The sequence below is a fragment of the Kitasatospora sp. NPDC096140 genome (genome assembly GCF_040303045.1).
GTDB lineage: Bacteria > Actinomycetota > Actinomycetes > Streptomycetales > Streptomycetaceae > Kitasatospora.
Map to the genome: position 1 here is coordinate 56,852 of NZ_JBEOUW010000024.1, position 55,668 is coordinate 112,519.

Here is a 55,668-nt window from a genome sequence, read left to right on the forward strand (position 1 = left end):
TCGCCCTGATCGACGGCCTGGCCGCGCCCAGCGACCCGCTGCCACTGCCGGAGGTCGGCCCGCTGCGGACCGTCGCGGTGGACGAGCAGCCGGTCGTCGTGGTCCTGCCCGCCGGCCACCCGCTGGCGGGCCGCGCCGGCCTCGCGCTCGCCGACCTCTCCGCGGCCCGCTGGCTGGACGCCCCCGACCTCACCCCGCCGGTCGCCCGGCTGCGCGCGGTGGCGGGCGTCGACGGCTTCCGGCCCGCCACCCGCTACCGGGGGACCGACCTGCACGGGTTGCTGGCACTGGTCGCCGCCGGGCACGGCCTCGCGCTGCTGCCCGAGCCGGTGCCGGCCGGGGTGCCCGGGGTCGGGTGCGCGCCGATCGCCGCGCCCCGGCTGGTGCACCGCACCGAACTGGTGCACGGGAGCCTGCCGGAGGGGCCGGCGGCGCTGCTGGCGCGGCTGCTGGAGGGGGTGCCGGCCGACTCCGCCTGACCGGCGGCCTCCGTGCGGCGGTGCGGCGGTTCGCGGTTCGCGGTGCGGCGGTCTGCGGTGCGGCGGTGCGGCGGTTCGCGGTGCGGCGGTCTGCGGTGCCGGCCGGTTGCTTAAATCGGGTTGCGGGGGCCGTCGGAGCCGATGGAATGATCATGCAATGAGCATCATCATCAGACGGGTACGGCAAGAGGATTGGGCGCGGGTCAAGGAGATCCGCCTGGACTCACTGCGGGACCCGGTCGCGGCCATCGCCTTCCTTGAGACCCACGAGCAGGCGGCCGCCAGGCCGGACGAGTTCTGGCAGGACCGCGCGGCGCGGTCGGCGACCGGCTCCGCCGTGGCGCAGTTCGTCGCTGAGGACACGGACGGGCGCTGGCTCGGCGCGGTCAGCGTGGTGGTCGAACGGCCTGGCGGGCCGGGGGCGTTGGAGGGAGACGTCGTCCGGGTCGAGCAGACGCACATCGTGGGCGTCTACGTCCGGCCCGAGGCGCGCGGCACCGGGCTCGCACCCGATCTCATCCGGGCGGCCCGGGACTGGTCCTGGTCGCTCGCCGAACCCCGGATCGAGCGGGTGCGGCTGTTCGTGCACGAGGACAACGCCCGCGCCGAGGCGCTGTATGTCAAGGTCGGGTTCGAGCCCTCCGGCGTGGCGCTGCCCGTCCCGGGTGACGCGTCGCACCGGGAGATCGAACTGGCGGTCTCCCGGGGCTGATCGCCGCGCTCCGGGGCAGTGCTCCGGGGTCGTTCTCCGGGCCGTCCTGTGGGGTCGGCGGGCGATCCGGGAGGGCGGCCCCGGGGGTTGTGAAGACGAGGTCACCTGGCGTTCACGTCCCGGGGCTGACGGTCGTCGCACATCCGGTGCTGTCATGAACACAGCTGCCCGGCGAACGGTCGGGCCGACCCTGGAGATCTTCCCCATGATGCTCCGTCAGCGCCTGACCGTCGTCGCCTCGGCGGCCGCCCTGACCGTCGCCGGGCTCGCCGCGGGCACAGCCCACGCGGCCGCCCCGGCGACCGCCACCGCGAAGTCCCGTGCGCTCGCCGCGAGTTGTTCGCAGGACTACCTGCCGCTGCCCGACCCGTCCTGCACCCCGGGTGCGTACAACCCGGACGTCACCCAGGACACCATCGGGCAGACCATCTGCGTCTCCGGCTGGACCGCCACCGTCCGCCCGCCGACCAGCTACACCAACCCGCTGAAGGTGCGCCAGATCGCCGAGTACGGCTACGACGACACCAGCACGGCCGACTACGAGGAGGACCACCTCGTCCCGCTGGAGCTCGGCGGCGCCCCGCGCGACCCGGCCAACCTGTGGCCCGAGCCGCGCTACGGCACCGAGCCGGCGCAGAGCAAGGACTCCGTCGAGACCCGGCTGAAGAACGCGGTGTGCAGCGGCCGGGTGAGCCTGGACGACGCCCGCGGCGCGATCGCGAGCGACTGGACCACGGCCCTCAGCGTCCTGGGGCTGTGAGGCGCGCCGAGGTTCCGGAGCGCCACGGTTCCTGAGCGCCGCAACTCCGGGGCGTCCGAGCTCCTGAGCGCCGCGGCTCCCGGGCGCCCCTGACGCGGTGAAGCCGGTTCACCGCGGGCGGGCGCGAAGGAGCCGCCCGGTCCGTCCGGTCCCCTGTGCCGGACGGGCCGGACGGCCGTCTGTGGGGTGGTGCGGGCGCCCGGGTGCGGCGCCCCGCGGATCAGCCGCAGCCGGGCAGGGCCTCGCACATCGGCGCGGTCATCCCGGTGCCGACGTACTTGTCCTCGGGGGCCTTCCAGGCGTCCTTGGGCTGGGCGCCGGCCTTGGTGGTCGCCCAGACGGACAGCTCGCTGACCGTCCCGCCGTCGGTGACCGCGTACTCGTGCAGGGTGACGGCGGTGCCGTCGGCCTGCGGGATCGTCAGGACGGCGGCGAAGTACGGCGCGTCGTCGGCGCTGTTGACCTTCACGGTGGCCCCGGGCGCGGTCTTGGCGCAGCCCTTGAGTGCGTCCGTCAGACGCTGGTCGACCATGTTGGTGGTCTGCTTGGTGCCGCTGCTGTGGGTCGGGTCGCCGACGAAGAGCAGGGTCTGCTGGGCCGTCCAGCGGTCGCCGCCGAAGCCGACCGAGGCCTTCGCGGAGGCGGTGCCGGCGAACCCGTACTCGTCGTCCTTGGCGATCGGGGCGTGGCACAGCTCCATGCCCTTGAACTGGACCGGGCCGGTCTGCGGCTTGGCGTTGGCCGCCAGCGGCGCGTAGTGGTAGGTCTCGTCCATCGGGATGCTCTTGGTGTCCATCCAGGCCTTGGCCGGGATGGTCTTCGCGGCTCCGTCGGTGCCGGCGGGCTTGCCGGTGCCCGTGGCGGGGGCACCGCTGGGGGCGGCGCCGGTCGCGGCGGCGGTGGACGGAGCGGGTGCGGCGGTCTTGCCGCCGTCCGCGCCGCTGTTGTCCGGTCCGCAGGCGCTGAGGGCGCCCAGGCAGACGAGGGCTGCGGCGGTGGCGGTGACCAGGCGGGTGCTGCGCAACTGACGAATCCTCAAGTGTCCGGTGGCGTGGATCGGGGTCGGGTGCGCGTCGGTCGCGGGCCGCTGGTGCGCGGCACCGCCCGTCCGCCCCCGCCGCCCGGGCGACCCGTGGTCGCGGGCACTCGGCATGGCTCTTCCTCCCCCGTTGACGTGCTGCCGTCCGGCTCCTGGCCGCGCCGCCCTCCTCGGGTTTGAGGGGCGGTCAGCGCCGGTGCTGCGTCGACGGCGGTCGAAACCTATGCCAAGCGACCGTCGGGAGCAAAGCGGGATTCCGGCGGACGCCCGGGTGGCCCGGGTGGTTGCAGGGCAGTGATGGGGAACGTGTGTGCGGGCGCGGCGGGAGCTATGCGCGGGGTGCGGGGGATTCCTGGAGCGGCCGGACACGGTCAAGTGCCGCCCTGAGCAGGGGATCCACGCCGACGGAGCGCGGTGCTGCGAGCGCGTACGGTGCCCCGGCCGCGCCGGAGGACGGACCGTGGGCGGCCCCCGACACCAAGGCTTTCCCACGCGGTGGCCCCGGGCCGGCGAGCGTCGGAGGGGCCGGGGCGGGAGCCGGGCGGCTACCCGTGGGTGCCCGGGACGCCGAGCTGCTGGGCGAGCCAGGGGAGCGCCTGGGCGAAGGTCGCGGCGCCGGTCTGCCAGCTGTGCTTGCCGGAGCCGACGGCGGAGACGGTGCGGATGCCGTCCTTCCGGGCGGCCGCCTCCAGGGCCTTGGCGGACTCGATCTGGCCGTGCTCCTCGTCGCCCTGGCCGAAGTAGCCGGAAACGCCCTGGTACCGGGGGTGGTGGGCGAGCACCGTCAGCGGGTCGTGGGCGGCCCAGGCCGCGGCGTCGCCGCCGTACAGCTCCTGGACGGTGTGGTCCTTGTCGCCGATGAACGGGCCCCGGTCGCCCGAGAAGTCGCCGAAGTGCGTGAAGACCCCGGGGTGTTCGACGGTCAGGTCGACGGCGCAGGTGCCGCCCATCGACCAGCCGGCCACGCCCCACTTGTGCGGGTCGGTGGCGGCGTTGAAGGTCTTCTGGACGAACGGCGGGACGTCCTTGACCAGGTGGGTCTCGGCGTTGCCGTGCGGGCCGTCCACGCACTCGGTGTCCACCCGGAAGCCGCCGGTGGCGTCGACGAAGACCAGGATCGGCGCGAAGCCGTTGTGCTGGGCGGCGAACGCGTCCGCGGTCTTCACGGCGTTGCCGGAGCGGATCCAGTTGTCCGGCGCCGCGAACTCGCCGCCGATCATCTCCAGCACCGGCAGCTTGGGCCTGCTCTGGCTGCGGAACCAGGCGGGCGGCAGGTACACCAGCTCCTGGCGGTGGGCGAAGCCGCCGGTGGTGTCCGGTATGTCGACCTGGACGATGCGGCCGGTGCTCGTCCTGCCGTGGAGGGAGGCGAGTTCGGCGAGCGTGACCTGCTGCGGCAGCGGCCCGCCGCCGAGCTCACCGATCGCGTCGCCCAGGGTCGGGTAGTAGCCGGTGGCGGCGTTCAGGCTGTTCGCGGCGCAGAACAGCGCCAGCAGGACGGTCGGCACCACCAGCAGTCGCCGCCACCACCGCGCGCCGCGCCAGCCGAACCCGAGCACGCACAGGGCCGCGACGGCCACCCCGCTCCACAGCCACACCCCGTACGGGATCGGGTCGGTGATCCCGCTGAGCGTCACCACGGAGACGGCGGCGACGGCGGTGACCGCCACCGCCGTCCCGAGCGCGACCGGACCCCACTTCAGCCGCCACGCCCGGTCCCGCCGGGCCACCGAGCCCAGGAACACCGCGAGGGCCGCGGCCTGCACCGTCCAGGGGAACCAGCCGTCCAGCAGGGAGACGTTCATGGGGCCGGAGGCTAGGCGCGGAGGATGAGAGTCTGGTTAGAGACTGGTAGTTCGCTGGAAGAGACCTGTGAGGAGGAAGGGGAGACCGAAGAGCCCGGAGCCCGGCGGCCGGGCCGCCATCGGGCGGATCTCCAGCGGCGTGAGCTCGCGGAACAGCGAGCGGAGCTCGTCGGGGGACCACGCCAGGCCGCCCTCCAGGGCGCCCAGCCGGTACAGCTCCTCGTCGGGCCGCTCGGACCCCATCGCCCCGGCGGCGAACGCGGTGACGGCGAAGTGCCCGCCCGGTGCGAGGACGCGGTCGAGGAGGGCGAGGTAGCTGACGCGGCGGTGCGGCGGCAGGTGGTGCAGGCAGCCGGAGTCGTAGACCAGGTCGTACCGGGCGTGCGGGAGGTCGGCCTCGAAGATGCTCGCCCGGTGGAAGCGCACGGCGGCGCCGACCCCGGCCTCGCGGGCGCGCTCCTCGGCCCAGGCGACGGCGGCGGAGGAGACGTCGACGGCGTCCACCTCGAACCCGCGGGCGGCCAGGTGGATCGCGTTGCGGCCGGGCCCGCAGCCGAGGTCGAGGGCGCGGGCGGGCGCGTGCCCGGCGCCGGGGGAGAGCAGGCCGCGGTCGAGATAGGAGACCAGGTTCTCGTCCGGCTCGGGGGTGAAGAACGGGCGGTCGGCGGAGCGGTCGGCATAGAAACGGTCCCACCAGGCCTCGGCCGGCGGGAACAGCCGGTCGAGGAGGGCGAGGACGTCCTCGGCGGTGCGGATCGTGCGGTTCATGCGGCCGAGCGTAGGCGGCCCGGCGGGTGGCAGCGAGCGACGCGAAATCCCTTGTGGGGCAGGCTGTCGGGGCCCCGGCCGTGGTGGTGGGACGGGGTGGTTCCGGGCCGGTCCGGCGTACGGCGGCGTGCCCGCCGCGCGTCGGGAAGGGCCCGTTCCGCGGAGCCGCCGGGGCCCGCGGGAGCGGGGGCGGCATAACGTTTCGGGCAAGGCTGCGAGCGGGCCCGGCGGGCGTCGGGGCGGCCTGCCGCCGTGTGGGGGTGTGTTAGATTCGAACGCGTTCAAATGTATGCGTTCACCTACGTGCCCGGGGGATCCATGGAAGCGGTGCCGGTGAGCGCCCGTGTGTTGTCGGGGCTCGGGGGTGTCGTGTTCCTCCTGCCGGTGGTCGCCGTCGTCGACGGGTTCGGTACGGCCGGGGCGTTCCTGTACGCGGCCGGGCTGCTCTGCGTGGCGGCCTGCGCCGTGCCGCCCTTCTTCGGCGGCCGCAAGCACTTCCGGGTCGCCTGCGCGGCGGCCGGAATGGCCGTCGCGGCGGTGTCGGTGCCCTGTGGCCTCGTCGGCGTCCTGTTCGCGCTGGCGGTCGACGGCTGGCCCCTCTACCTGGCCTTCCTCGCCCTGCCGGTCACCGCGATCGCCGGGCTGATCGCGGGGTTCCAGCGGGCCCGGGGCCGTGAGTGCGGCCGTCGGGCGGCGGTGGTCGCCCGGGTGTGCGCGGCGGTCACGGCGACCGGCTGGCTCGCCGTCGACCTGTGGGCACTGCCGCTCTAGCGACGCGAAGCGAGGCGATGTGACGCGATGCGGCGCGGCCCGAGCCCGTGCGGCCCGAGCTCGTGCGGCCCGAGCCTGTGCGGCCCGGAGCCCGGCAGCCGAGGAACTCGTCGGCGGGGAGTGGTCGTTGGGGCCGGTGTGACCGACGAAACGATCCTCCTCGCCCCGATCGCCGAGGCCGACCTCGCCCGGCTGGAGGGGCTGGTCGCCGACCCCGAGCAGCTGGGCCCGTTCCAGTGGTTCGGCTGGCGCGATCCCGGCCGGTTCCGCCGCACCTGGGCCGAGGACGGCCTGCTGTCGGACGAGCGGTCGGTGCTGGCGGTCCGGGTCGGCGGCGAGTTCGCGGGATTCGTCGCCTGGCGCCGGATGAACGCCGCGACCAACGCCCCGTACTGGAACATCGGCATCCAGCTCCGTCCGGAGGTGCGCGGCCGGGGCATCGGCACCGCGGCCCAACGCCTGCTCGTGGACTACCTGTTCGCGCACTCGCCGGTGATGCGGCTGGAGGCGGACACCGAGACCGGCAACCACGCTGAGCAGCGGGCGCTGGAGAAGTGCGGCTTCACCCGGGAGGGCGTGCAGCGCGCACTGACCTTCCGGGGCGGGCAGTGGCGCGACGTCGTCCGCTACGGCCTGCTGCGCACGGATCCGCGGGGCTAGCCCCGCGCCCCGAACCACTCCTCGGCGAGGGCGTCCAGCGTTCGGGCGGCGGGCTTCAACTCCCGTAGGTACCACGGCAGGTTGCTGTAGACGTGGAGCAGTGTGTAGGCCATCAGCAGCCGCGGCTCGACGGCCCGGCCGTAGGCGGCCAGCAGCTGCCCGAGGAGGTGCGGGTCGGCGCGGGTGGTGAAGAGGCCGACGGCGACGAGGTCGTAGGCAGGGTCCCCGATCATGGCGGGCTCGAAGTCGAACAGGCCGGTCAGGTGCCAGTCGGCGGCCGGGTCGGTGAGGAGGTGCTCGCGCATGAACTCGGTGTGCAGCAGGGCGCGTCCGGGCGCCGCCGGGAGCGGGGCGGCGGCGAGGAAGTCCGGGATCTGCTCGGACCAGGCCTCCGGCAGGCCGCGCTCCCGCTGGCGGGTGACGGCGCCGGCCCGCTGATCGTCGAGGAAGGCGTGCCAGTCGCCGGGGCCGAGGACGTCGGCGAGCGGTTCGGCGTCGAGGGCGTGCAGGGCGGCGAGCGCCTCGCCGCAGTCGCGCGCGATCCGCTCGCGCTCGGGCCGGGGGATGCGCGGCCAGGCGGGCGCCAGGCCCTCGCCCGGCAGCCGGGACATCAGCACGTAGCGCCAGCCGTTGACGTACTCGCCGGCCTCGCGCACCACCGGGGTGGGGATCGGCAGCGCGCCCCGCAGCCGGTCCAGGACGCGCGCCTCGACGAGGCCGTCCCGGGCGCCGGCGGCCGGGAACAGCTTGAGGACGTGCTCGTCGCCGACGGCGTAGACCGGGACGGAGCCCTCCGCGAAGCGTTCCAGCGGCAGTCCGCCGACGCCGAGCCGGGCGCACAGCGCCTCCGCGCCGGGGCGCATCACCGACTCGTCGGGGACGACCGCGTCCCATTCCTCGTCCGTCAGTACCAGAGGCAGCACGGGCGCACCGTAGGCAGAGCCGGGCCCGCGCCGCAAAGGTTTTTCACCGCTCCTGCGGGGCCGCGCCGTACGCGTCGCCGTACGCGTCGCCGTACGCGTCGGCGGACGGCGGGACCGGCTCGGGCCCGGCGGCCGGGTCGCGGGTGAGCAGGTAGCGGGCGCCGGGGCCGGCGTCGGCGGCGCGGTCGCCGGCGTTGTAGAGGGCGCAGCGGGCGAGCGAGAGGCAGCCGCAGCCGATGCAGCCGGACAGCTTGCGCTTCAGCAGTTCGAGTTCGGCGATCTGCTCGTCGATGCGGCCCTGCCAGGACTCGGCCACCCGGTCCCACTCGGCGCGGGTGGGCGCCGGGCGGTCGGGGAGGCGGTCGAGGGCGACCCGTGCCTCGTCGAGGGAGAGGCCGACCCGTTGGGCCGCGCGGATGAACGCGATCCGGCGCAGGGTGCCCCGGGTGTAGCGGCGCTGCCCGCCGGTGGTGCGGGTGGCGTGGATCAGGCCGAGGCTCTCGTAGTAGCGCAGCGCGGACGCGGCGAGGCCGCTGCGGTCGGCGAGTTGGCCGATCGTGAGCAGGTCGCTGTGGTGCGGGCCGGCGGTGCGGCGGTCGTCGGGGTGGGCCGTCATGGGAGCCCACTGTAGCCGCTTGACCTCAAGCTGGCTTTAAGTTGCACGATCGTGGTCATGACGACGAACGCAACCGCGGGATCCGTGACCGAGATCCGTTCCGGGAGCCGTGCCCAGGCCCGCCCCGAGGCCCGGTTCGAGGACCTGCCGGCCCTGATGGCACTGATGACCGGCGCCGAGAAGCACGGCCCGGCCGCCACCTCCACGCTGGACGTGCTCTGGGTGCTGTACGACCGGGTGCTGCGGGTCGGCCCGGCCACCGCGCAGGAGCAGGACCGCGACCGCTTCCTGCTCTCCAAGGGCCACGGGCCGATGGCGTACTACGCGGTGCTCGCGGCCAAGGGCTTCATCGACCCCGAGGTGCTGCCGAGCTTCGGCGGCTACGACTCGCCGCTCGGCCACCACCCGGACCGCACGCTGGTGCCCGGCGTGGAGATCTCCTCCGGCTCGCTCGGGCACGGCCTGCCGCTGGGCGTCGGCACGGCGCTCGGGCTGCGCGCGCAGGGCCTGACCGACGCCGCGGTGTGGGTGCTGGTCGGCGACGCCGAATTCGACGAGGGCTCCAACCACGAGGCGGTCGCCTTCGCCGGGTCGTACGGGCTGGAGCGGCTGCACGTCGTGGTGATCGACAACTCGTCGGCCACGCACGGCTGGCAGGGCGGCATCGCGCAGCGGTTCGCGGCCGCGGGCTGGTCGACCGCGACGGTGGACGGCCGCGACCACGAGGCGCTGCACCGGGCCTTCACCGCCGAGCACCCGGGCCGCCCGCACGTGGTGGTCGCCCGGGTGGAGCCCAAGGAGAACCACTGAGCATCCGGCCGCCCCGAGAGCGCCCGGACGAGCACGCCGAACCCGCATTCCCGGAAGGAACGTCACCGATGGACACCATGCGCGACCGCTTCGTCGCCGTCACCACCCGCCTGCTGGACGAGGACCCCCGGCTGGCCGTGGTGCTCGCCGACATCACCGCGGCCGCCTTCACCCCGGCCCAGGAGCGTCACCCCGACCGGGTGGTCAACGTCGGCATCCGCGAACAGCTGCTGATCGGCGCGGCCGGCGGCCTGGCGCTGAGCGGGATGCGGCCGATCGCCCACACCTTCGCCAGCTTCCTGATCGAACGGCCCTTCGAGCAGGTCAAGTTGGACCTGGTCCACCAGGGCGTGGGGGCCGTCCTGGTGAGCGCGGCGGGCTCGTACGACTGGCCGGCCGGCGGCCGCACCCACATGTCCCCGGGCGACGTCGCGCTGCTGGACACCCTGCCGGACTGGACCGTCCACGTCCCCGGGCACCCGGACGAGGCCGAGCAACTGCTGCGCCACGCGTACGCGGACGGCGACCGCAACGTGTACGTCCGGCTCTCGGCGCACCAGAACGCCGCGCCGGTGGCGGTCGAGCCGGGCCGCTTCAGCACCGTCCGCACCGGCTCGCGCGGGGTGGTGCTGGCCGTCGGGCCGATGCTGGACGCGGTGCTCGCGGCCACCGAGGGCCTGGACGTCACGGTGCTGTACGCGGCGACGGTGCGCCCCTTCGACGCGGCCGGGCTGCGGGCGGCGGTCGGCGAGCGGGCGGAGGTGGTGCTGGTCGAGCCGTACCTGGCCGGGACGTCGGCGAACGAGGTGCACGAGGCGCTGGCCGACCGCCCGCACCGGGTGCTGGGCCTGGGCGTGCCGCGCGAGGAGCACCGGCACTACGGCTCGATCGCGGAGCACCTGGCCGCCTACGGCCTGGACGCGCCCGCGCTGCGGGAGCGGATCGGCACCTTCCTCTGGTGAGCCGGCCACGGTCCCCGGGGCCGCGAGCGCTCGCGCCGTGGGCGGCTGCGCTGCGACGCCCGGCACCGCGGCCGTCGGTGGATCAGCCGGTCAGGACCACGGCCACCGCGTCCGGTCCCACCCGCACGTCCGTGCCGGCCGGCGCCACCGGGCCGAAGGCCGCGACCACCTCGCGCCCGGCGGCCCCCAGCGGCACCGCGGCCTCGTCCGGCCCGAGGTTGACCGCGACCCGGTACGGCCCGCGGTGCACCACCAGCCACCCCGCCGCCTCGTCGAAGGCCGCCCGCACCGCGCCGAGGTCGGGGTCGGCGAACTCCGGTCGCTCCCGGCGCAGTCGGATCAACGTCCGGTACCAGGAGAGCAGTTCGGCGTGCGGGGCGCGCCGGGGCTCGGTCCAGTCGAGGACGGAGCGCAGCACGGTGGCGGGCTCCTGGGGGTCGGGGACGGCCTCGGCGGCCCAGCCGTGCTCGGTGAACTCCCGCCGCCGGCCCTGTCGGACGGCCTCGGCGAGGTCCGGGTCGGTGTGGTCGGTGAAGTACTGCCAGGGTGTCGCGGCGCCCCACTCCTCGCCCATGAACAGCATCGGGGTGAACGGCGAGGTGAGCACCAGGGCGGCGCCGCAGGCGAGTCGGCCGACGGGGAGCGTGGTGGAGATGCGGTCCCCGAGCGCCCGGTTGCCGACCTGGTCGTGGGTCTGCAGGTAGCCGAGCAGTCGGTGGCCCTCGGTGGTGGGGAACGGGCGTCCGTGGCTGCGGCCGCGGAAGGAGGACCAGGTGCCGTCGTGGAAGAACCCGCGGGTCAGCGCCTTGGCGACGGCGGCGAGCGGTTCGCGCGCGAAGTCCGCGTAGTAGCCCTGGGATTCACCGGTCAGCGCGCAGTGCAGGGCGTGGTGGAAGTCGTCGCTCCACTGGGCGGTGAGGCCCTGGCCGCCGGCCTCGGTCGGGGCGGTGGTGCGCGGGGTGTTGAGGTCGGACTCGGCGATCAGGAACAGCGGGCGGTTCGTGGTGACCGCCAACTTCCGTACCTCGCCTGAGAGTTCCTCCAGGAAGTGGACCGCGCGGTCGTCCGCGAGGGCGTGCACGGCGTCCAGCCGCAGGCCGTCGATGCGGTAGTCGCGCAGCCAGGCCAGTGCGCTGCCGATCAGGTACGCGCGCACCTCGTCCGAGCCGGGCGCGTCCAGGTTCACCGCGGAGCCCCACGGCGTGTGGTGCCGGTCGGTGAAGTACGGGCCGTACGCGGGGAGGTAGTTGCCGGACGGGCCGAGGTGGTTGTGCACGACGTCCAGCACCACGCCGAGGCCGTTGCGGTGGGCGGCGTCGACGAAGCGCTTGAGCCCCTCGGGCCCGCCGTAGGGCTCGTGGACGGCCCAGAGCGAGACCCCGTCGTAGCCCCAGCCGTGCCGGCCGGGGAACGGGCAGACCGGCATCAGCTCGACGAAGTCGACGCCCAACTCGACCAGGTGGTCCAGGTGTTCGGCGGCGGCCTCGAAGGTGCCGCGGGCGGTGAAGGTGCCGATGTGCAGCTCGTACAGCACCGCGCCGGGCAGCGCGCGGCCGCGCCAGCCGGTCCGCGACCAGCGGAACGCGGCGTGGTCCACCGGGCGGCTCGGGCCGTGCGGGCCGTGCGGCTGGCAGGCCGAGCGCGGGTCGGGCAGCGGCGGGCCGTCGTCGAGGCGGAAGGCGTAGTCGCCCGCCGGGGCCTGCCCGGACCACCAGCCGGCGCGGTCGGCGCAGCGGGCCAACTCGTGTTCCGTGCCGTCGACTTCGACGCGGACGCGGGAAGCGGCGTGGGGCGCCCACACCTCGTAGGCCGGCATCAGCCCCTCCTCGTCAGCAGCGCCACCGGGCTCCCGGCCAGCAGTTCGGCCACCGGCACCGGGGCCGCCGGGAAGCTCCGCAGGGTCAGCTCGTCCGTCCACGGCCCGCCCGGCGGCAGCTCCAGCACGGTGTCCCGCCAGCCGCCCGCCCGCTGCAGCCCGTACGGCAGCCGGGTGACGGCGGTGACGACGTCGTCGCCGCGGGCGAAGGCCAGCAGGTGGTCGCCGGCGGCGCCGGTGGCGGGCAGCGGCCGGTACGGGCCGAGCGGGCGGGAGCGGCGCAGGTGCAGGGCGGTGGTGGTGAGGTGCAGCTTCTCGCGGGCGAGGTCGCCGGGGCGCCGGGTGGCGGAGTCGGTGAGCCGCACGGCGAGCGCGCCGAGGTCCACCACGCCCCGGTTGTCCGGGTCCACCAGGGTGTACAGCGGCTCCTCGCTGCCCTGGTAGAGGTCGGGCACGCCCGGCACGGTGAGGTGCAGCAGGGCGGCGGCGAGGGTGTTGGAGCGGGCGTGCGGGGCGAGGGCGTGCACTCGGCCCTCGATCCGGGGGAGCAGCCCGGGGTTGCCGTAGGCGGCGCGGGCCCGCTCCTCCAGCGCCCGTTCGTAGCGCGGGTCGGGCTCGGTCCAGGAGGTGTGCAGCTTGGCCTCGCGGACGGCCTTGAGCAGGGCGGCGACCAGCCGGTCCGGGGTGATCGGCCAGGCGGCGACCAGGGTGTGCCAGAGCAGCCAGTCGGCGTCGCGGTCGAGGCCGGGGGCCGCCGGGCCGGCCGCGGTGGACCAGGCGGCGGCCTCGGCGGCCCAGGCGTGCGGCTGCTCGGCGAGGACGGCGAGCCGGGCGCGGGCGTCGGCGCTGCGCTTGGTGTCGTGGGTGGAGAGCACGGTCATGCCGTGCGGCCAGGTGCGCTCCTGGCGGCGGCACCAGTCGTGGAAGTCCGCCGGGCGCAGCCCGGGCCGGGCGGGCTCGCCGCCGACCTCGTTCAGGCCGGGCAACGCGTTCCAGCGGTAGAAGGCGGTGTCCTCGACGCCCTTGGCGGCCACCGCCGCGGCGGTCTGGGCGAAGCGGACGCAGAACTCGTCGTGGTCGGTGCCGCGGCCCAGCTCGCCGAGTGCCAGTGCGGCCACCAGGCGGTCGGTGGGGTCGGCGGAGCCGTCCAGGGCCGCGCGCACCTGCTGCCGGGAGGCCGCCGGGGGTGCCTCGCCGGGCCGCACGTAGGGCCGGTACGCCGGGTAGCCGGTGAGCAGCCGGGCGAGTGCGGCGCGCAGCTGCCAGGGCGCGTGGTCGGCGTGCGCGGGTTCGGCGGCGCCGATCCGCAGGGCGATCCGCACCAGCCGTTCGATCTCGGCGGCGAGCTCGCCGTCCGGCCCGGTCATGTCGGCCCGTCCGCGCCGGGCGGCGGCGAGTGCCGGGTGCGGGTCCTCGCAGAGGTCCCGGACCGGTCCGCCGCGCAGGAAGGACTCGTAGGCCCCGGCCAGCAGGCAGGCGCCCGCGTGGTCGGTGAGCACGCCGTCGATGCGGCGCAGCGCGTCGTAGCCGGTGGTGCCGGCGACCGGCCAGTCCTCGGGCAGCTGCTCCTCGCCGGTGAGGATCTTCTCGACCACGACGTACGCGCCGCCGGTGGTCCCCGACGCGCCGCCGGTGGTCCCCGACGCGCCGCCGGTGGTCCCCGACGCCCCGCCGGTGGTCCCCGACGCCCCGCCGGTGGCCGCTGCGAGTCGGCGCAGGTAGCCGCGCGGGTCGGCGAGCCCGTCCGGGTGGTCGATCCGGAAGCCGTCCAGGACGCCCTCGGCGTGCAGCCGCAGCAGCACGCCGTGGGTGGCGGCGAACACCTCGGGGTCCTCGACGCGCAGGGCGATCAGCTCGTTGACGGTGAAGAAGCGCCGGTAGTTGAGCTCCGTGCGGGCCAGGCGCCACCAGGCGAGCCGGTACCACTGGCGGGCGAGCAGCTCGGGCAGCGGCAGTGACTCGGTGCCGGGGCGCAGCGGCAGTTCGTGCCGGTGGTAGCGCAGGCTCCCGCCGTCCACGGTCAGCTGGTCCAGGACGGCGCCGAGCCGGTCGCCGAGCAGCGGCAGCAGGACCCGGCCGCGCCCGGGGTCGTCGGCGGGCCCGGGCTGGGCGGTCCAGTCGATGTCGAACCAGCGGGCGTACGGCGAGTCGGGCCCGTCGCGCAGCACCTGCCAGAGCGGGCGGTTGAGCCGTTCGGGGGCCGGTACGGCCATGTGGTTGGGCACCACGTCCGCGATCAGCCGCAGTCCGTGCCCGCGGGCGGCGGTGGCCAGCGCGCGCAGGGCCGGCTCGCCGCCGAGCTGCTCGCTGATCCGGGTGTGGTCGACGGTGTCGTAGCCGTGGGTGGAGCCGGGGACGGCTTCCAGCAGGGGGGACAGGTGCAGGTGGGAGACGCCGAGGGCGGCCAGGTAGGGCACGGCGGCGGTGGCGTCGTGGAGGGTGAAGCCGGGCTGGAGCTGGAGACGGTAGCTGGCGGTGGGGGTGCCGCCGGGAGGGACGGCGGCCGGGCGGGGCTGCGCGGGCTCGGCGGCGGAGGTCATAGCTCCATAGGTACCCGGGGGAGCCTGCCGCCAAGACCCGCTGTTGATCCGAACAGGTGACCGCCCCCCGGCCGCCCCCCAGTCGCCCCCCGGGCCGCCCCCGGTCGCCGGGCGGCCGGTCACGCCGGCCGCTGCAGCACCATCAGCGACCGGTCGGTGAGCCACAGCGTGTCCCCGGCCTTGACCCGCGCCCCGGTGCCCGGGGCGGGCAGCCGGGGCTGGGTGGTGTCGACCACGACCCGCCACTCCTGGCCGTGGTCGGCGGGCACGGTGAACTCCAGTGGTTCGAAGTGCGCGTTGAACATCAGCAGGAAGGAGTCGTCGACGATCCGCCCGCCGCGCCGGTCGGGTTCGGAGATCGCGTAGCCGTTGAGGAAGACGGTCAGCGACTTGGCGTAGCTGGCTCCCCAGTTGCGCTTGGTCATCTCCTCCCCGGTCGGGGTGAACCAGGCGATGTCGGTGAGGTCGTCGAACCCCCCGGAGGCGGACACCGGCCGGCCGTGGAAGAACCGGCGGCGGCGGAACACCGGGTGGTCGCGGCGCAGCCAGATCATTCCCTGGGTGAACTCCAGCAGCCGCGCCTGCGGCCCGTCGTCCTCGGGCCACTGCACCCAGGTGAGGTCGTTGTCCTGGCAGTAGGCGTTGTTGTTGCCCAGTTGGGTGCGGCCGAGTTCGTCGCCGTGCGAGAGCATCGGCACGCCCTGGGAGAGCATCAGGGTGGCGATGTAGTTGCGCTGCTGGCGTGCGCGCAGCTCCTCGACGGCCGGGTCGCCGGAGGGGCCCTCGACGCCGCAGTTCCAGGAGCGGTTGAAGGACTCGCCGTCGCGGTTGTCCTCGCCGTTGGCCTGGTTGCGCTTGTCGTTGTAGGAGACCAGGTCACGCAGGGTGAAGCCGTCGTGGCAGGTGACGAAGTTGATGGAGGCGATCGGGCGGCGGCCGTCGTCCTGGTAGAGGTCGGAGGAGCCGGTGAGGCGGGAGCCGAACTCGGCGAGGGTGGCGTTCTCGCCGCGCCACAGGTCGCGCACGGTGTCCCGGTACATGCCGTTCCACTCCGTCCACAGCGGGGGGAAGTTGCCGACCTGGTAGCCGCCCTCGCCGAGGTCCCAGGGTTCGGCGATCAGCTTGGCCTGGGAGACCACCGGGTCCTGCTGGACCAGGTCGAAGAAGGAGGAGAGCCGGTCGACCTCGTGGAACTGCCGGGCGAGGGTGGCGGCGAGGTCGAATCTGAAGCCGTCCACGTGCATCTCGGTGACCCAGTAGCGCAGCGAGTCCATGATCAGCTGGAGCACGTGCGGGCTGCGCATCAGCAGGCTGTTGCCGGTGCCGGTGGTGTCCTCGTAGAAGCGCTGGTCCTGGGCGAGGCGGTAGTAGGAGACGTTGTCCAGGCCGCGCAGCGAGAGGGTGGGGCCGAGGTGGTTGCCCTCGGCGGTGTGGTTGTAGACGACGTCCAGGATCACCTCGATGCCGGCCGCGTGCAGCGCCTTGACCATCGACTTGAACTCCTGCACCTGCTGGCCGCGGTCGCCGGTGGAGGAGTAGGAGGAGTGCGGCGCGAAGAAGCCGATCGTGTTGTAGCCCCAGTAGTTGGCCAGGCCGAGGTCGCGCAGCCGGTGGTCGCGGACGAACTGGTGCACCGGCATCAGCTCGATCGCGGTGACGCCGAGCTTGGCGAGGTGTTCGATCACCGCGGGGTGGGCGAGGCCGGCGTAGGTGCCGCGGATCTCCTCGGGGATGCCCGGGTGGAGCCGGGTGAGGCCCTTGACGTGGGCCTCGTAGATGACGGTGCGGTGGTAGTCGGTGCGCGGCGGGCGGTCGGTGCCCCAGTCGAAGTACGGGTTGATCACCACCGAGTGCATGGTGTGCGGGGCGGAGTCGAGGTCGTTGCGGCGCTCGGGTGCGCCGAAGTGGTAGCCGTAGACCGACTCGTCCCAGTCGATGTGCCCGCTCATCGCCTTGGCGTACGGGTCCAGGAGCAGCTTGGCGCTGTTGTGCCGCTGGCCGAGGCCCGGGTTGTACGGTCCGTGCACGCGGAAGCCGTAGCGCTGGCCGGGCTGGACGCCGGGGAGGTAGGCGTGCCGGACGAACGCGTCCGTCTCGCGCAGTTCGACGGCGGTCTCGGAGCCGTCCTCGGCGAGCAGGCACAGTTCGATGCGGTCGGCGCTCTCGGAGAACACGGCGAAGTTGGTGCCGGCTCCGTCGTAGGTGGCGCCGAGGGGGTAGGGCGTGCCGGGCCAGACCTGCATGGCTCCTCAACTTCCTTGCTGCATAAGCAAACTGACATGTAGTCCGACAATAAGTCCGACAGCCTGCCCGGACCCGGACGCTCTCCTGCCCGGCCGGGCGGCCGGGCATGTGCGGTGCTCGCGCGCCGTGACGCACGGCACAGCCCGCATACTTCCGGAGCCCTTCCCCGGTGGCCGGGAGAACCGGCCCGGGTTGGTCCGAACGAGTGTCCGGCGGGCATTCGTGTGAAGAGTGATGCCGGTGGGGCGCGCCCGTCGGGGCGCCGGTGCCGCCGTCGGTGCGGGCAAGAACGCGGGCCGGGCGGGCCCCGCGGCGCGGGCGGAGCCCCGCCGATCCGGCTGCGGTCGGCTCGCGGCGGGCAGTACCCTTGATCGTCCGGCCGCCCGGCGCCCCGCCGACAGTCCGTCAACAGGCTGATGGCGGTCCGTCAACGGTCCTCGCGCCCGCGGGGGCCGGCGGCAGCAACCAGATGAGGTGGCGCATGGTGTTCCCCGCCGGCGGCCGTGGCCCCGGGCCCGACGGCCCCGACCGGGGCGCGGCCCGCAGCGAGGCGCCCACGGTGGTCATGCGTCCCACCCTGACCGGCCGCACGCTGGTGCCCGCCCAGGGCGGCCCGGTCGAGATACCGGCACTGGCCTGGTCGGCCGGCGAGTGGGAGGACGCCTACCAGCGGGTGCGGCTGTCCGGCCGCGCCTACGTCTGGCTCAACCTGGTCGAGCAACGGCTGCGCTCCCTGGTGGACGAGGTGCTGCACCCGATCTACGCCCCCGCCCACGGCGAGGACTGGGTCACCGCGGCCGCCGGACCGGCCGGCGAGGAGTGGGCGCACCGGGCCGGGGCGGTGCGCGAGGTCAGCCGCCGCAAGGGCTACCTGCTCGACCCGGCCGACGACGACCCGCTGGTCTTCCTCACCCTGCCCCAGCTGCGTGAGCTGATGGTCCAGCACTGGCCGTGCTTCGAGCCGTACCTGGCCGACCGGCGCGAGATCGAGCTCGCGCTGGACGAGCTGGAGGTGGCCCGGCACGTGGTCTCCCGCAACCGGGTGCTCACCCAGACCGTCCTGGCGCAGACCGAGCGCGCCGCCGCCCGGCTGCTGGCCGTCCTGGACGGCGGCGCGGGCGGGGTGCCCGCCGACGTGGTGGAGTCCCTGGTGGCCGGCCGGTACGCGGACGTGGTCGCGGTGCACGCCGACCGGGTCCGACTGCAGCGCGACCTGCCGGTGGAGGACCTGCTGGACGGCGCCCGGCGACTGGACGCGCTCGGCATCGGCCTCGGCATGCTCTGCCAGAACTACACCGGCAAGCGCCTGGTGCGCCTCGCCGGGGAGGGCTGCCGGGTCCGGCTGCTCTTCCTCAACCCGGCGAGCAGCGCGGTGCGCCGCCGCGAACGCGAACTCGGCCTCAGCCGCAGCGAGTTGTCCCGCTCGATCGAGATGAACATCATGCACGTGCGGCGGGTCCGGGCCCGGCTGCGGGACCAGGGCGGCTTCGAGATCCGGGTGTTCGACGAGACCCCGCGCTTCACCGCCTACCTGGTCGAGGGCCCCCGGGCCACCGGCCAGGCGGGCGGCCGCCGGCAGGGCCGCGACCTCGGCGTCATCCAGCCCTACCTGCGCCGCTCCCGCGGCATGGAGTCCCCGGCGCTGGTGCTCCGCGGCGGCGCCGGCCAGCAGCCCGGCGGCACCGAACCGGGGCTGCTGGAGGTCTACCGCGAGGAGTTCGAGGGGGTCTGGGCGGACTCCCGGCCCGTGTCGTGAGGGCCGGACGCCCCGGGAAACCCCGTGGTCCCGGCGGCGGCGGGGCTGCCAGACTGCGGTCCGTGAACAGCCATCCCGCCTGGACCCTGGTACCCGCCGCCGTCGACGACCTCGAACGCATCACCGACCTCAAGGACCAGGTCATGCGCGCCGACCTGGAACGCCTCGGCCGCTGGGACCCGGACCGCTCCCGCCGGCGGGTGGCGGACTCCTTCTCCACCAGGTGGACGTCCGTGCTGCTGGTCGACGGCGCCTTCGCCGGCTCCGTCGCCGTCCGGCCCGACCCGCAGGGCGGCCGCCACCTGGAACTGTTCTACCTCGCCCCGCACCTGCAGGGCCGCGGGATCGGCGGCGCCGTGCTGCGCCGGCTCCTCGCCGAGGCCGACGCCGCCCGGGAGCCGGTGCGCCTGATCGTCCTCCAGGGCAGCGCCGCCCGGCGGCTCTACGAGCGGCACGGCTTCACCGTCGTCCACGAGGACCCGGTCGACGTCCACATGTACCGCCCGGCCCCCGAGCCCGCCCCCGTGACCACCCCGGACCAGGCGCTCACCCGGCTCCGGGACTGCGCCGCCCTGTGGAGCGGCGGGGCCGCCGACGGCCGGGTGGTGGTCGACGCGGCCTGCGAGGCCCTGGTCGTCGGGCTCGACGGTCCGGCCCTGCGCGAACTGGCCGCCTGCTCCTACCGCGAGGCCGCCACCGAACTCCACACCCTGCTGCCCGCGGCCATGGCCGAACAGGGCCTGGTCTTCCACCCCTTCGGCGGCGACGGCGCCGAGGAGGACGTCCTGCGGGCGCTCGCCGTGGCCTTCCTGAACGGGGAACTGACACCCCGGGAGCTGACCCGCGCCGCGCACCAGCGCTTCGGGCACGAGCTGGACGCGGCCGACCCGCTCTCCTGCCTCGACGACGAGTACGACACCCTGGCGTACAGCACGCGCAGCCGGGACGAGGTGGACGCCGACGTCCTCGCCGAGGCCCGCCGACTGGCCGGGACCGACCCGGCGCCGTAGCGATCCGCCGGTGCCTGCCGGTGCCTGCCGGTGCCTGCCGGTGCCCCTGGGATCCCGGGCGTTCGGGGCGCCGCCGACCGGCTCGACCGCACCCGTTCCGGCCCGTCCGCGACGCCGGCGGGCCGACCCGTGGGCCGGGTTGTCGGTGGGGCGGGTGATGATGGGGGCTGTTTCGAGAGACAGGACGGAAGGACACACCTGATGAGCTGGTGGCAGCAGCCACTGGTCGGCTTCGACCTGGAGACCACGGGCACCGACCCGGCCGTGGACCGCATCGTCACGGCCGCGCTCGTGGACACGGTCGGGGCCGCCCGGGTGGGGGCCGCGCACTGGCTGCTCGACCCCGGGGTGCCGATACCCGCCGAGGCGGAGGCGATCCACGGGATCGGGGACGCGGTGGCGCGGGGCAAGGGGCGGCCGGCGAAGGAAGCGGTGGAGGAGATAGCCGCCGCGCTGTGCGAGCGGATAGCCGCCGGGAGACCGGTGGTGGCGTTCAACGCGCCGTTCGACCTGTCGCTGCTCGACGCCGAGCTGCGCCGGTACGGACTGGCGACGCTCGCGGAGCGCCTCGGCGGGCCGGTCGGGCCGGTGCTGGACGCGCTGGTGATCGACCGCGCCGTGGACAAGTACCGCAAGGGCTCGCGCACCCTGCAGCGGGTCTGCGAGGTGTACGGGGTGGAACTGACGGACGCCCACGAGGCGGGCAGCGACGCGCTGGCCGCCGTCCGGGTCGCCGTCGCACTGGCCGGGCGCTACCCGGCCGAGGTGGGGGCGGTCGCTCCGGCCGAGCTGCACCGCCGGCAGATCGACTGGTACCGGACGTGGGCGGAGGGCCTGCAGGCCTGGCTGCGCCGCGGCAAGGACCCGCAGGCGGTGGTCGACCCGCGCTGGCCCGCCCGCTAGCCGCGCGAGCCCGGCCACCGGCCCGATGGCCGCCCGCCCCGTACGCCCCGCCCCGGGCCCGGAGGGCGGCCCCGGGCAGGTCCACCGGCTCGACCACACCTGAGGGGGCCCGGCCGGCCGACGGCCGGGCCGACCCGCCGGGTCCGACCGGGGCCCCGCCGGGGCTACTGCAGGTCCAGCCCCACCGGGTGCGCGAGGTCCACCGGGCAGACGAACACGTGCAGTTCGCCGAAGCGCCCGACGGACAGGTCCGGGTCTCCGCCGCTGTCCACGGTGAGCAGGTGGACCATCCGGGCGCCGCAGCCGCAGTCGATCGGGATCAGGTCGGTGGAGTGCCAGGACGGCCAGCCGCCGAGCTTCCAGCCGTCCGCGCAGGACAGCGCGCGGTGGTACTCCAGTTCGTGCCGCTGCGCGAACTCCTCTGCGGCGTCGTGGAGTTCACCGGGCAGCTCGTCCTGGTCGGGCAGGTCGAGGACCTGCTCGGGGCGCAGCGCGCAGGGCGTCGGCAGGTAGTACTCGTCGCTGCGCCGGGGTGCCGGCGGGGTGACCGGGGAGAGGTCGGCGGCGCGCTGCCAGTGCAGTTCGACGTTCGGGCCGTAGTAGAAGCGCTGGCCCTGGATGTCGTCGTGGTCGTTGGGGCACCAGAGCACCTGCAGCCGGTCGGTGCCCTCCGGCCAGGGCAGGTGCGGGGCGTCCTCGGCGCGGATGTGTGCCAGCGGTACCAGGGCCGTGCCGGCCGCGGGCCGTTCGGCGACCTTGCGGTGGAGGCGCCAGTTCGTGAGGTCGAGGGAGCCGGCGCCGGCCATGATCCGGCGCTGCTCGGCGGCTTCCTCGGAGGTGAGGACGTGCGGGTCGCCGCCGGCCCGGGCCCGCTCGTGCAGCGCGCGGTCGATGCCCTCCCAGATCGCGCGGTCGGCCGGGGAGACGTCCTGGTAGTCGTCGTCCAGGTGCTTGGCCGTGCAGTGCGGCCAGGGCTCGCCGGCCGGCCACAGAGCCGGGCCGCCGATCCGGCTCGCCGCCGGTTCGGGTGTCGCGGCGTACGGGTGGAGCAGCGTGGCGGGCCGCAGGTAGGGAGCCAGTCCCGGTACGGCGGCGACGAGTTCGGCGGGGGTGGGGCTGCTGTCGGTCACGCCGCACACCCTAGGGCCCGTCTTCGAAGCCCCGCCTGTGGGGGGCGACGCCGGGAACTGCGTTACTGCGCCGGGAAGTCGAAGGTGTAGCCCTGGGCGACCAGCCAGGGCAGCAGCTGCTTGAGCGCGGCCACGGTCTGGCTGCGGTCGCCGCCGCCGTCGTGCATCAGGATGATGCCGCCCGGCTTGAGCTGCTTCTGGACGGTGGCGACGATGGCCGGCACGCCGGGGCGGGACCAGTCGCGCGGGTCGACGGACCAGCCGAGCGAGGACATCCCGAGGCCCGCGGTGATGTGCTCGTTGTCGGCGTTGAAGCCGCCGCCCGGGGCGCGGAACCAGTCGACCCGGGTGCCCGGGCCACCGGCCTGGACGATCATGTCGCGGGCCGCGCCGATCTCGTACGCGGCCTTGTCGTGCGGGAGCTTCGCGAACGGCTGCGGGTGGTGGACGCTGTGGTCGCAGAGCCGGTGCCCGGCGGCCAGGACGCGCTTGACCAGGGCCGGGTTGGCGGCGGCGTTCTGGCCGATCTCGCAGAAGGTGGCCTTGGCGTGGTACTGGGCGAGCAGGTCGAGGATCTGGCCGGTCGCGGGGCCGGGGCCGTCGTCGAAGGTGAGGGCGACGGTGCGGCCGCCGGAGGCGGTGGAGCCGATCACGGTGCCCGCCCCGGGGTGCTCGGGCGGCGCGGCGGGGGAGGAGGACGCGGCGGGGGAGGAGGATGCGGCGGGCGAGGCCGGCACCGCGGGCGCGGCCGGGGAGGCGGGGGCGGAGGAGTCCCCCGGTCGGGGCGTGCGCGGCTTCACCGGGACGGCCGGAGCGGCCGACGACGAGGACGCGGCCGACGACGAGGACGCCGCGGACCCGGAGGCGCCCGCGGCCGGCGGTATCCCGTCGGAGCCGGGCGTCGGGGCGATGGTGGCCGCCGCCGTTCCGCTCGGGTGCGCGGCGACCGGCGGCTGGGCGGCGGTGCTCGGCGACTGCAGCGCGCCGCTGGCGGTCCCGCACGCGGCGAGCCCCAGCACGGCGGCCAGCCCGATGCAGCCCGCGATCAGTCGGCGCCCGGAGCGGGAGGGGAGGGTCGGAGCGGAGGGGCGGCGGGCGGTCCGGTGCATGGCGGCGGCTCCTGAGGTACGAGTACGGTGCCGATCCCTCGGGTCAGGATGACTGTCCGGTAGGACGCCGAGCCTACGTGCCGTGGTTGCGCGCCGGACCGCCTCCGCCCGGGACTCTTCTCACACCCGCCCCGGTTGGCACCCGGCCGCGGATCGGGGTAGCGCCCCGCCGTCAGAACGGGTACCAGCGCACCCCGGTGGCACCGTCCCGCAGGGAGTCGACCCGCCGCCGGAACTCGGCCAGGGCGGCCGGGTTGCTCGCGGCCTGCTGCGCGACCCAGGAGGCGCTGGCGGTCTCGCGGGCGCCGCGCAGCACCGTGAAGCCGGGCCACTCGCGCACGTCCCAGCCGTACGCCTCGGTGAACGCCCGGTACTCCTCGCCGGGCACGCCGTAGCGGTCGTGGGCGAGGGCGAGGACCACCAGGTCGTGCTCCCGCAGGTCGTTCGCGACGAATTCGAGGTCGAGCAGCACCGGTCCGTCCGGGCCGACGTGGACGTTGCGCGGCAGCGCGTCGCCGTGGATCACGCCGGGGTGCAGCCGGGGGACGAGGTCGGGCAGGGCGGCCTCGAAGGCGTCCCGGCGGTGGCGCAGGAAGGCGACGTCCGCGGGGTCGACGTGGCCCTCGGCGGAGGCCAGCCAGCGTTCGACCGGGGCCAGCAGGTCGCGCCGGCCGAGCGGCACGGGCGGTACCGGCAGCCGGTGCAGGGTGCGCAGCAGCGGGGCGAGGTCGACCGGGCGGGCGGGGCGGACGGCGGGTGCGAGCCGGTGCCAGAAGGTGACGGGGTGCCCGTCGGCGAGCTGGGGTTCGGGCGCCACCGCGTCGTACGGGCGCACCACCGGGACGCCCTGTCCGGCCAGCCAGTGGGCGACGGTGAGCTCGCGGTGCGCCCGGTCGTACAGCTCGGGGCCGCGGCCGACCTTGGCGACCACGGCCGGGTCGCCGAGGTCGAAGACGGCGTTCTCGCCGAGTGCGAGCAGCCGGGCGTCGCCGGGGCCGGGAAGTCCGGCGGACTCGCAGGCGTGGGCGAGCAGCAGCCGGGCGCGGCCCTCGTCGAAGGGGATCATGACTGGGCTCCGTTCCGGCGGTGTTCACCCGGGGGACCCGGGACGGTGATCATCATGACGCACCGACGCCGGGCCCCGCGCGTTGCGGGGCCCGGCGTGGTGCGCGTCACCGGCGGCGGCTCAGACCCCGACCCGCCGGTGCCGGGCGGCGCCGTCCGCGGGGGCGGCGGGCCGGGGGTGCGGGGCGTTCGCGGCGCCGGGCGGCGGCACGGTCTCGCCGTGCGACAGGTCCGGCAGCCAGTTCAGCCAGCGCGGCAGGTACCAGTTGCGCTCGCCGAGCAGGCTCATCACCGAGGGCAGCAGCACGGCGCGGATCACGGTGGCGTCGATCAGGACGGCGACCGCCAGGCCGACGCCCATCTGCTTCATGGCCTGCATGGACAGGGTGCCGAAGACCGCGAACACCGCCACCATGATCACCGCGGCGCTGGTGACGACCCCGGCGGTGGAGCGGATGCCGTGGGCGATCGCGGCGCGGGTCGGCAGCCCGCGGTCGTGGCCCTCCTTGATCCGGGAGACCACGAAGACGTGGTAGTCCATCGAGAGCCCGAAGAGGATCACGAAGAGGAACAGCGGCACCCAGGACTCCACGGCGCCGACGCCGGCGGTGCCCAGCAGCGAGGCGCCGACGCCGTGCTGGAAGACCAGCGTCAGCACCCCGTACGCGGCGCCCACCGACAGCAGGTTGAGCACGACGGCGGTGAGGGCCACGGCCGGCGAGCGGAAGGAGGTGAGCATCAGCAGGAAGGCGAAGGCGATGACGAAGCCGAAGACCAGCGGCATCGAGCCGGTCATCCTGGCGTTGAAGTCGTACGACCCGGCGGTGTGTCCGGTGACGGGGGCCTCGGTGCCGGGCACCCTGAGGACGGTCGAGGGCACCAGGTCCTCGCGCAGGGTCCTCAGCGCGTCGTTGCTGGTGGCGTCGTTGCCGGTGCCGTCGAGCGGGATGTCGACGGTGGCGACGTTCTCGGCGGGGTGCACGGCGACCTCGACCGGGCCGTGCATCCGCCCACTGGACAGTGCCCTCGCCTTGAGGTCGGCGATCGCGGCGGTCATCGCGGGGGAGTCGATGTCGGCGGCCTTGATGACGACGGTGGCCGGGGCGGGGCTGCCGGGGAAGGCGGCCTCGATCTTCTGGGAGGCGGCGACGAGGGCGTTGCCCGCTGGCAGCTGCTGCCGGAAGGTCAGGTTGGCGGTGTGCATGGTGAGCAGCGGTGCGGCCAGGGCGAGCAGGAAGGCCCCGGCGAGCAGGGTGGACGCCAGCGGGCGGCTCAGCACCGGAGTGAGCACCGCGTTCCAGAACCGTCCGCCGGTCCGTTCCGCGTCCGGTCGGCGGAGCCGGGCGAGGAGGGGCACCCGCCCCTTGTCGACCCGGTCGCCGAGCATCGACAGCAGGGCGGGCAGCACGGTCAGCGAACCGAGCACGGCGGTGACCACGACCAGGATGGTGGCGAAGGCCATCGCCCGGAAGTCGGCGATCCCGGTGAGGAACATGCCGGCCATGGCGACCACCACGGTGACGCCGGAGACGAGCACGGCCCGGCCGCTGGTGGCGGCGGCCACGGTCAGTGCGGTGTGCGCGTCGCGCCCGGCGGCCCGTTCCTCGCGCTCGCGGCGCAGGTAGAACAGGCAGTAGTCGACGCCGACGGCGAGGCCGACCAGCAGCATCACCGAGCTGGCGTCGTCGCTGGTGTGCAGCAGGCCGCTGCCGAGCGCGACCAGCCCGGCGGCCGCGACGAAGGCGGTCAGCGCGAGCACCACCGGCAGCACGGCGGCGACCAGCGCCCCGAAGGCGATCAGCAGGATGCCGAGGGCGAGCGGGACGGCCGTCCACTCGGCGCGGGAGAAGTCGTTCTTGAACTGGTCCTGGATCCACTTGCCGGAGCTGGCGTCGCCGAGCTCGGCCACGGTCAGGCCGGGGTTCTGCCGCTGCACGCCGGCCACCGCGTCCATCACCGCCCCGACGTTCGCGACCGCCTCGTCCCGGTCGCCCTTGAGCGTGACCAGGACGAGCGCGGAGTGGCCGTCCGGGGAGACGGCCTTGGTGTCGTACGGCGAGCGGATCCCGGCGGCCTTGCCGGTGCCGTCGACGGCGGAGACGACCTGGTCGACGGCGGCGCGGAAGTCGGGGTCGTCGGCGCTGCGGGTGACGCTCTGGACCAGGACGGTCTCGCTCGCCGGGCTCGTCAGGCCGGCCTCGTCGAGGATCTTCGCGGCCCGGGAGACCTGCCCGGGCATCGACTCGGCCTCGGTCACCTTGGTGCTGCCGTGCATGCCGCCGAGCACCGCGGCGAGCACGACGAAGAGCAGCCAGCCGAAGACGGCGGTCTTCCGGTGCCGGGCGCTCCAGACGCCCATCGTGGCGGCGATGCCGAGTCCGGCCTGGGTGGGTCGGGACTGCACGGGTTTCACGGAGGTTCCCCCTGGGAGAGCGGCGGTTCGTCGCCGGTCGTGAGCGGCGGTGGCCCTGGTCGTCCGAACCGCCTTGTGCTGCAGGCCGGTTGCGGATCCGGCGTCGCAACCGACAGTAGGGAAGGCGGGGTTGGGCGGGAATCGGGCTGGCGGGTGAGCCTGCCCTGGGGTCTGCCTCGGGGGGAGGGGTGGGGTTTTCCCTACCCCCCGACCCCGAGAACTCCACCTGGGGGTAGGGGATCCGGCTCCACCCTGAGGGGGAGGTGACTCCACCCGGAGCACGAGGTCAACGGGTCCGTGCTCGGGGGAAACTGGGTCGGGGCCGTTTCGGGGCGGTCCCGCACGGGGGTTGGAATACGGGGGCTCCTTGCCGGGCGGCAAGCCAGTGCTCGTACGATGATGCCCCACGTCACTTACCTGCCGACCGGCAAGGGCCTGCATCCCGTGCAGGCCCGGACCGGTCCTGCCGTCGCCCAGCGTCCCGTCCCCCAAGGGCTGCGGTGAACCATGCCCAGGAGGCATCACGAGCATGTTCCACCGACTAGGACACTTCGTCGTTCGTCGCGCGTGGTGGGTGATCGCGGCGTGGATCGTCGCGATGATCGCCATCGTCGGCTCCGCGCCGAAGGTCACCTCGCAGACGGACGAGTCCGCATTCCTGCCCAAGCACTACGAGTCCATCCAGGCCGCGCAGCTCCAGGAGCACGCGTTCCCGGCGAGCTTCACCCCGTCCGCGCTGCTGCTCTTCGAGCGCAACGACGGCCAGGCGCTGACCACCGCCGACCAGGCCTCGATGGACAAGATCGTCAACGGTCTCACCGACGCGAAGATCCCCGCCGTCGAGAAGATCCTGCCGGTCGACCCCAAGACCTCGAAGTCCAAGGACGGCAAGTACGCGCTGTCCATGGTCGGCATCGACAAGAACAAGATGGAGAGCCAGGAGTTCCCCGACGCGGCCAAGAAGCTGCGCGAGGAGGGCACCAAGCTGGCCGACGGCAGTGGCCTGAAGTTCCAGGTCGGCGGCCAGGCCGCCAGTAGCCTGGACCAGAAGGACGCCTCCGGCGCCACCGACATGATCGTCATGCTCGGCAGCCTGGTGCTCGTCATCCTGATCGTCGGCATCATCTTCCGCAGCATCCTGGCCGGCATCCTGCCGGTCCTGCTCTCGCTGGTCATCGCGATGCCGGTGGCCAACGGCCTGATCGCCGACGCGATCAAGGTGTTCGACCTGAAGTCCTCCCCGATGACCTCGGCGATCCTGATCATCGTCGTGCTCGGCGTCGGCACGGACTACTTCCTCTTCCTGTCCTTCCGCTACCGCGAGCGGCTGCGCCTGGGCGAGGACCGCAAGACGGCCGTGGCCAACGCCGTCGGCCGGGTCGGCGAGGCGATCGCCTCCGCCGCCGGTGCGGTCGCCGTCGCCTTCGCCGTGCTGATCCTCTCCAGCCTGGGCATGTTCACCGCGCTCGGCCCGGCGCTGGCCATCGCGGTCGTCGCGACCGCCCTGGTCTCGCTGACCCTGGCGCCGGCCGTGCTCGCCGTCATCCCGTCCCGGGCCGTGTTCTGGCCCGGCAAGAAGTGGATGCAGGAGCCGCAGAACGCCCGCTTCGCCGCGCTCGGCCGGATGACCGGCAAGAAGCCCGGCCTGGTCGCCCTGGTCTCCGGCGGCATCCTGCTGCTGCTGACCCTGGCCGGCGTCAACTACAACGGCACCTACGACCTGGCCGGCAGCTCCATGCCCAAGGGCAAGGAGTCGATGGTCGTCCAGGACAAGCTGATGACCGCCTTCTCGGCCGGCACCGCCGACCCGAGCCACGTCTTCCTGACCAGCACCAACGGCTCCAAGCTCAGCGAGTCCACGCTCAACGACTTCGCCGGCAAGCTCCAGGGCGTGCCCGGGGTGGCCTCCGTCGTCACGCCGAGCAGCGAGAACAAGGCGATCAGCGCCGACGGCACCACCGGTGACTTCACCGTGATGCTCAGCGACGCGCCGGCCTCCAACAAGGCCATCGACACCATCGCGAAGGTCCGCGACACCGCCCACGCCTCGGCCCCGGTCGACAGCAAGGCGCTGGTCGGCGGCATCACCTCGGTGTACAAGGACATCAACACCGCGATGGCGCACGACTACACGCTGGTCTTCCCGATCGCGGCCCTGCTCATCATGATCATCCTGGGTCTGCAGCTGCGCAGCGTGGTCGCGCCCTGGTACCTGATGGCCTCGGTCGGCCTCGGCTTCGGCGGCACCCTCGGTGCCACCACCGTGGTGTTCCAGAACATCAAGGGCGAGCAGGGCCTGATGTTCATGCTGCCGATCTTCATCTACCTCTTCGTGGTGGCGATCGGCACCGACTACAACATCCTGATCATCGCCCGCCTCCGCGAGGAGGCCCGCGAGGGCCGGACCCCGCGCGAGGCGGCCCGCGAGGCCGTCAAGCACGGCGGCCCGACCGTCGCGGCGGCCGGCTTCATCCTGGCGGCGTCGTTCGCGACCTTCATGCTCGCGGGCAACGTGCTCTTCATGGAGCTCGGCTTCTCGCTGGCCTTCGGCATCGTGCTGGCGGCCTTCGTGATGGCGATGTTCTTCACCCCGGCGCTCACCGCGCTGCTCGGCCACCGCGCCTGGTGGCCCGGCCACGCCGACAGCCCCGGTCACGGCCACGGCGGCGGTCCGGCCCCGCTGGCGGGCACGCACGGCGTGCCGGAGCCGGCCGGGCGGCGCTGACCGCAGGCCCACCCCGGGCCGACTGGGCCGATCCCGGGTCGGTCGGCGGGCCGACCCGGACCGATCCACAGGCGGGGGCCCGCGCCGGCGGGGCGCCGCTTGCCCGCTCGTCGGGGGCGCCAAACGTGATCTGTTCAGCGGAAAATCCCCGGTCGCCCGGGGTGTCACCGTGCTACAGTCGAGTCAGTTGCAGTTTTGGTTCCCATGAACGTGTATGTGCGCCTGCTGGTTCCAACCAACAGGCGCATTTGTTTTGTCCGGTGTTTCAGTCTCCGGATGGGGATCGCGGCTACTTGGGGATTCACGAGGTGTGGATCCCTGATGCCCCAGTTAGAGGAGACGGTTATGGCTACCGGCACCGTGAAGTGGTTCAACAGCGAAAAGGGCTTCGGCTTCATCGAGCAGGACGGCGGCGGCGCCGACGTGTTCGCCCACTACTCGAACATCCAGGCTCAGGGCTTCCGTGAGCTGTTCGAGGGCCAGAAGGTCGAGTTCGACGTGACCCAGGGCCAGAAGGGCCCGCAGGCCGAGAACATCCAGATCATCGGCTGACGTCAGCCCACGCTGACTCGCGATAATCGCGAAGCGGGGCCCGCACCGCACGGTGCGGGCCCCCGCTCATGCCGCCGAACGGCCGGGGCGGCGCACTCCATGCCGACGGCCGACCAGCCCGCGACGCGGGCTGCCGACCTACGGACGGAGATCCCGTGACCAACCCTGCCCGCCCGCCGCGCGACCGCGGCTCCCGCAGCACCGACCAGTCCCGCAGCAACGCCGGCGGCGACCGCGCGCGCAAGCCGCGCAACCGCAGCGGCGCTCCCCGGAACGGTGCTCCCAAGCAGACCCGGGCCACCGCGCCCGAGGCCGCCGACTTCACCGTCGTCCAGGGCACCCCGGCCCGGCCCCCGGCGGCCACCTTCGCCGAGCTGGACCTGCCCAAGGCGATCCTCTCCGCGCTGACCCGCGAGGGCGTCACCGAGCCGTTCCCGATCCAGGGCGCCACGCTGCCCGACTCGATCGCCGGGCGCGACGTGCTCGGCCGCGGCCGCACCGGCTCCGGCAAGACCCTCGCCTTCGGCCTGCCGCTGCTGGCCCGCACCGCCGGGCGCCGCGCCGTCGCCCGGCACCCGCTGGCGCTCGTCCTGGTGCCCACCCGCGAGCTGGCCCAGCAGGTCACCGAGGCGCTGACCCCGTACGCCACCGCCGTCAACCTGCGGATCACCACCGTCGTCGGCGGCATGTCGATCAACCGGCAGGCCAACGCCGTGCGCCGCGGCACCGAGGTCCTGGTCGCCACCCCGGGCCGGCTGGACGACCTGATCGGACGCGGCGACGTCAACCTCTCCGACGTGACGATCACCGTCCTGGACGAGGCCGACCAGATGGCCGACATGGGCTTCCTGCCGCAGGTCACCAAGCTGCTGGAGCAGGTCGCCGAGGGCGGGCAGCGGATGCTGTTCTCCGCGACCCTGGACCGCAACGTCGACCGGCTGGTCAAGCGCTTCCTGACCGACCCGGTGACCCACTCGGTCGACCCGTCGGCCGGCGCGGTCACCACCATGGACCACCACGTCCTGCAGCTCGACCAGACCGACAAGGCCTCCGCCACCGCGCACATCGCCTCCCGCGACGGCCGCGTGATCATGTTCGTGCACACCAAGCACGGCGCCGACCGGCTCGCCAAGCAGCTGCTCGCCAACGGTGTGAAGGCGGCCGCCCTGCACGGCGGCAAGTCCCAGCCGCAGCGCAACCGGGTCCTCGACCAGTTCCGCGACGGCCACGTCACCGCGCTGATCGCCACCAACGTCGCCGCGCGCGGCATCCACATCGACGGCCTGGACCTCGTCGTCAACGTCGACCCGCCGGTCGACCACAAGGACTACCTGCACCGCGGCGGCCGCACCGCCCGCGCCGGCGAGTCCGGCACGGTCGTCACCCTCGTGCTGCCCGAGCAGCGCCGCGAGGTCAACCGGCTGATGACGGTGGCCGGCATCCGCCCGACCGTCACCAAGATCCGCCCCGGTGACGCCGACCTGGCGCGGATCACCGGCGCCCGCACGCCGAGCGGCGTCCCGGTCACCCTGGCGGTGCCCGTGGTCCAGGCCGCCGGGGCTGCGGCGGGCTCGGCCGACGCGGCCGGCTCGGCGGACGAGAAGCGGGGCTCCAAGGCCGGCGCCCCGCGCCGCCGTCCCGGCAAGCGCTCCGGGCTGCCCACCGACGTCGACATGAACGGCAACCCGCGCCGCCCCCGCCCCAAGCAGCGGATGGGCGCCGCCGCCCAGAACGGCGAGCGTCCGCAGGCGGCCGGCTTCATCGGCCGCTCCGCCGGCCGGGCCAAGCCGGGCAGCGGCTCCAAGTCCGGCTCCAACTACGGGACCGGTCGCCAGCGCCGCACGTTCGACTGACGCTCCGCACCCGCGTCCCCGACGCTCCACAGCCGCGCGCCCCGGGCCCCTCACCACGAGGGGTCCCGGGGCGCGCGGCTGTCGTCCGGCGCCCGAACGCCCTCAGACCGCCGCCACCGCCGGGGTCGGGGCCAGCGCGCGCAGCCGCTCCTGCGTCTCGGCGTCACGCGGGGCCATCACGATCAGCTGCAGGCCCTCGGAGGCCAGCAGCACGTGCTGGTCGATCCGCAGCGCGCCCACCGCCTCGTGGTGGATGACCTTCGCGGCCCCGGAGCGCTCGGCGACCTGGTGCTCGTCCAGCCAGCGGTCCGCCTCCGGGTACTCGCCGCGCACCTGCTGGATCATCCGGGCCAGGTGCCGCCCGACGGCCGTCGCCTCGCCGCCGCGCTCGGCGTAGGCGGAGCGCAGCTGCGCCAGGAAGCGGCGGGCGTGCTCCTCCCAGTGCTCGACCCGGGCCCGGTGCACGGGGTTGCCGAACACCACCCAGGCCAGGTTGCACTCCTCCGGCGGCCGGCCGGTCAGGCCGAACAGCGCGTCCGCGCCGGGGTTCCACGCCCGGATGTCCCAGTTGGCGTCCATCACGAAGGACGGCGCCGGCCACTGCGCGTGCATCAGCCGCAGCAGCGGGACCGGCACGTCCCCCGGCGCGGCCACCTCGCCGTCCCGCGGGTGGCTGCCGGCCAGCCGGAACAGGTACGCCGTCTCCGCGCGGTCCAGCCGCAACGTCCGGGCCAGGCTCGCCAGCACCTCCGGGGAGGGGTGGATGTCCCGCCCCTGCTCCAGCCACGTGTACCAGGTCACCCCCACCCCGGCGAGCAGCGCCAGCTCCTCCCGCCGCAGCCCCGGCGTGCGCCGCCGCACCCCCGGCGCCAGCCCCACGTCCTTCGGCGCCAGCCGCGCCCGGCGGCTGCGCAGGAAACTCGACAGCGCCGTACGGCGCTCCTGGACGTCCTCCACCTCGACCATCTCCCCCCGTCCTCCCTGGTAGTCGTACTACCGGTATTCCCACGCACTGCTGCGGCCCGCCCGGGCGCGCGAGAGTCGATCACGTCAACGGATCGCACGCGCAGAGGAATTCCGATGAGCAACCGTCAGCACCGTACCGTCCGCCGCACCTTGGCCGCGGTCGCATTCACCGCCCTGCTGGGCACGGCCGGTACACTGCCCGCCGCCGCGTCCGCCGACCGCCCGGCCCCGGCCGTGATCGTCGGCCACGCGCCCACCCTGGTGCCCGAGGCGGGCGCCTGGGACGCCGCCCACCACCGCTTCCTGCTCGGCTCGCTGCGGCACGGCACCGTCTCCGCGGTCGGCACCGACGGGAGCGTGCGCACCCTGGTGCAGGACCCCGCGCTGACCGAGGTCGCCGGCCTGCGGATCGACCCCGTCCACCGCCGGGTCCTGGTCACCGACCTCGACAACGGCGTCGGCGAGCGCAGCAGCGCCGCCACCCTGGGGAGGATCGCCGGGATCGGCGCCTACGACCTCGACACCGGCCGGCGGATCTTCTACACCGACCTCGCCGCCGTCGCCGCCGACGGGAGCGGCCACCTGGCCAACGACATCGCGGTCGGCCCCGACGGCACCGCCTACGTCACCGACTCCTTCGCCCCCGTCGTCTACCGGGTGACGCCGGACGGCACGGCCTCCGTCCTGCTGCGCGACCCGCGGCTGGCCCCCGTCCCGGGGTCGTACGGCCTCAACGGGATCGTCTACCGGGAGGGCCGCCTGGTCCTCGGCAAGTGGGACGACGGCACGCTGTGGCAGGTCCCGCTGTGGAACCCGGCCGGGCTGCGCCGGGTCGAGGTGGCCGGCGGCGGCGCGTCCCTGCTCCACCTGGACGGCCTGCTCGGGCGACCGGACGGCTCCGTCGCGGGCGTCACCAACGCCCTCCTGGGGGCCGGCCGCGACGCCGAGGTCGAGCTGCGCTCGGACGACCACTGGCGCACCGCCCGTCTCACCGCCGTCCGCCCCTCGGTCGACCCCGCCCCCACCGCGCTCCTCGACGGCCCGGCGGGCCGCTCCTACCAGCTCTCCGGGGGCCTCGCCGACGCCCTCGCGGGCCACCCGACGGACTCGTTCACCCTCCGGCGGGTCTGACCCGGATCCGGGCCCGGTCGGGGGCCCGGACAGGTGGACCACGGCTCGGCTCCCGCTCGAACGGGGAGTCGAGCCGTGTGCGATCCGGCCGAATCGGCGGCCCGCCCGGCCTGCCCGAACCGGTCCCGGACCGTGTCGTACACCATCTCTCCGTGGACGAACCGGTGGCGTGATCCGCCACCCCGCCCGTTGACCGTGAACAGGCGGTGCCCGATGCTTTCGCGCGGCCCGCACAAATGTCACACCGTCATCACTCATGCTTCACATGCGGGTCGGCCGGTTCACCCTCTCCCCGGAAGGACCCCCCATGCGCCGTACCGCCGCCCTGTTCGCCACCGCGCTGCTCGCCGGAGCCGCCGCGCTCACCGCGCCGAGCGCCGTCGCCGCCGAGAGCGCCACCCCGTCCGCGCCGTCCGCCCAGACCGCCGGAGGCTGTTCGGTCGTCAGGACAGGTGCCGGCTTCGTCGGCACCTGTTCGGGCATCGACCCGATGCAGACCTGGCGCGTCGTGGTCTCCTGCCAGGGCTTCGACGCCAACGGGTTCCCCACCTACTCGGGTGCGGCCAGCGTCTGGGCCTCCGGCGACGGGAGTGTCGGGGCGGGTTGCTTCTACCCGATGATTCCGACCGGCGGCTGGATCGCCAACGGCCCTGCGGTCCCGGCGGGCCCGGTCGGCCCGATCAGCGGCTACGCGAACAAGTGCGTGGACGTGCGCGGCGGCGTCATGGGCAACGGCATCCCCGTTCAGATCTACGACTGCGTCGGCAACGCCGCCCAGCAGTGGAAGATCGGCACCGACGGCACCATCCGTGCACTCGGCAAGTGCCTGGACGTCCAGGGCGGACACACCGGCAACGCCACCCTGGTCCAGACCTACGACTGCAACGGCACCGGCGCCCAGCAGTGGCAGCCCCGCCCCGACGGCTCCATCGTCAACCCGCAGTCCGGCCGCTGCCTGGACGACCTGGGCTTCTCCACCACCAACGGCAACCAGCTGGGCATCTGGGACTGCAACGGCGCCGCCAACCAGAAGTGGAACCTGCCCGTCTGATCCGCACCACCCGCACCCCCCTGCACCACGGCGCGCGCGGCCCCGGCCGCGCGCGCCGTCGGTTCGGCCTCGTTCCCTGCCCTCGCGGCGTGCGATGTTGGCGGAGTACAGTTCCATGTACATCACCAACATCGATCGCCGGAGGCTCCGCATGTCCGTGACCCAGATCGACATCGATGAAGAGGCGCTGGAGCGCGCGATGGCACTCGCCGGAGTGCGCACGAAGAAGGAGGCCGTCAACCTCGCGCTGCGCTTCTACGCCGAGCGACAGGAACGAGCGGCCCGCATCGGCAGGCACTTCGAGCGGGCCCGGAGCTGGGAGGCCGTCGAGCGCGCCGAGCGGCTGCACCGGACCGAGAAGGACGCTCGGTGATCTACCTGCTCGACACGTCCGGCTTGGTCCGGCTGCTCCGCGATCCGAACCTCCAGGCAGCTTGGTACGACGCGATCGACGCGGGGTCGATCGCGTCGTGCTACCCGCAGCGCGCCGAGTTCCTCTACACCGCGCGTGACGGCCGGGAGTACGACGAGATCTCCGAGATGTTCGCCGACCTGTACCCGGACGTCTCGGTGCCGAAGGGCGCGGGCCGCTGGATCGACACGGCACAGCGGAGGATGGCACTCGCCGGACAGCATCGCAGTGCCTCCGCAGTGGACCTCATGATCGCGGCAACGGCCGCGCACCACGGACTCACGGTCCTTCACGAAGACGCGGACTACCGCACCGTGGCGCGGTTCGCATCCGACCTCAGCGAGCACAGCATCCTGGACCACGCGTGAGGGACGGCGCACCGCTCAGGCGATGAGCGCCGGGACGGCTGCCGCCGTGCGGCAGGCCTCGTCGTAGCGCTGCAGCAGGAGGGCGGCCAGCTCGGGGGCCGGGCCCAGGGTGTCGGCCACGACGTCGGCCCCGCCCGCCGCCGCCGCGATCCGGTCCGGCAGCAGGCCCGGGGCGAGCAGATAGGGGGCGACCGCGGTGCGCTCGGCGCCGGCGGCCCGGAGCGCGGCGAGCGCGTCGGGGACGCGCGGCCCGCCCGCCGAGGCGTAGGCGACCTCGACGCCCGCCCAGCCGCGGGTGCGCCGCCACTCGGCGGCCACCGCGCGGGTCGCGGCGTCCGCGGCCGGGTCGGAGGAGCCCGCCGCAGCCAGCACCACACCGGTACGGGCGCGGACGGCGGCCGAGCGCAGGTCCGGGCCCGCCTCGGCGAGGCGCCGGTCCAGCGCGGCGAGCAGCAGCGGGGAGGGGCCGAGCACGTCCGCGACCGGCAGCCGCGAGCCGGCGGTGCGCAGGGCGGCGGGGATGTCGTGCTTGGAGTGGAACGCCCGGTTCAGCAGCAGCGGCACGGCCACCGCGTCCGCCAGCCGCTCCACCACCTGCGGGATCCGCGGCGCGCAGTGGTCCAGGTACGCGGTGGCGACCTCGACACCGGGCCGCTGCGCCCGCACCTCCCGGACGAGCGCGGCCACGGTCGCGGCGTGGCGCGGGTCGCGGCTGCCGTGGGCGATCAGGAGGAGGGCGGGCATCGGCGTCGCCTCACTTGCCGGTGCCCAGCAGGCCGCGGTTGCGCAGCACCCGGCGCTCGACCGGGGTGAACACCAGCAGCTCGATGGCGATGCCGACGAACAGGATCAGCACGATGCCGAGCAGCACCCCGGACATGTCGGAGAACTCGCGCTGGTCCTCCAGGAACCGGCCCAGGCCCCGGCCCAGGTCGGGGGAGGAGGCGACCAGTTCGGCGGCCATCAGCGAGCGCCAGGAGAACGCCCAGCCCTGCTTGAGCCCGGCCAGGTAGCCCGGCAGCGCGGCCGGGATCAGCACGTGCCGGGCACCCGCCAGCCCGGTGGCGCCGATGGTGCGCCCGGCCCGCAGGAACAGCGGCGGCACCTGGTCGATGCCGGCCACCAGCCCGTTGGCGATGGACGGGACGGCGCCCAGCAGGATCACCGCGTACATCATCGAGTCGTTGATGCCGAGCCAGATGACCGCGGCCGGCACCCAGGCGACCGAGGGCAGCGACTGCAGGCCCTGCAGCACCGGCCCGATCGCGGTGCGCACCGGCCGGACCCGGGCGACCACCAGCCCGATCGGGGTGCCGATCACCACGGCGAGCAGGAAGCCGGACAGGCCGCGCCAGACGCTGGTCCAGATGATCGAGAACAGCGTGCCCTGGTACCAGAGTTCCTGCGCGGAGTGCCACACGTCCGCCGGGCTGGGCAGCTTGTACGAGGAGGTGACGTGCAGGCTGTACGCCCCCTGCCACAGCGCGAGCACCACCAGCACGCCGATCAGCGGCGGCAGCGCCTTGGTCCGCAGCGCCTCGCCGAGCGAGCCGCGCTGCGCCGTGACGGCGTCGAGGGCGTCCAGGCCCGCGCCGACGTCGGCGGTGTCGCCCGCGCCCTTCCGGGCCGCGCCGGTCGGGTCGGTCGGGTCGGTCTTCTCCAGGACGGGGGTGGTGTCAGTGCTGGCCATGGCGACGGATCTCCCCACGCAGTTCTTCGGTGATCTCGATGGACAGGTCGGCGACGCCCGCGGACTCGATGCGGCGCGGCTGCGGCAGGTCGATCCGCCACTCGCGGGCGACCCGGCCGGGGCGGGAGGAGAGCAGCACGACCCGCTGGGCCAGGCGCACCGCCTCGCGCACGTTGTGGGTGACGAAGAGGACGGACAGCTGCCGCTCGGCCCAGATCCGGGTGATCTCGTCGTGCAGCACGTCCCGGGTGATGGCGTCCAGCGCGGCGAACGGCTCGTCCATCAGCAGCACCTTGCTGCCCTGGGCGAGCGCCCGGGCCATCGCCACGCGCTGGCGCATGCCGCCGGACAGCTCGTGCACCCGCTTGCCGTACGCGCCCTTGAGGCGGACGAGTTCGAGCAGGCGCTCGGCCTCGGCTCGGCGCTCGGCGCGGGGCAGGCCGGCCAGTTTGAGGGCGAGTTCGATGTTCTTCCCGGCGGTGAGCCAGGGGAACAGCGCGTGCTCCTGGAACATCAGGGCGGGGCGGCCGCCGGGCACCTCGATGCTGCCGGCGCTGGGCTCGTCGAGGCCGGCGACCAGGTTGAGCAGGGTGGACTTGCCGCAGCCCGAGGCGCCGAGCAGGGTGACGAACTCGCCGGGCGCGACGTCGAGGGTGATGTCGTCGAGGACGTGGGTCCGGGCGCCGGGGCGGCCGAAGGACTTGTGCACGTGCGAGATGCGGACGGCGGGCGCGCCGCCGTGGGTGTCGGCGCCGGTGGCTTCCGCCGAGGTGGTCAGTGCCGGGGTCATCCGTGGCACCTCCTGCGTGAGTGGGCTGCGGGCTGCGGGCTGCGGGTCGGGGCCGTGGCCCGGGCCCCGCCCGTCCCGGTGGGCATCGATCGGGGATCGACCGGGCGGGCGGGGGCCGGACCGCGGAGTCGGGGACGAACGGCCTTTCCGGGAGCGCTACTTGGCGCCGAGCCCGGCGTCCGCCACGGCGGCCTGGCCCTGGGCGGCGAGGACCTTGTTCAGCAGGGTGAGGTCGTAGATGCCGTTCAGGTTGGGCTTCTTGAGGAGCCCGGCGGTGACGGCGTGGTCGGCCTCGGCCTGCAGGGTGTTCGCCAGCGGGTCGTCCAGGAAGTCGATGTCGGCCCAGGCCGGGTCGAGCACGGCCGGCTCCAGGGCGTTCCCGGCCTCCTTCTTGATCGCCTCGTTCGCGTCGGCCTTCGCCTTGTCGGGGCTGGCCTTGATGAAGGCGTTGGTCTTCACCGAGCCGCGCAGCACGGCCTCCACCACGTCCGGGTGCTCCTTGAGGAACTTCTGCGAGACGATGATGTTGGTGATCACGAACTTCTTGTCCGGCCAGACGTCCTTCTCGTTGAGCAGGACCTTCGCGCCGAGCGTGACCAGCTTGGAGGCGGTGGGCTCCGGCACCCAGGCGCCGTCCACGGAGCCGGACTTGTAGGCGTCCGGGGTGACCTTGTTGTCGGTGCGCACCACCGAGACGTCGCCCGCGCCGGACGCCGCGTCGACCTTGTAGCCCTTGCCTGCGAGGTAGTTGAGCAGTGCCACGTCCTGGGTGTTGCCCAGCTGCGGGGTGGCGATCTTCTTGCCCTTGAGGTCGTCCAGGGAGGAGACCTTGTCCGGGTTGACCACCAGCTTGACCCCGCCGGACGCCGAACCGCCGATGATCTTCAGCGACTTGCCGTCGGACTTGGTGTAGCCGTTGATCGCGGGGGAGGGGCCGATCCAGCCGATGTCGATCGAGCCCGCGTTGAGCGCCTCGATCTCGGCCGGGCCCGCGTTGAAGACCTGGGTCTTGATCTGGGTGGCGCCCAACTCCTTCTGGAAGATGCCCTCCTGGAGGCCGACCAGCGGGGTGCCGTGGGTGAGGTTGGCGAAGTAGCCGATCTTCACGCTGTCGGCGGAGAGCTTCGCGGCGGAGTCACCGGCGGTGGCCGCCGCGCCGGGCTTGGCGTCGGAGGACTTGTCGGCCTTGGAGCCGTAGCTGCAGGCCGACAGCAGGGCCACCGCGGTCAGGCCGGCCGCCGCGGCCGCCGCCGTGCGTCTGATCCGGCCGGCGTTCGGGCGGGCCGGGATATGGGAGGAGGACGGGTTCGGTGCCATGGTGAGTCCTGTTCACGGACGGACCGTCAGGAGGCGGTCCCGGGCGGGAAGTTCGGAAGGTGGTGCGCGCGGCAGCGGAGTGCCGGGGCAAGCCGGGCGGCTGTGGGGGAAGACAGCCCGGTGACAGGGCGTTCTCAGCCCTGTCGGCCCACACATCGGGTCAGGCCGCCCTGGCCGCTGCCGAGGACGCCGCTGCCGATGCGGCCGCCTTCCTTGTCCATGCCCGAGAACGCCTCGCTGGGCATCAGACCCAGTCCTCCTCTTCGGGTGCGTCGGGTGCGTCGTCGCCGCGTACGGTCTCGAAGGCCTCGCCCGCCATGCCGGCGGTGAGGGTCGTCCCGTCCGCCGGGTCGATCAGCAGGAACGAGCCGGTGCGGCGGTTGGCGGAGTAGGTGTCCAGCGCCAGCGGCTCGGCGGTGCGCAGCCGCACGTGGCCGATGTCGTTGACGGTCAACCCCTCGGCGCCGCTGCGCCGTTCCAGGGTGTCGATGTCGATCCGGTAGGAGACCTCCTTGACCAGCGCGCGCACCGTGCGGGTGGTGTGCTTGAGCAGCACCTTGTCCCCGGCGCGCAGCGGCCGCTCGTTGAGGTGGCTGACGGTCGCCTCGATGTCCTTGGTCGGCGCGGGCGCCGGCCCGGCGGCGAGGAGGTCGCCGCGGGAGATGTCGAGGTCGTCGGTGAGCCGGACGGTGACGGACTGCGGGGCCCAGGCGATGTCGGTCTCCCGGCCGAGCGCGTCGATCCCGGCGACGGTGCTGGTCAGGCCGGACGGCAGGACGATGACCGGGTCGCCGACGCGCAGCACGCCGGAGGCCAACTGGCCCGCGTAGCCGCGGTAGTCGGGGTGTTCCTCGGTCTGCGGGCGGATCACGTACTGGACGGGGAAGCGGGCCGGCTCGGCGCTCGGGTCGCTGCCGACCGGCACCGTCTCCAGGTGTTCGAGCAGGGTCGGGCCGCCGTACCAGTCCATGTGCGCGGACGGCTCGACGACGTTGTCCCCGGCGAGGGCCGAGATCGGCACCGCCAGCACGTCCTCGACGCCGAGCGAGGCCGCGTAGGCGGTGAACTCGGCGGCGATCGCGGCGAACACCGGCTCGGCGTAGCCGACCAGGTCCATCTTGTTGACGGCCAGCACCACGTGCGGCACCCGCAGCAGGGCGGCGACGGCGGCGTGCCGGCGGGTCTGCTCGACCACGCCGTTGCGGGCGTCGACCAGGACGACGGCGAGCTCGGCGGTGGAGGCGCCGGTGACCATGTTGCGGGTGTACTGCACGTGCCCGGGGGTGTCGGCGAGGATGAACCGCCGCCGGGGGGTGGCGAAGTAGCGGTAGGCGACGTCGATGGTGATGCCCTGCTCACGCTCGGCACGCAGGCCGTCGGTGAGCAGCGCGAGGTCGGGCGCGTCCTGGCCGCGGCTGCGCGAGGCGTGCTCGACCGCCTCCAGCTGGTCGGCCAGCACCGACTTGGAGTCGTGCAGCAGGCGGCCGACCAGGGTGGACTTGCCGTCGTCCACGGATCCGGCGGTGGCGAAGCGCAGCAGCGAGGTGGCGGTGGTCTCGATGGTCGTGCTCATTAGAAGTACCCCTCGCGCTTGCGGTCTTCCATCGCGGCCTCGGACAGCTTGTCGTCGGCGCGGGTGGCGCCGCGCTCGGTGAGGCGGCTGGCGGCGATCTCGGCGATCACGGCCTGGATGGTGGTGGCGTCGGAGTCGACGGCCCCGGTGCAGGACATGTCGCCGACGGTGCGGTAGCGGATCAGCCGTCGCTGGACCGGCTCGCCGTCCTTGGGACCGCCCCACTCGCCGGCGGTCAGCCACATGCCGCTGCGGGCGAAGACGTCGCGCTCGTGGGCGTAGTAGATCTCCGGGAGCTCGATGCCCTCGCGCTCGATGTACTGCCAGACGTCCAGCTCGGTCCAGTTGGACAGCGGGAACACCCGCACGTGCTCGCCGACGGCGTGCCGGCCGTTGTACAGCGACCACAGCTCGGGGCGCTGGCGGCGCGGGTCCCAGGCGCCGAACTCGTCGCGCAGCGAGAAGACGCGCTCCTTGGCGCGGGCCTTCTCCTCGTCGCGGCGGCCGCCGCCGAACACGGCGTCGAAGCGGTTCTGCTCGATGGCGTCCAGCAGTGGGACGGTCTGCAGCGGGTTGCGGGTGCCGTCCGGGCGCTCGCGCAGCACGCCGCGGTCGATGAAGTCCTGGACGTGGGCGACGTGCAGGCGCAGGTTGTGCTCGGCCACGACGCGGTCGCGGTAGGCGATGACCTCGGGGAAGTTGTGCCCGGTGTCGACGTGCAGCAGGGAGAAGGGCACCGGCGCGGGATGGAAGGCCTTGAGCGCCAGGTGCAGCATGACGATGGAGTCCTTGCCGCCGGAGAAGAGGATCACCGGGCGCTCGAACTCCCCCGCGACCTCGCGGAAGATGTGCACCGACTCGGCCTCCAGCGCGTCCAGGTGGGACAGCGCGAAGGGGTTGTCCTCGGTGCGGACGAGACTGTCGGTCGCGGTGGTCATGCGAGTCCCCTCTCGGTCAGGAAGGCGTGCAGCTCGGCGGCGGAGTCGGCGACCTCGCGGCCCTGCGTCTGGATCCGCAACTCCGGTCGCTCCGGGGCTTCGTACGGGTCGTCCACACCGGTGAGACCGGAGATCTCGCCGGCCGCCTGCTTGGCGTACAGGCCCTTGACGTCGCGCTCGGCGCACAGCTCGACCGGGGTGGCGACGTGGATCTCCAGGAACGCGGTGCCGGCCGCGGCGTGCCGCTCGCGCACGGCGGCGCGGGAGTCGGCGAACGGGGCGATCACCGGGGCGAGCACCTTGACGCCGTTCGCGGCGAGCTTCTCGGCGACGAAGCCGATCCGGGTGACGTTGGTGTGCCGGTCCTCGCGGGAGAAGCCGAGGCCCTTGGAGAGGAACTCGCGGATCTCGTCGCCGTCCAGGACCTCGACCTTGTGGCCCTCGGCGCGCAGCCGCTCGGCGAGGGCGAAGGCCAGCGTGGTCTTGCCCGCGCTGGGCAGCCCGGTCAGCCACACGGTGGCGCCGCGCTCGCAGGGGGCGGCCGCGGGGGCCGCCTCTGCGGCTCCGTCGGCGGCCAGAGTGTCTGCTGTCACGGTTGCTTCCTTACGCGAGAATCGACAGTTTTCGTCAGGGATGGATGTCGGGGTGGATGCCGCTGGTCAGAGGTGGATGCCGCACTCGGTCTTGCCGGAGCCGGCCCAGCGGCCGGCCCGGGCGTCCTCGCCCTCGGCGGGCTTGCGGGTGCAGGACAGCGGCGAGCAGCCGACCGAGGTGTAGCCCTCCCACAGCAGCGGGTTGAGCAGCACGCCGTTCGCGGCGACGTAGGCGTCCACGTCCTCCTGCGTCCACCGGGCGATCGGTGCGATCTTGACCTTGCGGCGCTTCGGGTCCCAGGCGACCACCGGGGTGTTCGCCCGGGTCGGCGACTCGTCGCGGCGCAGCCCGGTGGCCCAGGCGTCGTAGCCGCCGAGGCCGCGGTTGAGCGGCTCGACCTTGCGCAGCGAGCAGCAGAGGTCCGGGTCGCGGTCGTGCAGGTTCGGCCCGTGCTCGGCGTCCTGCTCGGCCACGGTCAGCAGCGGGGTGAGCGTGATGACGTTGACCGGCATGGTCGCGGCCACCGCGTCCCGGGTGCCGATGGTCTCCGGGAAGTGGTAGCCGGTGTCCAGGAACACCACGTCCACGCCGGGGAGCACCGAGGAGGCGAGGTGGGCGACGACCGCGTCCTCCATGGAGGAGGTGACGCAGAGCCGCTTGCCGAAGGTGTCGGCGGCCCACTGCAGGATCTCCTGCGGGGTCGCCTCCTCCAGCTCGCGGCCGGCTCGGACGGCTGCCGCCTCGTGGTCAGTCGCGGTGCTGCTCATGGGACGTCCCCCCGTGGTCGGTCGGTGCCAGCAGGCCGAGGAACTTCAGCTGGAAGGCGCGGCGGCAGGCGTGGCACTCCCAGGCGCCGTGCCCGGCCTCGGACGGGCGCAGGTCCTCGTCCCCGCAGTAGGGGCAGAAGAAGGGTGCGGCTCGCTCACTCATCGCCCACCTCGCTGCGCTCGGCGTTCGCTTCGCGAACGACGCCCTGCTCGATCGGTTTGCTCGCTACGCTCGCTCACGACAGCTGCTCCTCGCTCGCCCGGGCCGCCCACTGGGCGAAGCGCTCGCCGTCGGTGCGGTCGGCCTGGTAGCGGGTCAGCAGGCGCTCGACGTAGTCGGGCAGGCCGGCGCTGGTGACCTTGAGGCCGCGGACCTTGCGGCCGAAGCCGGCCTCCAGGCCGAGCGCGCCGCCCAGGTGCACCTGGTAGCCCTCGACCTGCTCGCCGTTCTCGTCGGTGACGAGCTGGCCCTTGAGGCCGATGTCGGCGACCTGGATGCGGGCGCAGGCGTTCGGGCAGCCGTTGATGTTGATGGTCAGCGGCTCGGCGAACTCCGGCAGGCGCTGCTCCAGTTCGTCGATGAGCGTGCGGCCGCGCTCCTTGGTCTCGACGATGGCGAGCTTGCAGAACTCGATGCCGGTGCAGGCCATCGTGCCGCGGCGGAACGGCGACGGGGTGACCCGCAGGTCGAGCGCCTCCAGGCCGGCGACCACCGACTCGACGTGCTCCTCGGCGATGTCGAGGATCAGCATCTTCTGCTCGGCGGTGGTGCGCAGCCGGTCGCTGCCGTGGGCGGCGGCGAGGTCGGCGACCTCGCCGAGCAGCTTGCCGTCGACCCGGCCGACGCGCGGCGCGAAGCCGATGTAGAACCTGCCGTCCTTCTGCTTGTGGACGCCGACGTGGTCGCGCCAGCGGGCGGCGGGCTCGGCGGGGGCGGGGCCGTCGACCAGCCGGTACTTGAGGTACTCGTCCTCCAGCACCCGGCGGAACTTCTCCACGCCCCAGTCGGCGACCAGGAACTTCAGCCGGGCGCGGTTGCGCAGGCGGCGGTAGCCGTAGTCGCGGAAGATGCCGATGACGCCGCCGTAGACGTCCGCCACCTCGTCCAGCGGCACCCAGGCGCCCAGCCGCACGCCGAGCTTGGGGTTGGTGGACAGGCCGCCGCCGACCCACAGGTCGAAGCCCGGGCCGTGCTCGGGGTGGACGACGCCGACGAAGGCGACGTCGTTGATCTCGTGCGCGACGTCCAGCTGCGGGGAGCCGGAGACCGCGGACTTGAACTTGCGCGGCAGGTTGGAGAAGTCCTTGTTGCCGATGAAGCGGCGCTGGATCTCCTCGATGGCGGGCGTGCCGTCGATGATCTCGTCCTCGGCGACGCCGGCGACGGGGGAGCCGAGGATGACGCGCGGGGTGTCGCCGCAGGCCTCGGTGGTGGACAGGCCGACGGCCTCCAGCTTCTGCCAGATCGCGGGGACGTCCTCGATCCGGATCCAGTGGTACTGGATGTTCTGGCGGTCGGTCAGGTCGGCGGTGCCGCGCGCGTACTGCTCGGAGACCTCGGCGACCGCCCGCAGCTGGGCGACGGTCAGCCGGCCGCCGTCGATGCGGACCCGGAGCATGAAGTACTCGGCGTCCAGCTCGTGCGGGTCGAGGATCGCGGTCTTCCCGCCGTCGATGCCCTCCTTGCGCTGGGTGTAGAGGCCCCACCAGCGCATCCGGCCGCGCAGGTCGGCGGGGTCGATCGAGTCGAAGCCGCGGTGCGCGTAGATCGTCTCAATGCGTGTCCGCACATTGAGACCGTCGTCGTCCTTCTTGAACTGCTCGTTGGCGTTGAGGGGAGTGTGGTGGCCCATGCCCCACTGGCCCTCGCCGCGGTGGCGGGTCACCTTGCGGGCCGCGGCGGGGCGGCGCGCAGCGGGGCTGTCGGCCGTGGGCTCGACGGTCTCGGGAGAGGTGGCCATGGTGAAGTCCTTCGGGGCAGGTGGCGCTGGCGCCGGGTGGGTCGCGGGGCGTGCTCAGCCGTGCGGTGCTGCTCTGACCTGCGGGTATATCAAGGCCGGGAAGACAGTGACCGAGGCGGGCGGGCGCCTGCGCATCCGCTGCAGCGGGGATGGCGGGAACGGGTGGCGCCGGGTGCGGTGGTGCGGCGGGGGTGGGCTCAGGTCACCGGACAGATGGCGCTGGACACGCGAAGGAGATCGACGTGGAGTCGACCTACCAGGGTGGTTCCGGCGCTAGACATGGCAAGAGATTCGCACGGCGCATGACTCGCGGTCCACTAACATCCAAATGGTGGACGCTGAGGTTTCGTCATATGGGACGGTTGGAGGTTCCCGCCGCTCGCGGCCCGGTGTCCGCCCCGGCGCCCGCACCCCGGGGGAGATCAACCGGAGCGCCCCGGCCCGATACCGTTAGGCCTGTGCAAGCAGCAGGCGATACGAGCAGACCGAACCCCGAGTCGCGGCCCTCCCGGCGCCGGGGCAAGGGATCCCGGCGCGCGGCCAAACAGGCCACCTGGCGCCGCACCGCGTGGGAGCTGGTCAGGGACACCACCAACACCTGCGTCGAGTACCGGGTCACCGGCCTCGCCGCCGAGGCGGCCTTCTTCACCCTGCTGTCGATCCCACCGCTGCTGCTCGGCCTCGCCGCCACCCTCGGCTACCTCGACGAGTTCCTCGGCGCGGGCACGATCGACCGGCTCAAGCACGACATCGTCTCGGCCTCCGGGACGGTGCTGTCGGACTCCTCGGTCAACGAGGTCGTCAAACCGCTGCTCAGCCAGGTCTTCGACCACACCCGGCCGGACCTCATCTCGATCGGCTTCCTGCTGTCGCTGTGGTCCGGCTCCAGGGCCCTCTACATCTTCATCGACACCATCACCGTCATGTACGGGCTCGACGGCAAGCGGGGCATCGTCAAGACCCGGCTGATGTCCCTCGGCCTCTACCTCGGCGCGCTGGTGATCGGCTCCCTGGTGCTGCCGCTGCTGATGGCCGGGCCCGGACTGGTGGAGAACGCCGTGCCCGGGGTCGCCGGGCTGGTCGGCGCCGCGTACTGGCCGGTCGCGATCGTGCTGCTGATCGTCTCGCTCACCACCCTGTACCACCTGGCCGTCCCGGTCTCGACGCCGTGGCGCGAGGACATCCCCGGCGCCCTGGTCGCCCTGGTGGTGCTGGTCTTCTGCAGCGTCGGCCTGCGGCTCTACCTGGTCAGCTCGGTCGAGGGCCCCTCGGTGTACGGCTCGCTGGCGGCGCCGGTCGCCGTGCTGCTGTGGATCTTCGTGGTGGCCCTCGCGGTGCTCATCGGCGCCGCCATGAACGCCGCGATAGACCGGCGCTGGCCCACCCTGGAGACCGCCGACGCCCGCGCCGAGAACGAGCGGGCCCACGAGGAGGCGGCCGCCGCGGTGGTCCGCGAGGTCGCCGCCCGGCGGGCCGTCGAACGGGCCCGGCGCGCCCGCGAACTCGGGCTCGCCGAGGGCGCCGAGGAGGAGTGGGGCGAGGACGAGGGCGATGACGTCGACGTGCCCTCCGAGTACCCGGAGCGGTGGGCCGACGTGCTGGCCGCCGACAACGTGCGCGGCCGGCTCACCGCCCGCGGCGGGCCGCACCACCGGCCCGCCCCGCCGCCGCCGGACAGCGACCGGCCGTCCGGGCCGCCGCCGGCGCCGGGGGCGGGGCCGTCCGGGCCGCCGGAACCCCTGGGACCGCCGGGGCAGCAGGTGCCGGGGTACCCGCCCCGGCCGCCGCGGCCGCCGTGGGAGCAGCGGTAGGCGGGGGCGGGCCGCGGCCTACGGGTGCGATGACGGACTGACGGACAGGGCCTCTCCCGCGGGTGCGGGGGAGGCCCTGTGGCGTGTCCGGGGTTCGCCGCTCCGTGGGGGGCGTCGGGCGTGGGTCCGTCGGTCCGCAGGCCGGTCGGTCGGTCCGCGGGCTGGTCGGTCGGTCAGGTGGTGGGGTTCCGGGCGTCGCCGTACTGCGGTGCGGCGGGGGTGTGGCCGTACCGGGGGCGCAGCTCGGTCCGCGCGGCGGAGGGGTCGGCGCCGCCCGGTGTGCCGGACCGCGGGTCGGTCGGGCCCACGGCTGCCGGGTTCGGGGCTGCGTGGGTCGGGGCCCCCGGGTTCGGGGCGGCCGGGTTCGGGGCCGCCGGGGTGGGCGTCGGGCCCGCAGGCGTCCGGTCTGGGGACGTCCGGTTCGGAGGCGTCCGGTCCGGGGACGTCCGGTTCGGGGCGGACGGGGCGGCCGCCGCCGGCGCCGCCTGGACCGGGAGCGGCTCGGGGGAGGGCTGGGCCGGTTCCAGGGCGGTGCGCCCGGAGGAGTCGCTCAGCTTGATCAGCAGTGCGATCATCAGCCAGTTCGCCAGCAGGGAGGAACCGCCGGCGGCCAGGAAGGGCAGCGCCTTGCCGGTCAGCGGGACCAGCCCGCTCACCCCGCCGACGACCACGAAGATCTGCAGCGCCAGCGCCGCCGACAGGCCGGTGGCCAGCAGCTTGCCGAACGGGTCGGTCAGGCCGACCGCGGTGCGCAGTCCCCGCTGGATCAGCAGCACGTACACCAGCAGGATCGCCGTCACCCCGGCCAGGCCCAGCTCCTCGCCGATGGTGGTGAAGATGAAGTCGCTGCGCCCGGCGAAGCCGATCAGCCAGGGCCGGCCCGAGCCCAGGCCCGTCCCGGTCAGGTGCCCGGTGCCCAGGCTGAACAGGGCCTCGGCGGGCTGCTCGGAGATCGCCTTGTCGTGCACCGGCTTGTAGTAGTCGAGCGGGTGCAGCCAGGCCTCGACGCGGCCGTGCACGTGCGGCTCCACCGTGCCGACCACCGCCGCGCCGCCGACCGCCATCAGCAGGCCGAGCACCACCCAGCTGGTGCGCTCGGTCGCCACGTACAGCATCACGATGAAGACGCCGAAGAAGATCAGCGAGGTGCCCAGGTCACGCTCGAAGATCAGCACCAGCAGGCTGACCACCCAGATCGCCAGCACCGGCCCGGCGTGCCGGCCCCGCGGCAGGGTCAGCCCCCAGATCTTGCGGCCGGCCAGCGCGAGCGCGTCCCGGGAGGCCATCAGGTAACCCGCGAAGAAGATCGTGATCGCGACCTTCACGAACTCGTCCGGCTCGAAGGAGAGCCCGAACAGCCGGATCCAGCGCTTGGCGCCGAAGCTGTCGCTGGGCGAGGCCACCGGCGCCGCGAGCAGGATCAGCGCCCCCGCCATCAGCAGGTAGACGTAGCGCTGGAAGAACCGGTGGTGCTTGACCAGCACGATCAGCGCGATCGCCACCGCCACCGAGATGAACACCCACATCAGCTGGGAGGGCGCGGCCGGGAGCTTCTGGTAGTCGCCCTTGGCGCTGTGCGCGGCCTTGTAGCTGATGTCCAGCCGGTCCAGCAGCACCAGGCCGAAGCCGGTCAGGAAGACCCCCAACGGCAGGATCAGCGGGTCCGCGTACGGTGCGAACCGGCGCACCGCCAGGTGCGCCGCCCCGGCGAGCGCCCCCAGTGACAGGCCGTGCACCAGCAGTCCGGGCGGCAACGAGCCGGTCAGTGCCAGATCGGCCTCGACGTGTCCCGCCAGACAGACGGCCACCGCGAGCGCCAGCAGGCCCAGCTCGATGTTGCGGTGGCGCGCGGCCAGCCGGCGGCCCTCGCCGCGTGCAGTGCTTCGCACCTCTTGTCGTCCCCTTGTCACCCACGTGGCGGGTCTCGCCGACCGGCATCCTGCCAGACGTTTGTGTCGTGGCCGCGGTTGCGAGCGGAGGGGTTCCACGGGCAGAACTTTGCCTGGGCAAAGCTTTGTTGGGGATCGGTAAAGCTTTCCTCAGGGGCGGGTATAGAGGAGGGCCCCGCGTGCGGCGGGCCGGTCGCGCGGGGACATCATGGCCGGGCGTCGCGGCGTCCGCCGCGGGGCCCGACGGTGACGGCGCGGACGGCTCGCCGCCTCGGTGGCTGCGGGTACGAGCGAGGTGGCGGACGGATGAACGGCGCGGTGGACGGCGCGGTCTCCGTACTCGCCTACGACGGGCCGCCACCGTGGCAGTGGTCCGACCTGGTCACCTCCTGGACGGCCGAGCCGCTGGTGCTCACCCTCTCGGTGCTGCTCGGCGCCTGGTACCTGGTCGCGGCGCGCGCCGTCCACCGGTCCGGCGGCGAGCGCTGGAGGCCCAGCCGCACCGCCGCGTTCCTCGGCGGACTGCTGCTGTGGATCTGGTGCACCTGCTCCGGCCTCGGCGTCTACGACCGGATCCTCTTCACCGACCGGGCCGTGCAGGTCGTGCTGCTGCTCATGGTCGTCCCGCTGCTGCTCGCGCTCGGCGCGCCCGTCTCGCTGCTGGTCGGGTCCGCGCCGCCGGCCCGGCGGGAGCGGATCCTGCGGGTGCTGCGCAGCCGCCCGTCCAAGGTGCTGATGTTCCCGGCGGTCTCCACCGCCCTGCTGATGGCGCCGCCGTGGCTGCTCTACTTCACGCCCTGGTACGAGGAGTCGGTGTCCAGCGCGTCCGGGAACGTGCTGCTGCACCTGGCGCTGGTGCTGCTCGGGCTCGCCTACTTCTGGCCGCGGCTGCAGATCGACCCGGTCGGGCACGAGTACCCGCACCTGGTCGGGCTGTTCATCACCTTCGCGGAGGTGATCTTCGACGCGGGGCTCGGGATCGTGCTGATCTACGGCGGCCACCTCGTCGCCGAGCACTACTACGTGGCGCTCGGGCGCCCGTGGGGGCCGACCCCGGCCCAGGACCAGACCTGGGGCGGCAACGCGTTCTGGGTGCTGGGGGACCTGGTCGGGCTGCCGTTCCTGGCCGCGCTGGTGCGGCGGATGGTGGTGCAGGGACGGGAGGAGATCCGGGCCGTGGACGCCGAGCTGGACGCGCGCTTCGAGGCGGCGGCCGAGGAGGCGCGGGCGGCGGGGCGGCCGGAGGAGGACGAGACGGGGATGCGGCCGTGGTGGCTGGACGACCCGAACCTCAAGCACCGGTACGGGGGGTAGCCGGCTTTCCTCCCGGAAGGCCTCGCGGCCTGCCGCGGAGCGCGTTTCCGCAGGTCAAAAATGGGTTGGCGAGGCCGGGCCGCTTCGCTAGCGTGTGACGTGTCCGGTTCGGGGGCCATTGGGCCGCCCGAGGAGTAGAGAGCAGGAGGTGAACCCCCGTGGTCGTTGTCGCCCCGATAGCTGCCCAGGGCAGCACTCGCGTTCACCTCCTTTTCCCGGCCGCCGGCTGAGCCCTTCGCGCCAGCCTTAGCCCGCCGGGGCGTTCTCCTCCCGAAGGGCCACTGCGTTGATCAACGCTGCCTCCGTTCCGTCGTTTTCTCTCTCCACCTCTTCTTCTTTTTCTTCCTCCCTGCCCGACGCAGGCTCCGCGTCCACGGGCTCCGCCCTGGCCGGCTACGGCTGGACGTCCGAGCTCGCGGAACTGTTCGAACCGCTGGGCGAGGCCGGGCTGCTCCCGGCCCGGATCGTCCGGGTCGACCGCGGCCAGTGCGACGCCGTGATCGCCGACCCGGAGACGGGCGAGCCGCGCACCGTCCGGTTCGACACCCGGCCGGTCGGTGACGCCGACATGATCAACTGCCCGTGCACGGGCGACTGGGCGGCCGTGGACCTCCACGCCCGGCCGATGGCGGCCGTCGTCGCGCTGCTGCCGCGCTCCACCGCGATCATCCGCAAGGTGGCCGGCAAGCGCTCCGACGGCCAGGTGCTGGCGGCCAACGTCGACACCGTCCTGATCGCCTCCTCCCTCGCGACCGATCCCGACCTCGGGCGGATCGAGCGCTTCCTCGCCCTCGCCTGGGAGTCCGGCGCCGAACCGCTGGTCGTCCTCACCAAGGCCGACCTGGTGGACGACGCCGACTTCATCCGGTCCGACGTCGAGGCGGTCGCGCCCGGGGTCACGGTGCTCGTGGTGAGCGCCGAGACCGGGGACGGCATGGACGTGCTGCGCGCCTGCACCCCCGGCACCACCGCGGTGATCGGCCAGTCCGGCGTCGGCAAGTCCACGCTCACCAACGCGCTGGCCGGCGCCGACGTGATGACCGTCCAGGATGCCCGCGAGGTCGACCAGAAGGGTCGGCACACCACGACCACCCGCGAGCTGATCCCGCTGCCCGGCGGCGGCGTGCTGATCGACACCCCCGGGCTGCGCGAGGTCGGCCTCTACGGTGGCGAGGGCGTGGACCTGGCCTTCGCCGACATAGCGGAGCTGGCCGAGGAGTGCCGCTTCCACGACTGCGGTCACCACACCGAGCCGGGCTGCGCGGTGCAGGAGGCGTTGGCCGACGGCACCCTCCCGCAGCGCCGGATGGACAGCTACCTCAAGCTCCAGCGCGAGAACGAGTGGATCGCCTCGCGTTCGGACGCCCGGGTGGCCAAGGCCCGGCTGCAGAAGTGGAAGGCGATCACCAAGTCGATGCGTGCCGCGGGAGGGCCGGTGAAGCGCTGACCAGTCGGCGTCGGCGTCGGCCGGCCACCGTCGCGCTGCGGCTGCGGCTGCGGCTGCGGCTGCGGCTGCGGTGGTCGGACGGCGCCGGGCCGGCCCGGCTCAGCGGAGGTCCGGCTCAGCGGAGGTCCGCCACCAGGCGGAAGCGCTGCAGGACCAGCGGGGTGGCGTCGTCCACGGTGAAGTCCGGGTCATCGAGGGCGTCGAGCATCTCCGGGCTGCGCCAGAACCGCTCGTGCGTGGCACGCCACTCGGCCACAGTGCGGTAGCCCTCGCCCTCGTCCAGGGCGTGCTGCAGATCGACCTCGGCGAGCGGGACCACACGGACGTCCGTGGTCTCGATCACCGCGATCCGGCGGCCGTCCGAGTCGAGGACGGCGGCCCGCTCGCCGACCAGCGGCAGGGGCTCACCCTCGTGCTCGTAGTCGGCGACCAGGCCGGTGGTGCTGGTCTTCGCACCGCTGAGGACGGCCGCGACCAGCTCGTCGCGCAGCGGGCCGGGGAACGCGAACTCCTCCGGAGGCAGGGCGACGACCCGCGGGTCGTCCGGGCCGACGTAGGAGTGGTCGGCGGGCGGGGCGTCGGGCTGGGTTCCGGGCGGGGCGTCGGGCGGGGCGTCGGGCTGCTCGCTCATGGGGCGAGCGTAGCCGCGGGTCGTTCGCACGGCCCCCGATTTTCGGGGCACGGTGGGGGTGGGGCGGGAGGGGAGGGGGAGGGCCCCCGAACGGCGATGTCCGATTCCCGCCAGTCACCCCCCACCCGATCCCGCAAACTGGACAACGTGATCGACGACGACATCCGCTACCGAGCCGTGGACAGCCGGGACGCCCGCTTCGACGGCGTCTTCTTCACGGCGGTCACCTCCACCGGCATCTACTGCCGGCCGAGCTGCCCGGCCGTGACCCCCAAGCGAGTCAACTGCGTCTTCTACCCCAGCGCCGCAGCCGCCCAGGGCGCAGGCTTCCGTGCCTGCCGCCGCTGCCGCCCCGACTCCGTGCCGGGCTCGCCGGAGTGGAACCACCGCGCCGACCTGGTCGGCCGTGCGATGCGCCTCATCGGGGACGGCGTCGTGGACCGCGAGGGCGTCGCCGGCCTGGCCGACCGCCTCGGCTACAGCTCCCGCCAACTGCAGCGCCAGCTCACGGCCGAGCTCGGCGCCGGTCCGATCGCGCTGGCCCGCGCCCGTCGCGCCCAGACCGCCCGGCTGCTCCTCCAGACCACCGAACTGCCCGTCACCGACGTCGCGTTCGCGGCCGGCTTCGCCTCCGTCCGCCAGTTCAACGACACCGTGCGCGAGGTCTACGACCGCACCCCCAGCGGTCTGCGCGCCGAGGTCGCGGCCGGCCGGCGCACCGCGACCCCGGCCGGCGGCCTGACCCTGCGCCTGGCCTACCGCGGCGCGCTGGACAGCGACCACCTGATCGACTTCCTCGCCCTGCGCGCCGTGCCCGGCGTGGAGGAGGTCGTCCCCGGCGGGCGTCCCGGCGTCCGCACCTACCGGCGCACCCTCGCGCTCCCGTACGGCCATGGCATCGCCGAGGTCGACGGCCTGGCACCCGGCGAGCCGCGCACCCGGGGCTGGCTGGACTGCCGGCTGTTCCTCGCCGACCTGCGCGACCTGCCGACCGCCGTCCAGCGCCTGCGCAACCTCTTCGACCTGGACGCCGACCCGCTCGCGGTCGACGATCAGCTCGGCGCGGACCCGGTGCTCGGCCCGCTGGTCCGGGAGCGCCCCGGCCTGCGTTCGCCCGGGCACGTGGACCCGCACGAACTCGCCGTCCGCGCCGTCCTCGGCCAGCAGATCAGCGTCGGCGCCGCCCGTACCCTGGCGGGTCGGCTCGCCGAGAAGTACGGCACCGCGCTGCCCGACCCCAGCGGCGGCCTGCGACTGCTCTTCCCGACCGCGGCGGCGCTGGCCACCGCGGCCCCGGAGGACTTCGCGATGCCCGACGCCCGCCGCCGCGCGCTCACCGGGCTGTGCGCAGCCCTGGCGGAGGGCGTGGTGAGCCTCGACAGCGGGGTCGACCGGGAGGAGGCCGCAGCCCGGCTGCTGGACCTGCCCGGCATCGGCCCCTGGACGGTCGGCTACCTGCGGATGCGGGCCCTCGCGGACCCCGACGTCTTCCTCCCGAGCGACGTGGGCGTCAAGCACGGCCTCGTCCGGCTCGGCGCCCCGGGCGACCCGAAGTCCGCCGCCCGTGCGGCCGAGGCCTGGGCCCCGTGGCGCTCCTACGCGGTCCACCGGCTGTGGGCCGGCCCCGCGACCACCAGTACCGGAACGGAGAACGAACGAGCATGAGCACCACCGTCTACACCACCATGGAGAGCCCCTTCGGTCGGCTGCTGCTGAGCGGCGTCCTGCCCGAGGACGGTGGGCCGGCCGCGCTGGCCACCGTCACCGCGCCGGGCCAGAAGTACGCGCTGGCCGAGCCCGCCGACGACTGGGTCCTCGACCCGGAGGCGCTCGCCGAGCCGGTCGCCCAGCTGACCGCCTACTTCGCGGGCGAGCGCACCGGGTTCGACCTCCCGCTCGCGCCGGTGGGCACCGAGTTCCGCCGCAGGATCTGGGCCGCGCTGGACGAGATCCCGTACGGCACCACGGTCACCTACGGCCAACTCGCCGAACTGGCCGGGCAGGAGCCGCGGATGGTCCGGGCGGTCGGCGGCGCGGTGGGCGCCAACCCGCTGCTGATCGTGCGCCCCTGCCACCGGGTGCTCGGCGCCGGCGGCGCGCTCACCGGCTTCGCGGCGGGTGTGGACCGCAAGCGGCAGCTGCTGGAGCTGGAGAGCGGCACGCTCTTCTGAGCGGGGCCCCCGGCCGGTCCCGTCGCGGATACCCCGCCGTCCGCACCCCGCTGTCCTCACCGCGCCGCACCGATTCCGTCGGTCAGTCCGAACTGCGCAGGTCCACCCGCCAGTTGTGGCTGCGCATGAACCGTCCGGGCGGGAACTCGAACTCCGTCTCGCCGAGCAGCGTGAACCCGGCCTTCGCGCAGACCGCGTTGGAAGCCGGGTTGTCCACCGACGGAAAGGCGTGCAGGTACCGCTGGGCCGCCTCGCGGCGGGCGGCCGCGACCGCGGCGCGGGTGGCGGCGACGGCGATGCCGCGGCCCTGGTGGCCGGGCAGCACGTTCCATCCCATCTCGTGCACGGTCTCGCCCGCCCAGGTCCGGGTGCCGTAGCCGACCGTGCCGACCGGCTCGCCCGTGACCCGCTCACCCGCGGCCGCCTCGCCCAGGGCCGGCGCGCCGTCGGGCAGCAGCACGATCCGGTACATGCAGCCGAGGCCGGACGGGACGAAGTCGAGGTAGCGGCGGTGCCGGACGAGCAGTTGCTCCTCGGTCTCCGGCCCGCCGACGTGCTTCTTCATCTCCGGCGTGTTGACCCGGCGCAGCAGCGCCAGGTCGGCGTCCGTCCAGGGCTCGATGCGTACCCGTGCTGTGGTCATGCCGGGACGCTAGCGGCCCGCCCGGCATGACGACCAGCGGTTTTGCTCGCGGGCGGACGGCGCGGACCGGCGGACCGGCGGACGGGCGGACCGGCGGAGCCGGGTCGCAGGGGTGGGGTGGCCGGAGTGGGCCGCCGGGTCAGCCGTGTTCGGCGCCGGTCCCCGGCTGTGCGAGGGCACGGGCGAGCTGTTCCAGCGCGGGCAGGGCGTCGACGACCGCAGCGCGGTCGGCCGGGTCGAGGGTGTCGAGCGCGGTGGCGATGCGCCGCTCGTGGGCGTGCTGCCAGTCGTCCAGCTGGCGCCGGCCGGCCGGGGTGAGGGCGATCCGGGCGGTGCGGCGGTCGCCGGGGTCGGCCTGGCGGTCCACGAAGCCGGCTTCGAGCAGCTTGCCGACCAGCCCGCTGACGGTGTTGGGTGCAAGTCGCTGCCGGGCGGCCAGCTCGCCGACCCGCAGCGGTGCGGCGGCGAGGGTCTGGAGGAGTTCGACCTGCGCCATCGGCAGGGACTCCCACGGGTAGTCGGTGCGGATGCTGCTGCGCAGTGCGCGGCGCAGCCGGGTGACGGTGTCGGTCAGTCGCCGGGCGTGCTCGACCGCCGGGTCGGGGCTTGCGGTGGCGGAATCGGGAACGTGTGGTGACGACGGCATGGCGGACAGCGTATCTCCTGGTACGGGGCGTTCCGGGGGCGTGGTCCGCTCCTCGGACGCGGGCACCGACGGTCGGTGAGACGCTTCGTATCGCAGGTCGATCTGCTCGTAGAAAGAACATATCTGCATCCGATATA

50 protein-coding genes (1 of these 50 running past the window's edge) are annotated in these 55,668 nt (G+C 73.9%); 22 read left to right on the forward strand and 28 right to left on the reverse strand.

What is annotated here, in order from left to right; genetic code table 11:
• The 3 genes from ABT048_RS24225 to ABT048_RS24235 form a co-directional block, all read left to right on the forward strand.
• A protein-coding gene (locus ABT048_RS24225) for a LysR family transcriptional regulator (RefSeq protein ID WP_350523561.1) crosses the window boundary here: on the forward strand, window positions 1-479 show its 3' portion. 430 nt of this gene lie to the left of the window's left edge; the window shows 479 of its 909 coding nt (coding positions 431-909); the start codon falls outside the window, past its left edge; it ends in the stop codon at window positions 477-479.
• 157 nt (window positions 480-636) lie between these two features.
• Window positions 637-1,191, forward strand: coding sequence for a GNAT family N-acetyltransferase (locus ABT048_RS24230; protein ID WP_350523562.1), 555 nt, complete (start codon window positions 637-639; stop codon window positions 1,189-1,191).
• Window positions 1,192-1,345: 154 nt separating this feature from the next.
• Window positions 1,346-1,951: a hypothetical protein gene (locus ABT048_RS24235; protein ID WP_350523563.1), complete on the forward strand. Its 606-nt coding sequence runs from the start codon at window positions 1,346-1,348 to the stop codon at window positions 1,949-1,951.
• Window positions 1,952-2,171: 220 nt separating this feature from the next.
• Here the strand turns inward: ABT048_RS24235 and ABT048_RS24240 are convergent, their stop codons facing one another.
• The 3 genes from ABT048_RS24240 to ABT048_RS24250 form a co-directional block, all read right to left on the reverse strand.
• On the reverse strand, window positions 2,172-2,975 hold the full coding sequence (locus ABT048_RS24240) for a hypothetical protein (protein WP_350523564.1): 804 nt from the start codon (window positions 2,973-2,975) through the stop codon (window positions 2,172-2,174).
• A 560-nt stretch (window positions 2,976-3,535) separates the two neighbouring features.
• On the reverse strand, window positions 3,536-4,795 hold the full coding sequence (locus tag ABT048_RS24245; protein WP_350523565.1) for an alpha/beta hydrolase: 1,260 nt from the start codon (window positions 4,793-4,795) through the stop codon (window positions 3,536-3,538).
• A gap of 36 nt (window positions 4,796-4,831) precedes the next feature.
• A complete protein-coding gene (locus ABT048_RS24250; protein ID WP_350523566.1) occupies window positions 4,832-5,563 on the reverse strand; it encodes a class I SAM-dependent methyltransferase in 732 nt (243 codons plus the stop codon).
• A gap of 333 nt (window positions 5,564-5,896) precedes the next feature.
• Between ABT048_RS24250 and ABT048_RS24255 the strand changes: the two genes are divergently transcribed.
• Window positions 5,897-6,334, forward strand: a complete 438-nt coding sequence (locus ABT048_RS24255) for a hypothetical protein (RefSeq protein ID WP_350523567.1) — start codon at window positions 5,897-5,899, stop codon at window positions 6,332-6,334.
• A 138-nt stretch (window positions 6,335-6,472) separates the two neighbouring features.
• Window positions 6,473-6,994, forward strand: coding sequence for a GNAT family N-acetyltransferase (locus ABT048_RS24260; RefSeq protein ID WP_350523568.1), 522 nt, complete (start codon window positions 6,473-6,475; stop codon window positions 6,992-6,994).
• On the opposite strand, the gene ABT048_RS24265 is transcribed toward ABT048_RS24260, so the two are convergent.
• Window positions 6,991-7,917, reverse strand: a complete 927-nt coding sequence (locus tag ABT048_RS24265; RefSeq protein WP_350523569.1) for an aminoglycoside phosphotransferase family protein — start codon at window positions 7,915-7,917, stop codon at window positions 6,991-6,993. The genes ABT048_RS24260 and ABT048_RS24265 overlap by 4 nt on opposite strands.
• A gap of 43 nt (window positions 7,918-7,960) precedes the next feature.
• Complete coding sequence (gene soxR, locus ABT048_RS24270; RefSeq protein WP_350523570.1) at window positions 7,961-8,533, reverse strand: redox-sensitive transcriptional activator SoxR; 573 nt, start codon at window positions 8,531-8,533, stop codon at window positions 7,961-7,963.
• Between the two features lie 57 nt (window positions 8,534-8,590).
• On the opposite strand from soxR, the gene ABT048_RS24275 reads away from it, so the two are divergent.
• Window positions 8,591-9,343: a thiamine pyrophosphate-binding protein gene (locus ABT048_RS24275; protein ID WP_502894071.1), complete on the forward strand. Its 753-nt coding sequence runs from the start codon at window positions 8,591-8,593 to the stop codon at window positions 9,341-9,343.
• Between the two features lie 68 nt (window positions 9,344-9,411).
• A complete protein-coding gene (locus ABT048_RS24280; protein ID WP_350523571.1) occupies window positions 9,412-10,305 on the forward strand; it encodes a transketolase family protein in 894 nt (297 codons plus the stop codon).
• Between the two features lie 82 nt (window positions 10,306-10,387).
• Here the strand turns inward: ABT048_RS24280 and treZ are convergent, their stop codons facing one another.
• The 3 genes from treZ to glgX all read right to left on the reverse strand — a co-directional run bounded on the left by treZ (window position 10,388) and on the right by glgX (window position 16,904).
• Window positions 10,388-12,121 carry a malto-oligosyltrehalose trehalohydrolase gene (gene treZ / locus ABT048_RS24285; protein WP_350523572.1) on the reverse strand — a complete coding sequence of 578 codons (1,734 nt, stop codon included), beginning with the start codon at window positions 12,119-12,121 and terminating at the stop codon, window positions 10,388-10,390.
• The gene (gene treY, locus ABT048_RS24290; protein ID WP_350523573.1) at window positions 12,121-14,661 is read right to left on the reverse strand and encodes a malto-oligosyltrehalose synthase; all 2,541 of its coding nucleotides are present in this window, start codon (window positions 14,659-14,661) and stop codon (window positions 12,121-12,123) included. Before treY ends, treZ begins: the two co-directional genes overlap by 1 nt.
• Before the next feature lie 119 nt (window positions 14,662-14,780).
• Complete coding sequence (glgX, locus tag ABT048_RS24295; RefSeq protein ID WP_350523574.1) at window positions 14,781-16,904, reverse strand: glycogen debranching protein GlgX; 2,124 nt, start codon at window positions 16,902-16,904, stop codon at window positions 14,781-14,783.
• A gap of 482 nt (window positions 16,905-17,386) precedes the next feature.
• Here glgX and ABT048_RS24300 point away from each other — a divergent pair, with 482 nt between their 5' ends.
• The 3 genes from ABT048_RS24300 (at window position 17,387) to ABT048_RS24310 (ending at window position 20,574) form a co-directional block, all read left to right on the forward strand.
• The gene (locus tag ABT048_RS24300) at window positions 17,387-18,661 is read left to right on the forward strand and encodes a DUF5919 domain-containing protein (protein WP_350523575.1); all 1,275 of its coding nucleotides are present in this window, start codon (window positions 17,387-17,389) and stop codon (window positions 18,659-18,661) included.
• A gap of 62 nt (window positions 18,662-18,723) precedes the next feature.
• Complete coding sequence (locus tag ABT048_RS24305; protein ID WP_350523576.1) at window positions 18,724-19,671, forward strand: GNAT family N-acetyltransferase; 948 nt, start codon at window positions 18,724-18,726, stop codon at window positions 19,669-19,671.
• Window positions 19,672-19,872: 201 nt separating this feature from the next.
• Window positions 19,873-20,574 carry an exonuclease domain-containing protein gene (locus ABT048_RS24310; RefSeq protein WP_350523577.1) on the forward strand — a complete coding sequence of 234 codons (702 nt, stop codon included), beginning with the start codon at window positions 19,873-19,875 and terminating at the stop codon, window positions 20,572-20,574.
• 164 nt (window positions 20,575-20,738) lie between these two features.
• Here ABT048_RS24310 and ABT048_RS24315 read toward each other — a convergent pair whose 3' ends face one another.
• The 4 genes from ABT048_RS24315 to ABT048_RS24330 all read right to left on the reverse strand — a co-directional run bounded on the left by ABT048_RS24315 (window position 20,739) and on the right by ABT048_RS24330 (window position 26,237).
• Window positions 20,739-21,704 carry a DUF1963 domain-containing protein gene (locus ABT048_RS24315; RefSeq protein WP_350523578.1) on the reverse strand — a complete coding sequence of 322 codons (966 nt, stop codon included), beginning with the start codon at window positions 21,702-21,704 and terminating at the stop codon, window positions 20,739-20,741.
• Between the two features lie 62 nt (window positions 21,705-21,766).
• Window positions 21,767-22,813 carry a polysaccharide deacetylase family protein gene (locus tag ABT048_RS24320; RefSeq protein ID WP_350523579.1) on the reverse strand — a complete coding sequence of 349 codons (1,047 nt, stop codon included), beginning with the start codon at window positions 22,811-22,813 and terminating at the stop codon, window positions 21,767-21,769.
• 172 nt (window positions 22,814-22,985) lie between these two features.
• Window positions 22,986-23,879: a phosphotransferase enzyme family protein gene (locus ABT048_RS24325; protein WP_350523580.1), complete on the reverse strand. Its 894-nt coding sequence runs from the start codon at window positions 23,877-23,879 to the stop codon at window positions 22,986-22,988.
• A gap of 120 nt (window positions 23,880-23,999) precedes the next feature.
• Entirely contained in the window at window positions 24,000-26,237 is a 2,238-nt protein-coding gene (locus ABT048_RS24330) for an MMPL family transporter (RefSeq protein WP_502894073.1), read from the reverse strand.
• Between the two features lie 583 nt (window positions 26,238-26,820).
• Between ABT048_RS24330 and ABT048_RS24335 the strand changes: the two genes are divergently transcribed.
• The 3 genes from ABT048_RS24335 (at window position 26,821) to ABT048_RS24345 (ending at window position 31,421) form a co-directional block, all read left to right on the forward strand.
• Window positions 26,821-29,016 carry an MMPL family transporter gene (locus ABT048_RS24335; protein ID WP_350523582.1) on the forward strand — a complete coding sequence of 732 codons (2,196 nt, stop codon included), beginning with the start codon at window positions 26,821-26,823 and terminating at the stop codon, window positions 29,014-29,016.
• Window positions 29,017-29,361: 345 nt separating this feature from the next.
• The gene (locus ABT048_RS24340; protein ID WP_030060364.1) at window positions 29,362-29,568 is read left to right on the forward strand and encodes a cold-shock protein; all 207 of its coding nucleotides are present in this window, start codon (window positions 29,362-29,364) and stop codon (window positions 29,566-29,568) included.
• Between the two features lie 155 nt (window positions 29,569-29,723).
• Window positions 29,724-31,421 (forward strand): DEAD/DEAH box helicase, encoded by a 1,698-nt coding sequence (locus tag ABT048_RS24345; RefSeq protein ID WP_350523583.1) that lies wholly within the window; start codon window positions 29,724-29,726, stop codon window positions 31,419-31,421.
• A 102-nt stretch (window positions 31,422-31,523) separates the two neighbouring features.
• Here the strand turns inward: ABT048_RS24345 and ABT048_RS24350 are convergent, their stop codons facing one another.
• Complete coding sequence (locus ABT048_RS24350; protein WP_350523584.1) at window positions 31,524-32,387, reverse strand: helix-turn-helix transcriptional regulator; 864 nt, start codon at window positions 32,385-32,387, stop codon at window positions 31,524-31,526.
• 114 nt (window positions 32,388-32,501) lie between these two features.
• Here ABT048_RS24350 and ABT048_RS24355 point away from each other — a divergent pair, with 114 nt between their 5' ends.
• The 4 genes from ABT048_RS24355 (at window position 32,502) to ABT048_RS24370 (ending at window position 35,349) form a co-directional block, all read left to right on the forward strand.
• Entirely contained in the window at window positions 32,502-33,518 is a 1,017-nt protein-coding gene (locus tag ABT048_RS24355; RefSeq protein WP_350523585.1) for a hypothetical protein, read from the forward strand.
• Window positions 33,519-33,825: 307 nt separating this feature from the next.
• A complete protein-coding gene (locus ABT048_RS24360) occupies window positions 33,826-34,569 on the forward strand; it encodes a ricin-type beta-trefoil lectin domain protein (protein WP_350523586.1) in 744 nt (247 codons plus the stop codon).
• Between the two features lie 151 nt (window positions 34,570-34,720).
• Window positions 34,721-34,942 carry a type II toxin-antitoxin system VapB family antitoxin gene (locus ABT048_RS24365; RefSeq protein WP_350523587.1) on the forward strand — a complete coding sequence of 74 codons (222 nt, stop codon included), beginning with the start codon at window positions 34,721-34,723 and terminating at the stop codon, window positions 34,940-34,942.
• Window positions 34,939-35,349 carry a PIN domain-containing protein gene (locus ABT048_RS24370; protein ID WP_350523588.1) on the forward strand — a complete coding sequence of 137 codons (411 nt, stop codon included), beginning with the start codon at window positions 34,939-34,941 and terminating at the stop codon, window positions 35,347-35,349. Before ABT048_RS24365 ends, ABT048_RS24370 begins: the two co-directional genes overlap by 4 nt.
• A gap of 15 nt (window positions 35,350-35,364) precedes the next feature.
• On the opposite strand, the gene ABT048_RS24375 is transcribed toward ABT048_RS24370, so the two are convergent.
• The 11 genes from ABT048_RS24375 to ABT048_RS24425 form a co-directional block, all read right to left on the reverse strand.
• Entirely contained in the window at window positions 35,365-36,093 is a 729-nt protein-coding gene (locus ABT048_RS24375) for a sirohydrochlorin chelatase (RefSeq protein WP_350523589.1), read from the reverse strand.
• 10 nt (window positions 36,094-36,103) lie between these two features.
• Complete coding sequence (locus tag ABT048_RS24380; protein WP_350523590.1) at window positions 36,104-37,039, reverse strand: ABC transporter permease; 936 nt, start codon at window positions 37,037-37,039, stop codon at window positions 36,104-36,106.
• Window positions 37,026-37,829 carry an ABC transporter ATP-binding protein gene (locus ABT048_RS24385; RefSeq protein WP_350523591.1) on the reverse strand — a complete coding sequence of 268 codons (804 nt, stop codon included), beginning with the start codon at window positions 37,827-37,829 and terminating at the stop codon, window positions 37,026-37,028. The genes ABT048_RS24380 and ABT048_RS24385 overlap by 14 nt, the downstream gene beginning before the upstream one ends.
• 156 nt (window positions 37,830-37,985) lie before the next feature.
• Entirely contained in the window at window positions 37,986-39,146 is a 1,161-nt protein-coding gene (locus tag ABT048_RS24390) for an aliphatic sulfonate ABC transporter substrate-binding protein (RefSeq protein ID WP_350523592.1), read from the reverse strand.
• Between the two features lie 244 nt (window positions 39,147-39,390).
• On the reverse strand, window positions 39,391-40,719 hold the full coding sequence (locus tag ABT048_RS24395; RefSeq protein WP_350523593.1) for a sulfate adenylyltransferase subunit 1: 1,329 nt from the start codon (window positions 40,717-40,719) through the stop codon (window positions 39,391-39,393).
• Window positions 40,719-41,657, reverse strand: a complete 939-nt coding sequence (gene cysD, locus ABT048_RS24400) for a sulfate adenylyltransferase subunit CysD (protein WP_350523594.1) — start codon at window positions 41,655-41,657, stop codon at window positions 40,719-40,721. Before cysD ends, ABT048_RS24395 begins: the two co-directional genes overlap by 1 nt.
• On the reverse strand, window positions 41,654-42,235 hold the full coding sequence (gene cysC / locus ABT048_RS24405) for an adenylyl-sulfate kinase (RefSeq protein WP_350523635.1): 582 nt from the start codon (window positions 42,233-42,235) through the stop codon (window positions 41,654-41,656). The genes cysD and cysC overlap by 4 nt, the downstream gene beginning before the upstream one ends.
• 81 nt (window positions 42,236-42,316) lie before the next feature.
• Window positions 42,317-43,018, reverse strand: a complete 702-nt coding sequence (locus ABT048_RS24410) for a phosphoadenylyl-sulfate reductase (protein WP_350523595.1) — start codon at window positions 43,016-43,018, stop codon at window positions 42,317-42,319.
• On the reverse strand, window positions 42,999-43,181 hold the full coding sequence (locus tag ABT048_RS24415; protein WP_350523596.1) for a hypothetical protein: 183 nt from the start codon (window positions 43,179-43,181) through the stop codon (window positions 42,999-43,001). Before ABT048_RS24415 ends, ABT048_RS24410 begins: the two co-directional genes overlap by 20 nt.
• Before the next feature lie 73 nt (window positions 43,182-43,254).
• On the reverse strand, window positions 43,255-44,979 hold the full coding sequence (locus ABT048_RS24420) for a nitrite/sulfite reductase (RefSeq protein ID WP_350523597.1): 1,725 nt from the start codon (window positions 44,977-44,979) through the stop codon (window positions 43,255-43,257).
• Between the two features lie 197 nt (window positions 44,980-45,176).
• Window positions 45,177-45,260: a putative leader peptide gene (locus tag ABT048_RS24425; protein ID WP_318264789.1), complete on the reverse strand. Its 84-nt coding sequence runs from the start codon at window positions 45,258-45,260 to the stop codon at window positions 45,177-45,179.
• Window positions 45,261-45,437: 177 nt separating this feature from the next.
• On the opposite strand from ABT048_RS24425, the gene ABT048_RS24430 reads away from it, so the two are divergent.
• Window positions 45,438-46,790 (forward strand): YihY/virulence factor BrkB family protein, encoded by a 1,353-nt coding sequence (locus ABT048_RS24430; RefSeq protein ID WP_350523598.1) that lies wholly within the window; start codon window positions 45,438-45,440, stop codon window positions 46,788-46,790.
• A gap of 173 nt (window positions 46,791-46,963) precedes the next feature.
• Here ABT048_RS24430 and ABT048_RS24435 read toward each other — a convergent pair whose 3' ends face one another.
• Window positions 46,964-48,679: an FtsW/RodA/SpoVE family cell cycle protein gene (locus tag ABT048_RS24435; RefSeq protein ID WP_350523599.1), complete on the reverse strand. Its 1,716-nt coding sequence runs from the start codon at window positions 48,677-48,679 to the stop codon at window positions 46,964-46,966.
• A 306-nt stretch (window positions 48,680-48,985) separates the two neighbouring features.
• Here ABT048_RS24435 and ABT048_RS24440 point away from each other — a divergent pair, with 306 nt between their 5' ends.
• On the forward strand, window positions 48,986-49,993 hold the full coding sequence (locus tag ABT048_RS24440; RefSeq protein ID WP_350523600.1) for a cytochrome c oxidase assembly protein: 1,008 nt from the start codon (window positions 48,986-48,988) through the stop codon (window positions 49,991-49,993).
• 349 nt (window positions 49,994-50,342) lie between these two features.
• A complete protein-coding gene (rsgA, locus tag ABT048_RS24445) occupies window positions 50,343-51,440 on the forward strand; it encodes a ribosome small subunit-dependent GTPase A (protein WP_350523636.1) in 1,098 nt (365 codons plus the stop codon).
• A 115-nt stretch (window positions 51,441-51,555) separates the two neighbouring features.
• Here rsgA and ABT048_RS24450 read toward each other — a convergent pair whose 3' ends face one another.
• On the reverse strand, window positions 51,556-52,071 hold the full coding sequence (locus ABT048_RS24450; protein WP_350523601.1) for an ASCH domain-containing protein: 516 nt from the start codon (window positions 52,069-52,071) through the stop codon (window positions 51,556-51,558).
• A 96-nt stretch (window positions 52,072-52,167) separates the two neighbouring features.
• Between ABT048_RS24450 and ABT048_RS24455 the strand changes: the two genes are divergently transcribed.
• Window positions 52,168-53,736 (forward strand): DNA-3-methyladenine glycosylase 2 family protein, encoded by a 1,569-nt coding sequence (locus ABT048_RS24455; protein WP_350523602.1) that lies wholly within the window; start codon window positions 52,168-52,170, stop codon window positions 53,734-53,736.
• Entirely contained in the window at window positions 53,733-54,242 is a 510-nt protein-coding gene (locus ABT048_RS24460; protein ID WP_350523603.1) for a methylated-DNA--[protein]-cysteine S-methyltransferase, read from the forward strand. The genes ABT048_RS24455 and ABT048_RS24460 overlap by 4 nt, the downstream gene beginning before the upstream one ends.
• Window positions 54,243-54,324: 82 nt before the next feature.
• Here ABT048_RS24460 and ABT048_RS24465 read toward each other — a convergent pair whose 3' ends face one another.
• On the reverse strand, window positions 54,325-54,885 hold the full coding sequence (locus ABT048_RS24465; protein WP_350523604.1) for a GNAT family N-acetyltransferase: 561 nt from the start codon (window positions 54,883-54,885) through the stop codon (window positions 54,325-54,327).
• Between the two features lie 139 nt (window positions 54,886-55,024).
• Window positions 55,025-55,531 (reverse strand): MarR family winged helix-turn-helix transcriptional regulator, encoded by a 507-nt coding sequence (locus ABT048_RS24470; protein WP_350523605.1) that lies wholly within the window; start codon window positions 55,529-55,531, stop codon window positions 55,025-55,027.
• Window positions 55,532-55,668 lie beyond the last annotated feature (137 nt).

Bases quoted from the DNA above. Each gene is read 5' to 3' on its own strand.
- ABT048_RS24250 (WP_350523566.1), bottom strand. From the start codon at position 5,563: ATGAACCGCACGATCCGCACCGCCGAGGACGTCCTCGCCCTCCTCGAC.
- ABT048_RS24275 (WP_502894071.1), top strand. From the start codon at position 8,591: ATGACGACGAACGCAACCGCGGGATCCGTGACCGAGATCCGTTCCGGG.
- ABT048_RS24235 (WP_350523563.1), top strand. From the start codon at position 1,346: ATGAACACAGCTGCCCGGCGAACGGTCGGGCCGACCCTGGAGATCTTC.
- ABT048_RS24470 (WP_350523605.1), bottom strand. From the start codon at position 55,531: ATGCCGTCGTCACCACACGTTCCCGATTCCGCCACCGCAAGCCCCGAC.
- ABT048_RS24365 (WP_350523587.1), top strand. From the start codon at position 34,721: ATGTCCGTGACCCAGATCGACATCGATGAAGAGGCGCTGGAGCGCGCG.
- ABT048_RS24355 (WP_350523585.1), top strand. From the start codon at position 32,502: ATGAGCAACCGTCAGCACCGTACCGTCCGCCGCACCTTGGCCGCGGTC.
- cysD (WP_350523594.1), bottom strand. From the start codon at position 41,657: ATGACCACCGCGACCGACAGTCTCGTCCGCACCGAGGACAACCCCTTC.
- ABT048_RS24455 (WP_350523602.1), top strand. From the start codon at position 52,168: ATGTCCGATTCCCGCCAGTCACCCCCCACCCGATCCCGCAAACTGGAC.
- ABT048_RS24335 (WP_350523582.1), top strand. From the start codon at position 26,821: ATGTTCCACCGACTAGGACACTTCGTCGTTCGTCGCGCGTGGTGGGTG.
- ABT048_RS24420 (WP_350523597.1), bottom strand. From the start codon at position 44,979: ATGGCCACCTCTCCCGAGACCGTCGAGCCCACGGCCGACAGCCCCGCT.
- ABT048_RS24450 (WP_350523601.1), bottom strand. From the start codon at position 52,071: ATGAGCGAGCAGCCCGACGCCCCGCCCGACGCCCCGCCCGGAACCCAG.
- ABT048_RS24465 (WP_350523604.1), bottom strand. From the start codon at position 54,885: ATGACCACAGCACGGGTACGCATCGAGCCCTGGACGGACGCCGACCTG.
- ABT048_RS24330 (WP_502894073.1), bottom strand. From the start codon at position 26,237: ATGGGCGTCTGGAGCGCCCGGCACCGGAAGACCGCCGTCTTCGGCTGG.
- ABT048_RS24360 (WP_350523586.1), top strand. From the start codon at position 33,826: ATGCGCCGTACCGCCGCCCTGTTCGCCACCGCGCTGCTCGCCGGAGCC.
- ABT048_RS24245 (WP_350523565.1), bottom strand. From the start codon at position 4,795: ATGAACGTCTCCCTGCTGGACGGCTGGTTCCCCTGGACGGTGCAGGCC.
- ABT048_RS24350 (WP_350523584.1), bottom strand. From the start codon at position 32,387: ATGGTCGAGGTGGAGGACGTCCAGGAGCGCCGTACGGCGCTGTCGAGT.
- ABT048_RS24395 (WP_350523593.1), bottom strand. From the start codon at position 40,719: ATGAGCACGACCATCGAGACCACCGCCACCTCGCTGCTGCGCTTCGCC.
- ABT048_RS24375 (WP_350523589.1), bottom strand. From the start codon at position 36,093: ATGCCCGCCCTCCTCCTGATCGCCCACGGCAGCCGCGACCCGCGCCAC.
- ABT048_RS24325 (WP_350523580.1), bottom strand. From the start codon at position 23,879: ATGATCCCCTTCGACGAGGGCCGCGCCCGGCTGCTGCTCGCCCACGCC.
- ABT048_RS24415 (WP_350523596.1), bottom strand. From the start codon at position 43,181: ATGAGTGAGCGAGCCGCACCCTTCTTCTGCCCCTACTGCGGGGACGAG.
- ABT048_RS24410 (WP_350523595.1), bottom strand. From the start codon at position 43,018: ATGAGCAGCACCGCGACTGACCACGAGGCGGCAGCCGTCCGAGCCGGC.
- ABT048_RS24280 (WP_350523571.1), top strand. From the start codon at position 9,412: ATGGACACCATGCGCGACCGCTTCGTCGCCGTCACCACCCGCCTGCTG.
- ABT048_RS24390 (WP_350523592.1), bottom strand. From the start codon at position 39,146: ATGGCACCGAACCCGTCCTCCTCCCATATCCCGGCCCGCCCGAACGCC.
- ABT048_RS24460 (WP_350523603.1), top strand. From the start codon at position 53,733: ATGAGCACCACCGTCTACACCACCATGGAGAGCCCCTTCGGTCGGCTG.
- ABT048_RS24425 (WP_318264789.1), bottom strand. From the start codon at position 45,260: ATGTCTAGCGCCGGAACCACCCTGGTAGGTCGACTCCACGTCGATCTC.
- treY (WP_350523573.1), bottom strand. From the start codon at position 14,661: ATGACCTCCGCCGCCGAGCCCGCGCAGCCCCGCCCGGCCGCCGTCCCT.
- ABT048_RS24385 (WP_350523591.1), bottom strand. From the start codon at position 37,829: ATGACCCCGGCACTGACCACCTCGGCGGAAGCCACCGGCGCCGACACC.
- ABT048_RS24310 (WP_350523577.1), top strand. From the start codon at position 19,873: ATGAGCTGGTGGCAGCAGCCACTGGTCGGCTTCGACCTGGAGACCACG.
- ABT048_RS24320 (WP_350523579.1), bottom strand. From the start codon at position 22,813: ATGCACCGGACCGCCCGCCGCCCCTCCGCTCCGACCCTCCCCTCCCGC.
- ABT048_RS24380 (WP_350523590.1), bottom strand. From the start codon at position 37,039: ATGGCCAGCACTGACACCACCCCCGTCCTGGAGAAGACCGACCCGACC.
- glgX (WP_350523574.1), bottom strand. From the start codon at position 16,904: ATGCAGGTCTGGCCCGGCACGCCCTACCCCCTCGGCGCCACCTACGAC.
- ABT048_RS24340 (WP_030060364.1), top strand. From the start codon at position 29,362: ATGGCTACCGGCACCGTGAAGTGGTTCAACAGCGAAAAGGGCTTCGGC.
- ABT048_RS24300 (WP_350523575.1), top strand. From the start codon at position 17,387: ATGGTGTTCCCCGCCGGCGGCCGTGGCCCCGGGCCCGACGGCCCCGAC.
- soxR (WP_350523570.1), bottom strand. From the start codon at position 8,533: ATGACGGCCCACCCCGACGACCGCCGCACCGCCGGCCCGCACCACAGC.
- treZ (WP_350523572.1), bottom strand. From the start codon at position 12,121: ATGCCGGCCTACGAGGTGTGGGCGCCCCACGCCGCTTCCCGCGTCCGC.
- ABT048_RS24440 (WP_350523600.1), top strand. From the start codon at position 48,986: ATGAACGGCGCGGTGGACGGCGCGGTCTCCGTACTCGCCTACGACGGG.
- ABT048_RS24230 (WP_350523562.1), top strand. From the start codon at position 637: ATGAGCATCATCATCAGACGGGTACGGCAAGAGGATTGGGCGCGGGTC.